Consider the following 57,671-nt stretch of genomic DNA (forward strand, 5'->3'; position numbering starts at 1 on the left):
ATTTAGTAGTCAATGATATCCCCACAGCCCGCTGGGGATTTGCGACTGGCGGCTACAGTTTGGCAATTCAGAACGATGGCGATCAAGAGTGGAAAACCCGTATGTTACTCACCAAAGATGGCAATGTAGGCATTGGGACTGATAATCCAGAGGCAAAGCTGGATGTGTCAGGACAAATTAAAGGTGGCGGGGTTTTGGCTGGAATATGGGCAGCCCAACCATTGACTGATACTTCTCTCACATCCACGGAGGGGTGGGAAGATGTTCTCGAGACATCAGTTACTTTCACCCTAGATAGAACTGCAATGATTTTTTGTACCTATTCAATTAATGTCCAACCAGATGGGAATCCAGTAAGTGATTTACTCGCAACAAGGCTAGTCGTGGATGATCAGGGCTATCGCCAATCTGGTTCGCACTTTCAACCGTTAACTTCTGGTGATTCTAATGTGAATTTGAATGGCAATCTCGTCTTGCCGCTTCAGACAGGTTCGCATACTGTTAAGCTTCAGTGGAAGAAATATGGTAACAATGTTGCAAGCTGGAATAGCCACCCATCATGGATAGATGGCTTCGGTGGCGGACGAACACTTGTGGTCATGGCATTTTACTTACCAATAATAGGTGTTTAGGAAATCATTAGTCATTTGACAACCAAACCCGCTCTAATCCCTCTTGTGTCACTCTCCGAGGATTAAAATAAAGACATAAATGCATACAATGTCTAGAAAGTGCGATCGCCGATCTTATAGGGTGGGTTAGCGGTAGCGTAACGCACCATCTACAAATTCCAAAAGAGCCATCTTTAATTAGAGTAGAGCAATGATTACCTTAGCTAAATGGTCAATTGAAGACTATCATCACATGATTGCAGCAGGTATCCTCAGTGACCGCCATGTGGAATTACTAGAGGGAAAAATTATTGAAATGTCACCAGAGGGACCATTGCATCGGAAAATCAACGATTCTATGGCAGACTATTTACGGGAAAAGCTCCGAGGTTGCGCCAAAATCTACGAAGCACATCCAGTTACCATTCCTGATTCAGAACCCGAACCAGATATTGCTGTTGTTAAATTGCCAGTTTCCTTGTATGACAATCGTCACCCCTCTGCCGAGGAAATTTACTTATTGATAGAAATATCTGACACTACCTTAGAAAAAGACTTAGAACAGAAGCGAATCGCCTATGCTCAGGCTGGCATTTTAGAATACTGGGTTGTAGATTTAAAAGCTCAACAACTGATCGTGTTTCAGCAACCATCAGGGGATAGTTATCAAATCAAACAAACCAAAGCCTATGGAACTATTTCCTTTGTTGCATTTCCTGATATTCAAGTGACAGTAGAAAAGTTAATATCAAAAACTATCTGAGATATAGCAATTATCATAGCTAGGAGGTATACAATTTATGGATTGTAGGGAACAGAGAACAGGGAACAGGGAAGACAGAAGAGGGAATAGGGAAGAGGGATGCGCTGCATCAAGATAGGGAATCAACCTCAAAGAAGACTGTACCTCATAGCTATGATAAACGCTATATAATATACTATAGCGGTTTTAATAGTAACGAGGTAGACAGGATTTTTTTCCACTTCCGACTTCCCTACTCCCTACTCCCTACTCCCTAATCCCTACTCCCTACTCCCTACTCCCTAAAACCCAATAATTTGTACTTCACCCAATTGACAACTGCTGTATTGTAACCCATCATATTCAACAAGAAACATGAAAGAACAACTCGAACAACGCCTAACCCAACTCAAAGCCGAATTTGAATCAGGACAAAAAGTCCTCGCAGATTTAGAAGCCAAACAAGCAAATGTCCGTGAAACCTTACTCCGCATCCAAGGAGGAATTCAGGTATTAGAAGAAGAGTTAACTAAAAACAATGGTCCTGCATCTGAAACCGAAAACGTGGAGGTTTTAGAAACGGAAGCAATTGAGAATTAAGATAAATCTTGTAGAAGTAAACAAGCATAAACTATCTTTCCCCAATCACCATGACTGAAAACCTTACCATCTCCAACGCCCCCCCAGAATATCCTGGCATGAATTTCGCCTTATTGCGACAAGAAGGGATTAAACACATCGAACGCCTAGGGGGGAAACTGTGGACAGACTACAATACCCATGATCCTGGTATTACTATATTAGAACAACTCTGCTATGCCATCACGGATTTAAGCTATCGCCTTGACTTCGAGATCAAAGACTTGCTTGCGCCTGCTCCTGGAGAAAACAGGAAACAGTTTTTCACCGCCAGAGAAATCCTCACGGTTAATCCCCTCACTATTAATGATTATCGTAAACTGCTAATCGACATCGATGGGGTTAAAAATGCATGGGTTAAACCAATTAAGAATTCACAACCCCCAATTTATTACGATTCGCTTCGTCATACCTTAACTTTTGAAGCTTCTAAACGCACTCAGCAAGTAAACTTAAATGGACTTTACCGGGTACTAATCGAAAAAGAAAAAAATGTATCTGACGAAGCGGGCGAAGAGATTCTCAAAAAAAACGTAAAATATAAACTGAATCAACATCGGAACTTGTGTGAAGATTTTGTCTCCGTTGACATCTTAAAAATCGAAACAATTAGTGTCAAAGCCGAGATAGAAATAGAAGAAGGCTTTGATGTTAACAAATTAATGGCAAAACTATATTTTGAATTAGATAACTTTATTTCTCCTCACCTACATTTTTTTACATTAAAAGAACTCCTGAATCAAGGTAAAGCTCCTGAAGCAATCTTTGATGGTGTTCCCCTGGAACATGGCTTCCTTGACAACGAACAACTTGATAAATTTATCAATAAAGATGAGCTACATACCTCTGACTTAATTCAAATTATTTTAGATATCCCAGGGATAAAAACTGTTAGAATCATTACTATTTCAAGCGACAAGTCATCAGAATCAGAAGAATGGGCGTTAGCATTAGAGCCTAATCTAACACCCCAACTCATTGATATAGATAGTTTGATAAGTAACATCACCTTTTACAAAGGACAAATTACGTGCAACTTGAACCTAGCTAAAGCTCAAAGTCATCTAGAATCCTTACAACAGCAAAACACCAAAACACCATCAAGCACACAAATAAAAGATATCCCCATTCCAGTTGGAGAATACCGGGAATTATCTGACTATGAATCAATTCAAAACGATTTTCCTGCTACTTACGGTATTGGAGAAATAGGTTTACCGGCTTCCGCATCTCCCAAACGCAAGGCTCAAGCCAAGCAACTACAAGCTTATTTAATGTTTTTTGACCAACTTTTAGCTAACTATTTTGCTCAATTAGACCATGCTAAAGATTTATTCTCTTTTCAAACTAAGAATAAGACAACCTACTTTTCCCAGGAACTTTCTAGCATCCCAGGTGCAGCAGAAATCCTAAAACTAGATAAAAATGCAACAGTTAATGAATGGAATGACATTGATAAGATAAGAAGAAACCGTTTTCTGGATCATTTAATGGCACAGTATTGTGAAAAATTCACTGATTATTCCTTACTTTTATATGAATCAATTCTGGAGGACAAACTGATTAATGATAAAATTAATTTATTACAGAACTATCCCCAAATTAGCGCCGGAAGGGGTAAAGCCTTTAATTACATTGATTCCAGTCAGGTTTGGGATACAGACAACGTATCGGGACTAAAACAAAGAATTTGTAGTTTACTAGGAATTCCTTACCATCGAAAAACTTTGGCTCTCTCCAATGAATCGGATGAAACAGAAGGATTCCATATAATCGAACACATTTTACTTCGTCCTCGCAGCGGTAACGACCCCGAGCAAACCCCTAATTTTTTAGCTTTTGGTTATCAAATTTCGGAATTTAAATCAAACACAGATTCAAACAAAAAAGTAACTTGTGTATCTGAGAAACACGGACTTCTACAAAATGAGCAAATCAAAATATTTAACACAAGTAATTACAATGGGATTTATTCCGTTACCAATGTTCAACAAGATACATTCGATATAGAAACGGAATTTGTAGCATCAGAAGAAGGAGAATGGGTAGAAGTGGATCGAACCCTAGATCCTTACTCTTTCCAAATCAGTTTTGTATTCCCTGATTGGCTGCCTCGCTTTCAAAAAGAAAACAAACAACTAATTTATAGCATTATCAGTGCCGAAATACCAGCCCATATAACTCCTTATTCCCACTGGTTAAAGAAACCTAAAATGCAAGAGTTTGAAAATGCCTACCAGCTCTGGCTAAATACAAAAATGGATAAAAATGCAACTAATAACCTGATAAAAATCCTGGAAATTGGTAGAGTTGAAAGACTAGCATTTAATGTCCTTGGATATATGACTATTGGCACAGATTTTGTAGTGAGTTAATTAAATCATTTGTCAGTGAACCAACAACGACATATTATCAAAAAACAAATTATAGAACTTAATTTAAGTTCACAACAAGGTGCTTTTGAACTGCAAAATGAGGTAAGTAGACTATATCGCCATAAAGTCCTCCCCCTGATTGATAATTTGTTGAATCAGTTCAGCGATTTAGATACAATATATCGAATTAATACCCTAGAAATAGACCTAGGAAATATCGATATCAATAATCTAGAACAGGAATTGATTGACAAAATACTAGCACAAATTCAACAGCAATTATCCGAAAAAATTAGCCACTCAAGTTCCAGTTTGTCAACACAGCCACAACCTAAGACTGAGTTGGGTGAGTCTTCACCACTGCTTGGTAGCACAGAGGGAGAGACGGGGGAAAATATAGGACAAAATAAAGTTACCTCTGTAAGTGAAACGAGCTATCAAAGACTATCTGATCAAATTGGCAGATCAGAGATTGCTAGTAAAAGCGCTTTACAACTAGAGATTTTTAGCTACTTTATCCAAACAGGTATGCTACCCTGGTGGGCTGAAAAATTAAGCAAACAAGAGCTAGAAGACTATTGCGATCGCTTGATCACCAATTCCCCAAATCAGGTAAAGTCTATTGTTAAGCTTTGGTTAAAAAAATCCAAGCAATTGCAGCGCCTGATTTACCAATTTTCGGATTCAACACTCCTGAAAATAGCCGGATTGTTTACTGGGGATTCAGTCCAGTTTATTGCCGACTATAATACAGACATAAAACCGGTCTTGGCACAGCTAGAGCAGACGACAAATATTCCGGCAGCCAAATTGAGATTGCACAGATGGCAAGGACTATTGTTCAGCCTCTCCTCAGAGAGTAAGACTCAAGTAGATAAGTTCAAGTTAATCGAAGAAAATTTATTACATATTACCAGCAGTAATCGGATTAACTATCCTAAGTTTTTAAATAATCTTGTTGCCAAGATAGAGCATCTAGTCAGACAAGGAAAAGGATTTAAAAGTAAACTTCCAGAAATCTTAGATAGAATCCAAATCCCTAGCCAAGATACACAGTTGATTAGAGCAGAAGCAAGAGCTTCACAACTAAAAATTTTTAGCGACTTTATCCAAACAGGTATACTACCGGAAAACTTCAGCAAACAAGAGCTAGAAGACTCTTGCGATCGCCTGATCACAAATTCCCCAAATCAGGTAAAGTCTATTGTTAAGCAAAGCTTAAAAAATCCCAAGCAATTGCAGCGCCTGATTTACCAATTTTCGGATTCAAAACTCCTCAAAATAGCCGGATTGTTTACTGGGGATTTAGTCCCATTTATTGCCGACTATAATACAGACATAAAACCGGTCTTGGCACAGCTAGAGCAGACGAAAAATATTCCGGAAGCCAAATTGCGATTGGAGAGATGGCAAGGAATACTTTTCAGTATCTCCTCAGAGAGTAATACTAAAGTAGATAAGCTGAAGTTAGTCCAAGACAATTTATTACATATTGCCAGCAGTAATCGGATTAACTATCCTGAGTTTGTAAGGAATATTGTTGCCAAGATAGAGCATCTACTCAGACAAGGAAAAGGATTTAAAAGCAGACTTCCAGAAATCTTAGATAGAATCCAAATCCCTAACCAAGATACACAGTTGATTAGAGCAGAAGCAAGAGCTTCACAACTAGAAATTTTTAGGGACTTTATCCAAACAGGTATACTCCCGGAAAACTTCAGCAAACAAGAACTACAAGACTATTGCGATCGCTTGATCACCAATTCCCCAAATCAGGTCAAGTCTATTGTTAAGCTTTGCCTAAAAAATCCCAAGCATTTGCAGCGCCTGATTTACCAATTTTCCGATTCAACACTCCTCAAAATAGCCGGATTGTTTACTGGGGATTCAGTCCAGTTTATTGCCGACTATAATACAGACATCAAACCGGTCTTGGCACAGCTAGAGCAGACCAGAAATATTCCGGCAGCCAAATTACGATTGGAGAGATGGCAAGGAATACTTTTCAGTATCTCCTCAGATAGTAATACTAAAGTAGATAAACTCAAGTTAGTCCAAGACAATTTATTACATATTGCCACCAGTAATAACATTAACTATCCTGATTTTTTAACTAATCTTGTTGCCAAAATAGAGCATCTAGTCAGACAAGGAAAAGGATTTAAAAGTCAACTTCCAGAAATCTTAGATAGAATCCAAATCCCTAGGCAATATACAGAGTTTATTAAAGAAAGGGAACAACTGAAACACCTCTTAATGGAATTGCAACACCTTGATTTAAATAGCCAGATATTACCCCAACATAAACAGCAAATTAATCAACTTAAGACTGAAATAGAAGTATTACTAAATGAAATCAATAATTCTGCCCGAGTCCAAAGGTCATCAGACCTGATTACACGCTTCAAACAACTACAGAAAAGTTGTCAAACTCTTAAACTCAACATCCAACAAGAACTCAAGTCCGAGCAAACCAGATTTCCAGATGTTGTCAATACTTTTAGTGACTCTGATGAAATCTACATTTACAATGCAGGATTAATTTTACTATGGCCATTTCTGAATCGCTTCTTTGTCAAAATAGGATTGGTACAAGATAAGATTTTTATTAATACCATATCTGCTGAACGAGCAGCCCTTTTACTCCAGTATTTAGTTGATAACTCAACAGAAATACCAGAACATAGTTTACCTCTTAATAAAATACTATGCGGTATAGATTTATTAGAACCTATAGACACCAATTTAGAAATCACCGCACAAGAACGAGAAGAATGTGAAAACTTGCTATCTGCTGTGATTCAAAATTGGTCTATTTTGAAAAATACATCAATAGAAGGATTTAGAAGAGCTTTTTTGCAGAGAAACGGTATTGTGAGAATTCGTGATGGTAGTTGGCTGCTACAGGTTGAACGTGAAACTTACGATATTTTACTAGATAGAATTCCTTGGAGCATACGAGTTGTTAAGCTGCCGTGGATGGATAATATTTTATACGTAGAGTGGTAAACTGTAGGGAATAGGGAACAGGGAATAGGGAACAGGGAATAGGGAATAGGTATAGCGCTACGCGCAAGGCAAAAGGCAAAAGGCAAAAGGCAAAAGTTTACTAAAATAGCTTTTCAGCTTGTATCAATGTCCTAACCTTAATGCGTAGTGCTATAATAACCAATTTAAATGTGCGACAGCTTAGCCGGGTAGTTAATATCCAATAAATAAGCATTCAGCTGATAGCTGAATGCTTGAAAATGTTACTAATTTTTAATTTTTACCAATCAACTTTAAACCTGTTAACCTTCAACCTGTTAACCTTCAACCTGTTAACCTTCAACCTATTAACCTTCAACCAAATAACCTTAAACCCTCAATCCCCAGTAATGGACAAACCATCAACCCAGATTTTTGGACAGACTCCACCAGAGGTCAACTCAGGCTCTTTTTCCACATAAATAATCGATTTCAGTAGTTCCCGAAAATCTCCGGCTACCGTTGCGGAATCAATACTAGTTAATTCTCCTTTATTCACCATCCAACCATCAAAGGGTAGAGAAAAGGAACCTTCGAGTGCTTTAACTCCCGCATGAAGCGCATTCACCTCATCAATCCAAATCACATTTTCGGCTTGGTCTAAACTGTACTCTTGTTCAGCAGATTGACCAGGAAAAACATGATAGAAATTAGGACTAACTGTAACTTTTGCCCCAATATTGGCATGACCTGTTGGTTGACCATTCAGGCGTTTCGCGGTGCCAGCACTGTGCAGAAAACTGCTTAACACCCCTTCTGTAATTATCGGTACTCGACGAGTAGGTGTTCCTTCTCCATCAAAATAGACTGGTGCCACATTCTCTGGATGTAGCTCATCATCACAGACAGAAAGCAGAGGAGAAGCAATTTGAGTACCTAGAGACTCTGGAGTCGAGAGGCTTTGCTTGTCTAGAATATTCTGAGCATTAAATAAATTAGAAAAAGCATTCAGTAAACTTAGGAAAGCTTCGGGAGAGAACACTACCCGATATTTTCCGGACTTAACTTTCTCATAGTTCAAGTGACTGATGGTTTTCTCAGCAGCTTCTTTCAGACAAGTCTGAATATCCAGAGTTTCTAACCCTTTACTAATCTTATAGGCACCAGCACTACGGGGCTTTTTCCCTTCTTCCTCAGTTTTGGTATAAAGATAAATGGAAGCAGAGGAACTAGCTTGCTGGCGCAATGCCCCATCACTATTGAGATAAAAGCGCTCAACATCCCGTTGAGATAGTCCATTGTAAGGAACTCCGGCAATAGCCGAGTGAGCTTCCAGTAACTTTTTCTCTGAATCCAGTAGGGTTTCTACTAATTTAGATACTGGCTGTTGAGGCACTTGATTATTGGGAATCTCTGGAATCGATACTGTTGATTCAGGGCTAAAGTCTGGGGCGTTTTCTTTCACCCCAAAACTACTCGCCTCATAAGCGGTTTTTAAGGCTAGTTCCAACCCAGTTGGGTTTGTATCGGTAGTTGAAGTAATGCCTACTTTCTGGTCTTGATTCCAAACCCGTACAGTTACACCAGAGCGATTAGATGCCTCAACCTGTTTTGGCTCACCCTGGTCTACTTGAACACCAGCTTCATCCACTGCAGAGCCATAAATATCGAATTTTTCAATTCCCAGGCGTTTTGCGATCGCATTCGCCGAATCAGCTATCTCATTAATCTTGGTCATCTTATCTTAGATTGTGAATGTTGGGTTAACAAAAAAAAGAGGCATGATATCAAATCCGGTTAATCACGTCGGATGTAAGCATTCAGCTATCAGCATTCAGCTATCAGCTAATGCGCTACGCGCACGCTACTTGAGGTGCTATTAGCTGAATGCTTACGATTAGTCTTTAACCGGAGATGATCGGATAACACTAGTCCCAAAGCCTGGCTGCTGGGGTAACTTACCGTCCACCAACCGTAATCGAATCTACCTTGATATGAGGTTGACCGACGGTGACATAAACACTGCCGCTAATGGAACCACAGAAACCAGCGGCTAATCCTAAGTCTTTGGAACACATGGAAATTTTATTCATAATTTCCTTAGCTTCCCCAATCAGAATTGCCCCTTTCAGCGGTTTAGTGAGTTTGCCATTTTCAATCAAATAGGCTTCATCGACACCAAAGTTAAATTCCCCAGTAGCACCAACACTACCACCGCCCATCCGCTTGCAGTAAATGCCTTTATCGATAGAACCAAATAAATCCTCTACCTCGTAATCACCAGGAGCGATGTAGGTATTGCGCATCCGTGAAGCAGCAGCATAGGCATAATTCTGACGGCGTCCACTACCTGTTCTGGGGTGTCCAGTGAGTTGAGACCCTGCCCGGTCGGCGATAAAATTCTTCAGTATGCCATTTTCAATCAACAGAGTTCTTTGGGCTGGCATGCCCTCATCATCCATATCAATAGTTCCAAAGGCATTGTCAGATAACCCTTCATCCCAAGCGGTAAGGCTTTCGTTAGCAATCTTCTCGCCTTTTTTGTCAGCAAACGGAGTAGTTTTCCGCTCAATCTGGGTCGTTTCCAACAGGTGTCCACAGGCTTCATGGAAAATTACCCCACCAAAGGAATTGGCCATGATAATGGGGTAAGTACCAGACTCTACGTAATCCGCATAGAGCATCTTACCAGCGGATTCAGCAACTTCCTCGGCAGTACCATTATAATCCCAGGCTCTTAGAAACTCTGGGTTACCGGTACTACCAGCACGCTTGCCAATCGAAGAGCGATGGTCGCCATCAGCACATAGTAGGTTATATCCGACAGACTGAGTTAAACGAATATCTCTGGCAAAGGTACCATCACTAGCTGCCACCAGAACTTCCTGCCAATCCCGGAAATAAACAGCCCGTCGGGATTGGACATGGCTAGCCTTGCGCTGGAGTGCCCCATTGGCATCCAGGAGTACTTCTCCCATTTCTGCCATCGAACTGCAACCGGATAGCCAAGTGTCTTTGCCCTTAGCAGTAGCGTAATCCCGCAACAGTTCCAGGTTAGTTTCTGGGATAAAGGCATTAGGGGTAGGTAATTCCAGCCCTTGAATAGACAGGGCTTTCTCCAAAGCCGCTTTTAGCCCCGAAAAGGATAAATCATTAGTGCTAACATAGCAATCTGACTTACCCCGAAATACTCGGATACCAGCACCAGAGGTAAGGCGGGGAGAAATGCTAGTAATGGCATCATCTTCCGCAAGACAGCTGATGTAGTTGACCCTTTCTAGGAAAAACTCAATAAAATCAGCACCAGCTGCTCGTCCTAATCCCAGGAGGGTGGAAAGGGGAGCTCTCCAGCTTTCATCAAAGCGTTCTGATGTGGATTGGTATTCCAGAGTAGGTAGTTCTTTGGATAGAAGTAGGGTTGGGGGCATAGATAATTTCCTTATCCTTTGGATATATATCCTTTTGATGATGGGTTTTATATCTGCCAGTCTAGCAAAATCCTAAAAACTTGGTTGAATCTGGTTCCATACTATGGAAGATGATCTTTGTTGATTGAAACTTATTTATCTATTACTTAATTTCAGATTAGTTTTATGAAAACCAAAGGATTTCACCATGTAGCGATTATTTGCTCAGATTATGAAAAATCGAAACAGTTTTATGTGGAAATTTTAGGGTTTTCAATTATTGAAGAAACCTTCAGAGCTGCTAGAAATTCTTATAAATTGGATTTACAAGTGGGTGATGGGGATAGGATTGAGTTATTTTCGTTTCCTAATCCCCCTGAACGAGTTAGTCGTCCCGAAGCTTGCGGATTGAGACATTTAGCTTTTCAAGTCGATGATATTGAAGCGTCGGTGAATTATCTCAAATCCCAGGGCGTGGATGTAGAAAAGATTAGAATTGATGAGCATACTGGCAAGCTATTTACGTTTTTTCAAGACCCGGATGGATTACCGTTAGAAATGTATGAAATTTAAATAGAATCGGGAATCGGGAATCGGGAATCGGGAATCGGGAATCGGGAATCGGGAATCGGGAATCGGGAATCGGGAATCTGGGATCTGGGAATATAAATTAGTCAGCTGATACAGATTTCAATGACAGGATTTAAGCGATTGCTTTTTTGTTGACAGTCAACAGTAAAGTAATGAACTACTGTCGTTAAACTAAACCGTTTAGTTGATTGGCTTTGAGCATACTAAGTTGATTAAAAATGCTATAATGGTTTACTATAATAATAATTAAAATTTGAAAGAAAACTAAATAAAATGTCTTGGGATAGCTACATTGATAATCTAATTGCACAATCTAAAGATGCTAATGGCACTGTTCATGTTGATAAAGCTAGTATCATAGGTATTGATGGTGGTGCTAAGTGGACTACAGATGCTCATCCTAATGCCTTAAAGCTAAATCCTGATGAAAGCGCAAATATAGCTAATGCTTTTAAGTCAAAGGATTTCACGGGATTCATGGCAGGAGGTATATCGATTAAGGGGGAAAAGTATCAATTTTTGCGAGAGGAGGATGGCAAAGTTGTTTATGGAAAAAAGAAAGACATAGGAGCTGTTACTCTCCAGGCCAGCAAAACTGCTGTCGTTATTGCTCACTGTCCAGAAGGTTGCCAACAAGGAAATGCCAATAAGGCAGTTGCAGTAATTGCAGAGTATTTAGAAAGTATAGGCATGTAACGGTGAATCATGATCGGGTGCATTTCATATTTTTTACAAATATGAGATGCACCCCCTGCTGCCTGTTCCCTGTTCCCTAAAACCAAAAAATTACTTACTAGCTTGAAAACCGCTATCGAGTACAGCAATGACTCAAACAAGTGATCTATATTATCTGTATGATGTTGATAATGAAAAATGGTTATTAGAAACTCTAAAACTATTAAAAGAAAAACAATTAGAAAATCTCGACATAGAGCATTTAATTGAGGAATTAGAAGGATTGGGACGTCGATATAAATTAACAGTTGAAAGTTTTTTAGAGCAAATTATCCGACATTTACTACTGCTGAACTATTGGCAAGAGCAATATGACTATAATGCCAATCATTGGCAAGCGGAAATTATGAGCTTTAGAAGCCAAATGGACGAGTATTTAACTCAAAACCTCCGCAATCATTTACAAGATAATCAAGGCAAAGTTTATCAAAAAGCTTTAAAATATGTCATAAAAAAAACCGGTATGATGATTCAATTTCCTGAAGACTGTCCCTATACTCTCGAACAATTATTAAATCAAGAGTGGCTGCCTTTAAAAGCTGATATTGTATAGCTATTTTCCATTAACTGAGGTACAAATTTTCAGTTTCCGACTCCTGACTCCCTCCCCAAATGTAAAAAACCGACTCCTGTGAGCAAGACCGCGCTGCATCGCTACCGAAAATTGTTATGGAAAACGCGATGTTCCTTAGGAACATCGCGTTTTGTCCAGGTGCTTTGGGCGAAGGCCATCCAGGGATAACCTTCACTCAATCTTCTATAGCCCAGCACCTCGATGCGATGTTCCTTAGGAACCGCTTGGCCTACGGCCTCAGCTTCCGCGCTTATGCGATGGCTCGAAGAGCCTGCCAAAGGCGATTAGCCCAAAGGGCTACGCTACGCGATGAAGCGTTCGCAAAGCGTGGCCAAAGGCCTCAGCTTCCGCGCTTATGCGATCGCAAACAACTGTCAACCTTCAACCTACCCTACGGCAAGGCCAAGGACGAACAACGGTCAACCTTCAACCTTGGCCAAAAGGCCACGCGTGCGCGTTCAACCGTCAACTTTCAACATTCAACCTTTAACCTTCAACCAATCCCAACAGCCACTTATTTCACCACCGATGGCTTCAACTCATCTTCGTTATCAGCACTGCTTGCCTTAAGGCCATTATCCGGCAAAGGATTACGAGCCTCAATTAGTTTGATCGCACGACTTACACTTTCTGGCAGAATCACCACTAAACCACCATCAGCGACTTTATCCAAACCCCTCTCAATTGCCTCTGTCTCCCTGAGGATAATCTCATAGTTGGACTCGCTTTTTTCCTGTCCTATGCCCTTACAAATTAACTCAGCTGCATCACCACTGGGACGTCCCCGTAAGTCATCATCTTCTTTGATAATAATCCTGTCAAAGATTTTTGCTGAGAGTCGTCCTAGTTCAATAAAGTCTTCATTCCGGCGATCCCCAGGACCACCCACAATCCCAAAGCACTCTCCGGGCCAGTTGCGCACAAAACTACCCAATGCCTCGTAACTAGCTGCATTGTGGGCATAATCCACTAGAGCATGGTAACTGCCAAGATTGAACAAATTCATTCGCCCTGGTGTCTGGTCTACAGAAGCCCTAAATGTGGTCAATGCTTCTCTAATGGCCTCAATCGAGACCCCTTGAGCAAAGGCAGCGAGACTGGCAGCTAGAGCATTCGCAATCATAAAAGGTGCCCGTCCCCCAATTGTCACTGGCACATTTACTGCCTCGTCAATCCGCAGGGTCCAATCCCCTTTGATGATGGACAAATAACCATTTTCATAAACCGCAGCCAGACCACCACCACTGGTGTGATTTTTGATTAACTCATTTTCTGAGTTCATCGAGAAATAAGCCACTTGACCCTTTACCTTTTCCGCCATTGCTCTGACTAGGGGGTCATCAGCATTGAGGATAGCATAGCCCTTCGGACTCACCACTTCCGCCACAATACTCTTGACCTTGGCCATCTGTTCAATGGTGTTGATGTCTCCAAGTCCCAAGTGGTCAGCGGAGACATTTAAAACCACCCCAATATCACATTTGTCAAAGGCCAAGCCAGAACGCAGGATCCCACCCCGAGCAGTTTCCAGCACTGCCACCTCAACAGTAGGGTCTTTGAGAATTACCTGAGCACTTTGGGGTCCAGTGGTATCACCTTTTTCCACAACATATTCATCAATGTAGATTCCATCTGTAGTGGTATAGCCCACAACCTTTCCAGTTTGGCGATAGATATGGGCAATTAAGCGGGTTGTCGTGGTTTTTCCGTTGGTACCTGTAATCGCGATGATGGGAATACGGTTAGGTTGCCCATTTGGGAAGAGCATATCTAGGACTGGTGCTGCCACATTCCTAGGCTTACCTTGACTAGGACAAACATGCATCCTAAAGCCAGGGGCAGCATTCACTTCTACCACCACCCCATCAGCTTCCCGTAAAGGCTTAGTGATATCGGAAGTGACAATATCAATTCCAGCAATATCCAGACCAATAATTTTGGCAACCCGCTCTGCCAGCCAGATAGTTTCTGGATGGATGTTATCGGTGTGGTCTACAGCAATACCCCCAGTGCTGAGATTGGCAGTTTCCCGCAAGTAACATACTTCTCCTTTTCTGGGTATACTTTCCAATCTATAGCCTTGCTTCTTCAAGACACTCTCACTGGTAGCGTCTACCACAATTTTCGTCAAGACATTGTCGTGTCCGTCACCCCGATGGGGATCAAGGTTAGTTTGGTCAATCAATTCCTCAATGGTAGACCTACCATTACCCACCACATGGGCAGGGATGCGCTCTGCTACTGCTACTACCTTGCCATTGACCACAAGAATCCGGTGGTCAAAACCTTTATAATAGCGCTCCACAATTACAGAGCGGGAGACTTCTTTGGCGGTCTTATGGGCAGTCTGTGCCTCTTCCCAGCTATTAATATCGAGGGTAATGCCTCGTCCATGATTCCCATTCAGGGGTTTAATCACAATCGGGTAGCCACCTACATCCTCAATTGCCCCTTCCAAATCATCTAGGAATCGAATTGTTGTCCCCCGGGGCACCGGTACACCAGCATCCCTCAGGATTTGTTTGGTACCTTCTTTATCACAAGCCAACTCAACGCCTAAAATCCCTGAATAATTACTCAATGTGGCTTGAATCCGCTTTTGGTGGACACCGTAGCCCAGTTGAATCATCGCTCTCGCGCTCAGCTGCATCCAGGGAATATCTCTGGCTTCGGCTTCCTTAACCAGGGATTGAGTGCTTGGTCCTAAAGCTGAATGATTAGCCAGTTCTTGTAAATCTTTCAGGTCTTGTTCTAATTCACTTTGGGGATAGGTTTGCTTATCAATGATGCTACGGCACAGCCGCACAGCTGCCCTAGCTGAATAACGACCCACCTGCTCATCAATGTATTCAAATATGACCTGGTAGACTCCTGGTGTCGTTGTTTCTCTAGTGCGACCAAATCCAACTCTCATGCCCGCCAGATCTTGTAGTTCTAGGGCAACGTGTTCAATGATGTGCCCGATCATGGTGCCTCTGGCAACCCGAGAAAGGAATCCCCCCCGGACACCAGGGGAACAGAAATGCTCTTCCAGACTGGGTAGGACAGTCTTTAGTCCCTTATAGAAGCCAGGAATCTCGTTGGAGGGGGTATTTGCCAATTCCTCTAAATCGAGACGCATGACAATCAGTTTGTGATGTCCAATACTCCAATAATTAGGACCACGTAAAGTCTGGATTCTCAGAATTCTCATATCAACTGAAACTTCGGTGGTGATGCTCGCTGAATGTGCAAGGAAGCGTAAAGACGCAATTTATCAAATAAAATCCGCCTTTATCGCCTACTTTGGCACTACTTTGGCACATTATTAGCCGATTGGCACGCTTGAAAACTCTAGCTCCAATCCGGGAATCAGGCGATCCGGTAGGCTGCTGATTAGATTTGGGATAATCTTATTATTATCAACCTTGGAGAGAAAAAAAACTGTTCTGTGTGAACATTTTTTTCAAAATTATCCATAACTATCGCAGCCAGCAGGTACTCAGATGAGTTCCCCCAACTACAGTCATGAGGAAACCCCCTGATTAAGGCGCTGCATCCCTTGGCAAAGGGCAGGTAAAGCCATACTCAAAAGCGTGGGCTGGTGATTGCAGTTGTTGTCCAGGATTGCTGGCTTTCCAGAAGGAAGGTTTAGCTTTCTCCTGCAAATAAGGAACGCTTGTGAAAGTGGTAGCGATCGCCATGAGATAGAATATGCACTCGCAGATTGTGGATACTGATCGGGTCGTTAGCACCAATCTTAGGCTGGTTCGTGTAAGACATTTCCTTGGGATCAATAATTGTGACAGTCCCTTTACCCATCACTTCTAACCAACCATTTTTTTCAAACAAAGCGCAGGTATCTTCATCAATTCCGATTGCCAATCGATCCGGATGTTCCGAAATAGCACTAATCAGGCGTGCCATACGATTGCGATGGTAGAAATGTTGATCTACAATGACCTCTGGAATGATTCCTAAGCCCATGGTTATATCCACCAAAGCACGATTAGGAGACTCACCACTACCACCACCAGCAATCATGTGATGACCCATAACTGCAGCCCCAGCACTTGTCCCAGCTAGGGTAATCTCGCTCTGATGAACCCGCTGCCGAACTTTTTCCATTAAGGGGGTATCGGCTAGTAGCCCGCACAAGCGTAGTTGGTCACCTCCAGTCATGAATACCCCGGTACAGATTTCCAAGTACTCTAGTAAGTCTTGGTTTTCTGCTTCAGAGCGATCGCGTATATCTAGCAACCGAATTTCTTCGGCTCCCATGTCTTCAAAGATGCGTTGATAGCGACTGCCAATCACGGTTGGTTCTCTGGAGGCTGAAGGGATAATGGCAAGGCGAGCATTAGTTCCTCCAGCACGCCCAAAAAAAGTTTGCAGGATCTCTCTTCCATGAACTTTATCTTCAGCGCCGCCGATTACCAAAATAGCTGGTTGAGTGGACTTAGGCATCCTAATTCTTTGCAATTGAGATTCTAACTGCTGCATTATATTAGTAATGGGCATGAGGTGAGTTCAATACTTTTGAGTAGTGCTTTTTAGTTAAAATGCCACATTATAGCAATTTTTCAGTTTACTTCGTGATTATTTAATGATATTCACGCATTATAGCCTTACCATTTATGCATAATCACTGATTATGTATCTTAGCCTCTTCCCACAGGATTTTTAGCTCCAGACCCCTACCCTCCCTTAACTGTTTGTGCGATTTGACATTATCACTCTATTTCCGGATTTCTTCAGCTCTCCCCTGACTTCAGGGCTACTTGGTAAGGCGCTCCTCAAACAAATTGCCGAAGTGCATCTGATCAACCCCCGAGACTTTGCTACTGACAAACATCGGCGAGTTGATGATGAGCCTTATGGTGGTGGGGTGGGGATGTTGATGAAACCAGAGCCGATTTTTGCGGCTGTAGAGTCTTTACCCATTTTACCCCAGCGTGATGTCATCTTAATGACCCCTCAGGGGGAACCCATGAAACAGCAATTGTTCAAAGAATTAGCCACAGGTTATGATCAGCTGGTGATAATTTGTGGACACTACGAAGGTGTGGATGAGCGGGTATTACACTTAGTCACCCGAGAGGTATCATTGGGGGATTTTGTCTTAACCTGTGGAGAAATCCCAGCCCTAGCCATGATTAATGGTGTCACCCGGTTGCTACCAGGAACAGTAGGCAAAGCCGAATCCCTTAAATTAGAAAGCTTTGAAGCCGGGTTACTGGACTATCCTCAGTACACAAGACCTGCTGAGTTTCGGGGATGGAAGGTTCCAGAAGTTCTGTTATCAGGAAATCATGGGGAAATTGACCGCTGGCGTAAAGAGCAGCAAATTCAGAGGACTAAAGAACGCCGTCCTGATTTGTATGATCAATAATCGGGAATCGGGAATCGGGAATCGGGAATCGGGAATGTAGAATGTAGAATGTAGAATTGAGAATCGGGAATCGAGAATTGGGAATCGGGAATCGGGAATCGGGAATCGGGAATCGGGAATCGGGAGTAGGCAAATGGATATTTGGCATAGAGTCCCATCACTAAGGTTGCCAAAGCAGCTGAAATCCTGGTGGCAATCACTAGTTCCCCAAACAGAGGATGTAACAAGCGAGAGTTAGCCACCCAATTGATTGGGTGGGCGGGGTTAGAAGTTACCACAAGAATAAGGCAGCCTTTATGGTTGGTCGGTTATGGGAAAAAGGTTAAAACTTTGAGGCGCGACCCATGGCGAATTTAATTCGCCTATGGAAAGCGCGCCTCCATGATTAAGGCTGCCTTATTAATCAGGTTTCGTCTCCGGAGCGTACCGGGATTTATCCCGGCTCTCGTTATTTTCCTCTTTGATTTTGGATGTACTTCTTGACTGTTTCTGTATTTGCGTTTCCAGTAGTCGAGCAGAAATAACTGGGAGACCATAAGGTGGGTAATTTCAGCAATTCAGGGAACTCCTTCCTGAGATAATGAGAAGCCCTCCCTTTCACTCGTTTGATGATCGTGGAAGGAGCAAAGGTAGGATCGACCTCCAAAAACATATCAACATGATCGGGCATGATTTCTAGGGCTATAACCCTCCAGTTATGTTCTGAGCACAAGTCAAAAATTATTTCTTGCAATCTCATCTTTATTTTTCCGGTCAATACTGCTTTTCTTCGTTTAGGGCACCAGACGAAGTGGTAATTGATTAGTGTTACCGAGTGCGGATTTGTCCTGAATATTTCTTGATTATTTCTGACCATAGTTGTTGACAGAGGTAGTATATTCAAGTTATCCTATAGACTAAGGAGGTGACGAGGAATGTATGGATGCCAACAGCACCTGATAACCACAGACCCTGATAATAGGGCGGTTTTAGAATTTATTTGCGGAGAAGCCAATAAGTTAACTAATTGCGCTATTTATTATTGCCGTCAAGTATTGTTTAAGGCTGGTAAGTATGTCAAGAAGTTTGAGTTAGACAAGATCCTTAAAACTAATATCCATTTCAGGGCAATGAGATCTGCTTGTGCTCAACAAATTCTCCACAGTGTAATTGAATCATTTAAATCCTATCAGGCATTGGCAAAACTTTATAAATCTGGAAAACTAAGGGATAAGCCAAGGGTTCCAAAGTACAGAAAGAAAGGCGGAATGGCTGTCGTAAGTTATCCAGCTAGGTGGGTGAAGCTAAAAGATGGACAGCTCAAGTTTTCTTTAGGGAACCAGGTTAAAGCGTGGTTTGGAATTGATCATTTCCTTCTTCCAATGCCATCTAATCTGGATTTCAAGTCGATCAATGAATTCCGTTTTGTTCCTCGCAATGGCTGCTTTTACCTGGAATTTGTCTACAAGCAATCTGACATCGAGCCAGTTCAGACTAGTGGTAACGCCCTAGGAATAGATCCAGGACTCAACAACTGGTTGACTTGCGTTTCTACCACCGGCAAATCATTTATTATTGACGGTCGCAAGATTAAATCCCAAAACCAGTGGTACAACAAACAGGTAGCCAAAATTAAAAAGGGCAAGCCTCAAGACTACTGGGATGAGCGTTTGGCAAATATTACTGAAAAGCGGAATCGCCAGATGCGGGACAATATCAACAAAGCAGCCAAGTTTTTTATTAATTGGTGCTTGAGGAATCAAATTAGCACCGTGGTATTTGGATGGAATCAACGCAATAAAGATGGCATTAAGATTGGGAAAAAGAACAATCAAGAGTTTGTCCAAATTCCCACTGCAAGACTCAAGAATCGAGTCCAGCAATTATGCGAGCAATACGGTATTAAGTTCATTGAAACCGAAGAAAGCTATACGAGTAAGGCTAGTTTTCTAGATCAGGATTTTCTACCTACACTTGGTGCGAAACCCATTCGCGAAGCGTGCCCTTCGGGCTTGGGGTGGAAGCCTTCTGGAAAGCGAATTAGACGTGGTCTCTATCGGTCAGCTAATAACGAGTTAATTAACGCAGATTTAAGGCACGCATGTAATATTTTGCGCAAAGTAGCGACACAGCTAGGGGTTGACCTAGCCGAGGTCGGTAGGGCAGCTTTGAACCTGCCACAACGGTACAGATTGGATTCTCTATCTAGTCAGTATTGTAAGCATCACGCAGCGCGGTTTCAACCCGCGTAGTGAGATCAGCTAACAATCCCCGTCTTTTTAAAGCGGGGAGAGTTCAAAAATCCTTGGGTTGTTGGAGAAAAATGGCATTGGACAAAATATCAGGATTAACCACCAGAATGTATGCCATGGTGACAAAGGTGGTTATTCCCGCCAGAATCTCCGTACTAAGTTTGGCTTGGTGTTGATCAAATTGGAAAAATTTAGCGTTCGCATTGGTATCTTCCACGACTTTACGGGGTTCCGTCAACGGGTCAGATTCTGGAGCCATGGCAAGGCTTGGGTAATCAATCTGCTGCTAGCATAGTATTTTTTTGCTACATGCGATGTTCCAAAGGAACCGCTTCGCGAACGCAATCTCTAAATCCCTAATCTCTGCTGGCTCCAATCCATCCTTTGAGAATAAATTAGGGGTTGCCTGAAATAACAACACGACCAACTGCTACCAGAAAACCGCCAACTGCTGTGACCAAAATGCCGATCAATGTCCAAATTTGTGCCTTGGTTGAACCTTTTAATTCTTTTACATCCGTTGCGACCGCGTCTAGCTGTGTCTCTACTTTTATTAGTCTTTCGTTTATCTTGTTGACATCTTTTTGAAGGCTGTCTAGCTTCCCGTTTATGTCTTTTAATACTTCCTCTAAAGAGTAAGTAATTGTTATGGGTGTCTCGCTCATGAGTTAAACTCCTAATTTATTATTGGTCATTTCATACACTATTGACTTTTGTTGCAAAATATTTTTTTAAAAAATACCAACTAATTGTATAATAGCTTAGAGCGGGAATACTGCATCCAAATAATTTGGATCAGGTACTTATATGGATGAATTTGGTAAAAACTATATCGCTGAAAAACCCCTAAAAGTTGCATCATGGGCCGAGCTCCGGGAGTGTCCGACAACTGGAAGCAAATCCCTACACACCACCGTCGAGTTTATGCCCGGACAGGTAATCTCTAAATTTGGCGTAAAAAAGAGCCTAGAGCAGCCCAATTATTTAAGCCTTCAAATTGGGGAACGCCAACATATTATGCTCCACCCAGAGTTTTTGCATTATCTCAATCATAGCTGCGCTCCCAATGTATTTTTCGCTGTGAGCGATCGCGTTCTGAGAGCCATGACTAAAATTGAAATTGGGGAGGAACTGACTTTCTTCTATCCATCTACGGAATGGTCGATGGATAGAGGATTTGATTGTATTTGTCAAAGCAAAGATTGCTTGGGTACTATTCGAGGTGCCGCCTACTTACCCTTAGATATTTTAACAAAATACAAACTCGCGCAGCATATACAGCAGCGCTTGGCTAAACGACATTGATGTCCTAAAATTGGCTTGATAAACAGTTTAAATCAACAGTCTCAAATAAAATTAGGAGAGCTACCACTATGAATAAATACGATAACATTGCCGAGTATTATGACGCCACTATGAAAAGTGGGTATTACGACTATCCGAAAGAAGCTCAGTCCCTGGACTCTATCCTCAAAGGTCGGAAAAAACTTCTCGAAATAGGGGTGGGAACGGGATTGCTTGCAGAAAAACTGCTCGAATTAGATCCCAGCTATGAGATAACTGGCATAGATTTTACTCCTGCTATGTTAGAACGGAGTAAAGCTCGTTTGGGAAATCGGGCAAAGGTAGTAGAAGGTAATGTGTTATCAATGGATTTGCAAGAATCTTTTGATGGCATATATTCCCATGGGGGTCCAGCCGGTGTTAGTCGGGTTGGTAACGATTACCACTTATACAGTTTTCTGCCCAATTTTGAGGACACCGTTAAAATGTTAGACAATATTGCCCGCCATTTACTTGACGGAGGCTTGTTTGTACTTAACATTCAAGCAGAAGAAATTGATGCAGATGGCGAGCAAGAGATTGGCAACGGCATTGTTTACGCTCAGCAAAAGCATCTCGATTTCCTAGAGAATAAAGAAATGTACTTTTGGGAAACAGACTATCGTTTCAAAAAAGAAGGTGAGATAGTTGCTAGCGATCGCCATAAATTCTTAATGGTGTACGGCCAACTTCTAGAAGATACCATGAAGGCGGCAGGGTTTAAGTTAAAAGAGGCGACTCCCGACGATTTATATATGGTTTACCAAAAAGTGATGTAAAAAAAGGTTCGAGTTAGACGCAACAAGAAAAACTTATTCAAAACAATTAAGATTTGGCAGTAGCATGATCTCAAAAGACAATAACAACTCAGAAATAAAAGATGGATGGCGAGATGATGTAACTGAATTTAGAAATTGGATGACAATTATTCCAACTATTCCTGAGACATTGTTCAAGATTGCCAGTGATATTCCCACCCCGGCACTTGTGTACGACCTAGATGCCATCACTGACACTGTAACGGCTTTACGAAACGACCTCAGACAAATTCAGAATAGTGAGCTTTGTTTGGCTGTTAAAGCAAACCGCTGCCAATCTGTGTTGCGTCATATGGCTAAACTTGGCCTAGGAGCAGACATTACCACCATACAAGAGCTAGATGCTGCCATGGCAGCAGGGCTGTGGCCAATCTACTCTACAGCACCAGGCTTCTCAGTTGCCGACCTTAAGCGTTTGGCAACTGAGGGTGTTATTCCAGATTTGTGCAGTCTGTCTCAGTTGCGTGTCTGGTGTGAAAGCGTTAACCGAGACAAAAGAGTTGGACTTCGACTTCGCTTTCCTTTTCACGAAGATGCTAAGGCTAAGAATGCAGTAACCCGATGGAGTAGATTTGGAGTTGATCCCACAGATTCCGGTCTACACAGCCTAATACAAACCCATGAGCTTGAGGTCGTCCATCTTCATGTTCATGAAGGTGAAACTTTTTCAGAAGCAGATCTACATCAGACACTTGATTTGCTAGTATCTTGCTTGGAAATCTTTCCTAAAGTTGAAGTGCTCAATCTCGGCGGTGGTTGGGCTTACCTGTTCCATCTGCAAAAACCTGAAGCACAACGGGTTTGGGATTTAGTAAATAAAACCATTACTCGTATCAACAACCAGCGCCAGCAACCAGTGCGGCTTGTGATTGAGCCAGGAATGCTATTAACTATGATGGCGGGCTACCTGGTTGCGGAGGTCAAAGCAGCAGACGATCATCCCTCTGGGAATCGCATTGTTGTTTTGGATACCTCTGCTTGGAACTTGATGTTCTGGGCACCACGTCCAGCAGTTGCTCAGATCCCTTTCCGAGAAGGACCTATGTTCGTCCATGACCTCGCAGGTTGTACTTGTTATGAGACAGATTATTTTTGTCTTAACGAAAAGATGGCAAGAATAGAGGTTGGTGACCGCGTGATCTTGAATGCATCGGGTGCCTACACCAGCAGTGTGGCGCGGAGTCTGCATGGACTACCAATACCGAAAGAGTTTGTCATTCGGGACAACCGTCTATGCCTGGTTGAGTGATCAAATTGGGTGAACAAAAAAAAAGTGTCTCGAATTAGTAGACCTGTGATGAAAATAGAAGCTCAAACCTCGAAGCAGGGAATAAAAAAGCTTATCAAACGCTTTTGCTCCCCGCTCCCTCACCAGACCGGGTTTTCAAGGAAAGACCCAAGGAATCACACTGGTGCGATCGCAAACTTTGTGATTAGCTCCAAAAGCTGATTACACTCCTTCTTATTATTAAGAAAGAAGTGGTCACCAGGAAACATGTGTATCGTGAAAGTGCTACTGGTTTGGTCACGCCAGGCAGCAAGCTCATCACTGTTGGCGTCGGTATCCTGCAAACCTCCGAAAACAGATATCGGACAATTAAGTGGGGGTTCGCTAGTGTAGGTATAGGTTTCGTTCATCCCGAAATCCGCTCGCAGGATCGGTAGAAACAGCTTCATTAGCTCCTGGTTTGCTAGCACAGCCTCTGGTGTGCCATTATATTGACGCAATTCTTCGATCAACTCAGACTTGGGCAAGTTATGAAGGGGAAGTTTTCGGGCAGGTACTTGAGGAGCGCGGCGACCGGAAATGAACAAGTGTCGAGGACTCTGGGCTTCCTCGCGCCGGAGTTGACGGGCTAATTCAAAACTGATTATTGTTCCGAGACTGTGACCAAAAAAGGCAAAGGGGATATCGAGATAGGGCAGTAAACCTGGTGTTAGGGTTTCAATCAGGGGCAATACGCCAGTAACCAGGGGTTCCCGCAGTCGCTTGCCCCGTCCAGGCAGTTCCACTGGGCAGACTTCGATATGGGGTGCCAATTGCTCCGGCCAAGTGCGAAAGCTCGAAGCAGCACCACCAGCATAAGGAAAGCAAAATAGGCGCAGGCGGGCTTTAGGATTTGGTTTTGGGCGAGTGATCCAAGAGTTGGTAGTAGTCATTGGTTATTTTGAAGGGAACAGGGAGTAGGGAGTAGGGAGTAGGGAACGAAATTATCACAATTCCTACACGGATCCCTATCTTTGGAAAGTAATCAATAGACTTCGCCGCAGAAGTTGGGAAATCGATCACTTTTGTAATACAAGATAATAGGCTTAGTTGTTATTTCACCAAGCCCATAAATAGTTTACAATAAAATCCGAGTTATATTAATATCATGTTCGGATAATTAGTGATAAAAAACCTTCTCCCTTGAAACCTTACTCCTTTCTTCTGCCCTCTGCCTTCTGTTCAGAAAACCCTATTTAATACCAGTAAAACTTACTATCACCCGATTCAAATCGGATAGTGAAGGCAGATTACTATCAGTTATTGATGGCATTGGCGACCTATTGATGTCAACAATCTCACCTGTATAGTAGTAAGGTTTAATATTCTCTTTTTCTTTGCCTTTCTTGCGAGCAAAGTATAGTTTCACTTTTTCTCCTTGGTTTGCCTGAGAAGTAATATAGCCAACTAGGGCGTGTTCATGGGAGTGAAATCCATTTTTCCAGTGGTATTGTTTAGGTAATTGCTTTTCTAAAGTCGGCCAAGTCAGTAAGTTCCATACTCCATGATTAGTATGATCTACCATATTTTTCAACCACCAATTAACAGTTGATTTTAAATATTTGTCAACGTAGGATGAGTCTTCCAAGCTAAGTGTTCCTGCCATTTGATCTAATTCAGCATAGACCCACCATTTTTTGTCAAGGTCACGAACACCCTTATCATTCTCATCAAAACTAATACCTCTACCCCAAAGCCCTGATTCTACATCATAAGCTTCCTCTAGCATACGAGATGCACCTATTTGGGCAAAGTCAATAAATCTTTGATTATTGAAAAGTTTACCAGTTAAGTAAATCATCCAAAAGGCTTTCATGGAATGACCATAATCTGTCGGCAGTTTTCCCTCTCCTATATTGTTAATCTCCATCCAGAATGTATTATATTCAGGGCTATAAAATTCGTTGATTATACTACTTGATAAATTTAACAAATCTTGTTTCCATTCTGATTGATAAGGTTCTGGTAAGATTGGCGCGAGAATAAGCATGTAGGTATAGATCTGATCCAATTGGGACAGCAAATGTTTTTTCTGTTTAAGCCAATTGTTAGTAACATTTTCATTCTTAACTTGCTTGGGAACCCACATCATCATCTCTAGTTTTGGATCATAATAGGTCTCAAAGATAAAGTTCTTTAGTTGAATAATTTCTGGTAATAGTTCTTGATCTTGAGTTAGATAGTAATAAAAAGCCATTCCCTGTAAAGCATAGGCTAGTTCCTGACTAGTACGCTTTAAAACAGAAGGACCAGATTGGCGACTTTCTCTTTTCAAGTAACTAAATGCACCACCATTTTCTCGATCAAGTCCATAGTTACGAATCCAATCTATTCCAGCTTTTGCTAAACTAAGAAACTTTGGGTTTCCACTTAAATGATAGGCTACGCAGTATGTGTAAACTTGACGAGACTGAGAGACAATATAGTTTTTATCTAAGTTGTTGGTAATATAACCATAATTGTCTCCTAATTTAGTAAAAGCTGAACAGGGTTTAGATGGATTGACTAGATCACCATTGTCGCAGCGAAAACTAGGAAAATTACCCACAGGTTTACCGTAAGCAGTTTCCATCAACCACCAAGGATTGAGGTCTTCTTCTAAATGCTGTAACCATTGTTGACCCATCGTTATTTCTGTATTTTGTTGTGCTAATATTGGTTGAAATACGGTATAAAAGCAACAAAGTATCAAGATAATTATGCTAGTGATTAGACTAAATGCAAATTTGTTTTTACGAAACTTTTTAAGCATTTTATTTATAGTTAATCTCCGTAAAAGTAACTTCGATTTTATTCATTTCAGGTATGGATTGTAGCGGTTTTTTATTGATTTTTTCAATCTTTCCTGTATTATAGTAAGGTCTAATTCCTTTTTTTTCTTTTCCTTCCTTACGGGCAAAGTATAGTTTCACTTTTTCTCCTTGAGTTGCTTGAGTAGTAATATAGCCCACTAAAGCATGTTCGTAACTGTGAAAACCATTTTTCCATTTCCATTGTTTAAAACCTTTCTTTTCTAAAGTTGGCCAAATTACTTTATGCCAGATTCCATGATTAGTATGATCTACCATATTCTTAAACCACCAATTAACTGTTGATTTTAAATATTTGTCAACGTAGGATGAGTTTTCTAAACTCAGAGTTCCTGCTACTTGATCCAATTCAGCATAGATCCACCAACTTTTATTAAGGTCTTTAATTAATTTTTTATTTTTATCAGCATACAATCGTGAATACCATGTTCCTGATTCAGAATCATAGGCTTCTTTGAATAACTTATCAGCACTAGTTCTCGCAAAAGTAATAAATCTTTCATTGTTAACTAATTTACCAGTTAGGTAGATCATCCACAAAGTTTTTATTGAATGTCCATAATCAGTTTTGCCAGTTAATATTTTTTTATCTTCTGCATTGTCAATATAATACCAAAAATTATTATATTCAGGACTGTAAAACTGGTTCATTAAGATCCGCGAGATGTGAACCAAATCTTTTTTCCACTGCGACTGGTAAGGTTCAGGTAATATCGGTGCGAGAAGCATTAGATAGGTGTTCATTTGATCTAATTCATACACTATTCCTTTCCTTTGTTTTTTGGATTCCTGGTTTTGAGGGTTTTTAGGTAATTGAAGTATTATGTCTTGTTCTGAATCATAGTAATTTTCAAAGATAAAGTCTTTTAACTTAATAATATCTGGCAATACTTCTTCATCTTGAGTTAGATAGTAATAAAAAGCCATCCCCTGTAAAGCATAGGCTAGTTCTTGACTATTACGCTCTGAAACAGAAGAAAGAGGAGTAAGATTATCTTCAGAAAATACAGTAAATACACCACCATTTTCTCGATCAAATCCATATTTGCGAATCCAATCTAATCCAGATTTTGCTAAACTTAAAAATTTAGGATTTCCAGTCAATTGATAAGCAACTCCGTAGGTGTAAATTTGACGAGAATGAGCAACTATGTGCTTTTTATTAAAGTAATTTTTAATCCAATTGTCTTCATCTTCTAAATCCTTAAAAATTGGGCATGGTTGAGACAAATCAAGTAGCTCCCCATTGTCACATCGCAAGCTAGGAAAATTACCTACAGGTTTACCAAAAGCAGTTTCCATTAACCACCAAGGATTGAGGTCTTCTTCTACATGCTGTAACCATCTTTCACCGGTTAGGGTTTGTATTTTTTGTTCGAGTAATATAGGTTGGCTAATGGTTGGTGACAAGCCAACTATCAAGGTAATTACTAAAGTAGTAATAAGTACATATAAATAAAATCGATATTTTTTCATCATCTGTAAATAAAGGGTTTTAGCAATTTTAGTAACCCAGAACTTCAATTAATTTTTTTTTTTTATTCCCGTCATTGTCCATAAATCTTAATCAGCTATCTTATCGGATTCACTTTCAAAAATTAGCAGAGCATTTATTTTAAAGTTTTGGACTCAATCTACTATCAGGTTTGCACTCAAAATAATCGGCCTGTTTATCGCTTATTTCTACCTCTGTTAATCTCGTTTTTATTCTTCAATATCTGCCAATTTAAAGTTGACTAACTTCTGACAAAAAAAATGAGCTATCTCTGGTGAAAGTTATCCTTGGAGATAGTCTCTTAGGGTCGTTTCTATATTCTCCGGCTCACGTCTATTTTGGGATCACCTCGTTTCACAGCCGCTATTGCTTTTCTGCGTAGGTCATAACTTAAGGAAGCAGGCATCGGTGTTCCTCGCTACTCGTCATCTATAAGTCCTAACATAGATTCGTAGCACTATATTCTTTATTTTGTCAAGTTCTATGACTTTACAACCGCTTTAGACTCTAAACCCAAGGGCCCTGAATTGCAAATGTGATACCAGGCTCTTGAATGTTCACGAACATGATCCGACCATTGGGTGAGAAGCAAGCACCAGCAAACTCACTGCTGTTGAGGGCATTCCGTGCCAACTGGTAAAGCTCACCTTTAGGATTGACCCCAACCAGGAATTGGTCACCACCACCATCTTCACAGAGGATGAGATCCCCAGAAGGACTCATGGTCACATTATCTGGGTGTTCTAGTAAGCTGCGGTCATGGGACTCAACAAACAGTTCAATGGTGCCACCCTCTTGGGGATTGCTACCAGGAACATAGCGCCAGACTTGACCAGCTCCATTCGCCCATCCAGTGTTTGGATTTAACGAACCACCACTAGTACAGGTAAAGTAAACCTCATTATTACCGTACCATGCCCCTTCTCCCCGGGTAAATTGGGTTGCTCCCTTACCAAAACCTTCAACCCGCACAGTATCTTCTTCCGGGTCTACATCCTCAATCCGAACCCATTCTACTGCCATGGGCTGACCGACAGGGAAGTTTTCAACCGTGATTTTTTGAAATGTTCCCTGGATCTTCAATGCCTCCAGTAGACCCCCTGCTTTTAAGTTGCCTGGTTGCTTGGGAATAAAGCGATAAAACAGACCATCCATCCTGTCTTCAGTCTGATAAACAATCCCAGTATTGGGATCTACTGCAACGGCTTCATGGTTAAAACGACCCATGGCCACTAGAGGCTCAGCTTGAACCACTTCACCGGTAATGGGCACTTCAAAGTTATAGCCGTGCTTCATCGAAACACTTCTGGGGTCATCTGCCGGATAAGTGGTGGGAGTAACGGTGCTTTCTTCACAACTAATCCATGAACCCCAAGGGGTTGGTCCGCCACTACAGTTTCGTTCAGTACCAGCGAGGGAAGTGTACTGTTTGACCAGTTGACCATTGGCTGCCACTACTAGTGTTGTCGTGCCTCCCAAACACATGGGGTCATACTTGATATACTCTACTGCTACCAATCCATGTTTATCCAATTGATGGGGGCTAAGTTCATGATTGCGCACCAGGACAGTATTGCCTCCCGGTGCAGGAAAAGCCGCCATGCCATCGGGTCTACCAGGCACCAAATTGCTATCACTCATGGTGTCACCTGTGCGGGATAAAATTTTATAGCTAAATCCGGCTGCCAGGTCTAATAATTGATTAGGGTCTGGCTGAAGGGACCCAAAGCCTTTACCTCGAAATGATTTACCAAGAGCCTTCTTGGCAAAAACCTCTTTCAAGGGGGATGCTAGAATTGCACCAGCGGTGCTAGCACTGGCTAAGGCAAAGAAGTGACGTCGTGATAAAGTCATTGGTGGATAACGGATAGGTGTTTGATCACTCAGAGCCATCAGCTCTATGCCCATCAGGATAAATCGTCGAACTATCCAAGTAGGCATCACAAAGATCGACGTTCTCGGCTCGAAATAAGTTGCAACCCCTCAACTGAGCCTTAGTAAGGATAGCTCTTTTCAGGTTAGCATTACTCAAATTGGCATGGCTGAGATTGGCATGGCTCAGGTCAGTGTCCCTCAAATCTGCTGCTTGGAGATTAGCACCAGCTAGATTTGCGCCCTGTAAATTGGCACGACGTAGATTTGCTCTGAACAGATTGGCATTCTGAAGATCCGCCCCAGAGAGATTGGTCTGGTAGAGCTGGGCATCACTTAACTGAACTGCTTGAAGTTGAGCTTGCTGCAACTTGGCTTGACTTAGATTAGAGTAGGGCAGGTAAGTCTTTTTAAGATTGCTGCTAGTCAGGTCAATTGCTTGTATATCTGCTTCAAACAGGTCAGCTTCACTGATATCTACTCCACTAAAGTCTCGTCTACCCCTAGCGTATTGTTCAAGTAACTCGGCTCCACCAATCTTTTTCATTGCGCTATAAATAGGTCAGCTTTTGCCGCCCAATACCAATTTATAAAATAATGTCAATGCGTATTTATGCTTATTTATTTTATAAAGGTATAACTTTGTAGCGCATTACACACTTAATTATAATTCTTTTTTAATATTTGTGAAAATTTGCTACGTAAAAATAAAAATACTTGACAAAATAATTTTATTAAAATAAAATTATTTAATAAAATTTTTTCGAAATTTTTCTTAGGTAGGGAGCAGGGACTTCGGACTTCGGAGCAGGGAACAGGGAATAGGGAACAGGGCAAAAATCCTGTGTACGTGATTAGGCTAAAAACCGCTATATCAATAAGGGAGCAGGGAACAGCGGATCACCGGAACAGGGAACAGGACAAAAATCCTGTCAAGATATAAAGCAAAGCTTCATGTTCTGTTGCAACTAAGATGTCAAAACTGCCAGTATCCATCGCTCAGCACTACCACGAGCGCACCAAATATGCTCCAGAAACCATATCAGCCAAAAATAAGGGCTTAGACTGGGAGAAGCAGCCGATACCGTTTAAAGACTACAAAGTTGGGACTAACTTTGACCTAAAACCATACTTCTCACAAGACCGGGAGCAGTTTACCTCTGAACCGAGTAAAAGTTGGTGGCGGCTATCCCAGTTACTACTGTGTAGTTATGGTTTGACAGCTAGGGTGGAGACCATGGGACCACCACTTTATCTGAGGGCAGCTCCCTCTGCTGGTGGCTTATACCCAGCTGAAGTTTATTTGATTTCCCGTGGTACTCCCCTATTACCACCAGGACTATACAACTATCAGTGTCTGACCCATTCTCTGGTTCATTTTTGGGAGAGTGATGTTTGGAATGCACTGCAAGAGGCTTGCTTCTGGCACCCAGTTTTGGAGAGTACGGAACTGGCTATTGTAACTACAGCGGTATTTTATCGCTCTGCCTGGCGCTATGAAGACCGGGCATACCGTAGAATTTTTCTAGACACTGGTCATCTGCTAGGCAACATTGAGTTAGCTGGGGCTTTGAGTGATTACCGACCTCACCTAATTGGTGGCTTTGCTGATCAAAAAGTTAATGAACTGCTTTATCTAGACCTGGAACAAGAAGGAGCGATCGCAGTAATCCCCCTGGCCGATCAGCTCAAAGTTGAACAAAACTTGCCCATCGCCCCAACTGTGTTGCCATCTCCTACTGAAGTTAATTACCCAAAGATTCCAGATGGAGAATTATTGGGTTATTTGCACCGCGCTACGGAAATTAAAGAGGGTGGTGATTGGAAAGCTAAGGGTAATACTTTAAAGATTACAGACATTGACCAGCAGTTAGAAGACAAGTACAATTTTCCGTTTTGTGATAAAGTTTCAACGGCTACAAACCCCATAGATTGGGGGGAGTTAACCAGCTCAGGTAATGCTCCGAAAGCATTTTTAGATACTATTCTAAAACGACGCTCTACCCGAGCTTATAGTGCAGCTAATTTGACCTTGGAGGAGCTAAAAGCTCTTCTGGATTTTACATACCAACCTCAGCATTACATTGAGCAGGGGTTAGATGGAACACCAGATTATTTTGATTTAAGTTTAATCGAAACATTTATAGCAGTATCTGGGGTAAATGATCTAGAAGAAGGCTGCTATTATTACGCGCCTAAGGCTCAAGAATTGCGGCAAATTCGGTTTAAAAACTTCCGACAGGAATTGCATTTTCTGTGTTTAGGGCAAGATCTGGGTCGAGATGCCAGAGCAGTGGTGTTCCACACGGCTGACTTACAAAAAGCAGTGGCTAGATTAGGCGATCGCGCTTACCGTTACTTGCACATGGATGCTGGTCATCTAGGACAGCGGCTCAATCTAGCAGCTATTTACCTTGGTTTAGGAGTAAGTGGTATTGGTGGCTTCTTTGATGACCAGGTAAATGACGTTTTAGGTATTCCTGTTGATGAAGCGGTTGTTTATATTACAACTTTGGGGCGTCCTAGAACACGGTTTTGAGGTTTCTTTCGGGAGTAGGGAATCGGGAGTCGGGAGTCGGGAGTGGGGAGTCGGGAGGGTGGGGAGTGTTGGAAGTTTGGGGAGAGGGGGAGATAGGGAGAATTGGGAGTCGGGAGTGTGGGGAGATGGGGAGAATGGGGAGATGGGGAGATGGGGAGAGAGATTATTGATGTGATCGCATCGACTCGGGAATCGGGAGTCGGGAGTCGGGAATCGGGAAATCGGGACAGAGATTATGGATGCGATCGCATCGACTCGGCAGTCGGGAGTCGGGAATCGGGAGTCGGGAGTCGGGAATCGGGAAATCGGGACAGAGATTATGGATGCGATCGCATCGACTCGGCAGTCGGGAGTCGGGATGCGATCGCATAATTTAATTTACCGTCCTGCCCAAATAACGCCAACCGACCCCTAGAAATACTTTAGGACTTACGCAGTAACTCTACCTGTAGGGTTTGGTGCCCAGTTTTGGGTAAGTCCTGTCCAAGTCGCTGTTTCGCCAATGTCTGGTCTTCAAACAATAGTTGCACCCAAGCCGTAATAGCTTGGGTGTGGCTTTTTAGGCCGCCATTTTATACAAAAGCTGCTGACAGTCTTAAAAATCTTAACAAAAATGTAAACTTTATTTTCGCTATGTTACATTAAATTTAATACTTTATTAAGAATTGTTACCTAGAGGACTAATCAACTACATGGCGGAACCTACCCATCTGGCTGAGCTTGAGCAGGGTCTAAAACTCTGGAATCAATGGAGAGACAATCATCCCAAACTGATCCCTGACCTGATGGAAGTAGACCTGAGTGGGCAAAACCTCAATGGTTTCAATCTCTTTCAAGCAGAGCTAATGGGAGCTAACTTGAGTGGGTCATTGCTGATTTATACTGACCTGACTGAGGCTTGTGTCGTTGGGGCAATATTTGATAAAGCTATTCTTCGTCACGCTTACTTGAATAGAGCCAAGCTTACCCGTACATCCTTCCAAAGAGCAGACCTGACTATGACATCTTTGGAAGACGCTAATCTAATTAGGGTTAACTTTTCTCTGGCAGACCTTGAGGGAGCTAATCTGTTTAGAACTAACCTGATTGCTGTGAATTTCACCAAAGCCAATCTGAGTAGGGTCAACTTCACTGAAGCGGTGATGACTGGGGCTAATCTTAATGAAGCTCAACTGATTGGTAGTAATTTTGATAAAGCTAATTTAACAGGAGCAGATCTGGTGAAGGCGAATCTGAAAGGGGCTAACCTTAGTCAAGCTAATCTTAGTTATACCAACCTCAGAGAAGCTAACCTTAGTGAAACCAACCTCAGAAAAGCGAATCTTACCGGAGCTGATTTAACTCATGCCAACCTTCAGGGGGCTAATCTGATTGAAGCGGAACTTGATGGAGTGATATTAAATACGAGTATTTAGTTATTTGGGAAAGGGAGTAGGGAGTCGGGAGTCGGGAGTCGGGAGTCGGGAGTAGGGAATCGGGAGTCGGGAGTCGGGAGTGGGGAATCGGGAAGAAATAGGTGTGTCTACTTCATTAATAGTAAGCATTCAGTAGTCAGCAGTCAGCGGTCAGGAGTCAGCGGTCAGCGGTCAGCCTTTGCCTGAGCGCTGATAGCACCTAAAGTAGCACCTAAAGTAGCCCATAGGCTGATAGCTGATGGCTGATAGCTGATAGCTGATAGCGGATAACTGATAGCTAATAGCTGAGAACTGATACGCGACACGCTAATAGCTAATAGCTGATAGCTTACCCTTTAGTGCAGAAGTGCTGCAGAAAAAATATTTCGATGGGCTTGTCGAGTCTTGATTAAGTCGGCTTTGATCGAAATATCCGCACTCACATTCTGCATACATCGCTAATGATCAATTTTCAGCTGCCATGGTCTGATCGCGGCCATACCTCTGAATCTTCTGTGAAGAAAAAACACTGTAATGGTTCAATAGGTCAAATTAAAAAAATCAGACAGGGTGCTCTAGGTAGTCTCTTTGTGACTCTGTTTTGGGCAATTACCCCACCAGTTTTTGCCGCTGAGTATCTCACTCTACGCTTAGGGCCATTTGAGCAATCTGTCGCTATCAAGGAATTAGAAACGTTTGCTGAGACAGGGGAGTTATCACCAGCACTGCAACCCTATCGAGATATCCTCACGCCACAGATTCGGAAGATTTTGACCAATAGCCTCAAACTCAACCCTAAGACCACAGAAACCTTTATCAATGACCTTCTCCTCTCCAGCGATGGCGCACGGTTGTTGGACAGACTAGGGTTAGCACTCCCCGATAGTAGTTTAGAGCAATTAAAAGCTGCTCTGTTGTTAGGAGCAAGGCAAGTTAATGGTTTAAGTGTGCTGAGTTTCTTACGGGCTTACCCAGGAGAAAAGATCACTTTGGATGCTTCGTCTGCTGTTGGGATTGCCCTACAACTTAATGCCTCTTATTGGAAAAGTTTAGCAGTTGGTCCGATCTTAGAGCAAGATTTGGCTGTTGCGGACGCTGCCACCTTTCGCCCTAGATTTGACCCTGCTACTTCCGGTCCCCAATTGGTTAAACAGCGTAAACTAAGACTAAGAGACCGACAACGGCAACGTACTATTATTGTAGATCTATACTGGGCTGAGGATACCACTGGACCAATGGTAGTTCTCTCCCACGGATTTGCTGCAGACCGCAAATTTCTGAGATATTTAGCACGCCATCTAGCCTCCCATGGCCTTACTGTAGCTTCCCTAGAGCATCCTGGCAGCAACTTTACCAGGATTAACAGTTTGTCAGCACCTGGTAAACTTGGGGATTTGTTACCTCCGGGGGAGTTTATTGACCGTCCCAAAGATGTCAGCTTTCTCCTGGATGAGTTGGCTGACATCAACGATAGATATTCTACCATGCTTGGTAAACTGAATACTCAACAAGTTACAATTATTGGTCATTCCTTGGGGGGCTACACGGCTTTAGCGTTGGCTGGGGGAAAACTCAATTTAGAGGAACTGCGACGGTTTTGTAAAAATCGCTCTCCTGTGGGCAGATCCCCAGCAGATTGGTTCCAATGTGCAGCGGCTGATTTACCAGAAGACGAGGTTAATCTTACTGATCAGCGAGTGGTGCAAGCGATCGCTTTGAATAGTGTAACCGGGCGTTTGTTTGGTACTAAGGGTTTGCGTCAAGTTACTGTACCAACCTTAATGTTAACGGGCACAGAGGATGCCATTACACCAGCTCTAGACCATCAGTTACGGTCTTTTAATCAGTTGGGGGGTTCTAAGTATTTGATTAGCGCCATTGGTGGCACTCACCTCAGTGTGACTGACCCGAAGAATCTTAACGATGCGATCGCTAGAAGTACGTTAGTCAAAGAAGTGGTTGGAGACGATGCCCATAGCCTGCGGCAACTGGTCAAAGGTGTAAGTTTAGCCTTTATTAAGCAGCTAACTCCAGAAGCTGAACGCTATGAACCATTTTTAACCCCAGCCTACGCTCAATCTCTTTCGAGTCCCAAAATTTCCTTGCGTCTGAGTAAAAAATTACCCCCTACGATAGCGACTTGGTTTCAAGTTCTATCCGTGGGAAATCAGCAGGTTGCTATTAACTTTAAGGACGTAAATTATGGGTCGATCAGCTCAAATAAATTCTATTTTTATCCTAACACTAAAATGATGACTCCGAATAGTTTTTGCATTGGACAGCTGAATCAATTGTTCAATAAACTTATCAACAAGTACCGCGAAAAAGCAACTCGCATCAGTTAAGCTATATAGTTTTAGGGAGTCGGGAGTCGGGAGTCGGGAGTCGGGAATAGGGAATAGGGAATAGGGAATAGGGAGTGTGGGGAGATGGGGAGATGGGGAGATGGGGAGATGGGGAGTCAGATCAGTAGACCTCTTGCATAAGTCTCATAAACCGTGGGTGTTGACAAGGCAAAAGGCATGCATACAAAAGGGATAGATTTTGATTTCATATTTATTTTTGCAAGAGGTCTAGTTTTCCCGATTCCCGATTCCCGATTCCCTACTCCGGATTCCCGATTCCCGATTCCCGATTCCGGATTCCCGATTCCCGATTCCCGATTCCCTTAATTAATTGATAGTTGACAATTTTAAAGTTTTGTAACTTATGGCCAATATGGCAAGACTTTTCTATTAGCTATGGGGGAAGTTTATATAAACAATCAATAGAAATAAATTGGATATATGGCTATCATGGAAATCTCTGATTTAGGTTTCACCGAGAGGTTAGAGAGTGACAGCTTTGTTTCTGACAGTAGTGATCATAAAATAACTGATGTTGTCGGTGGTACAAGTCGCAGGATTCGTTGGCCTCATAATGATCAACCGCAGCAGGAGCCTACGACAATTGTGAGCATACCCATAAAATTACCGTTTTGTCCTCTTTTCTTATTTCCTGATGGCACTATCGGGCATAAGTGTTTTGATACTGATGATAGTCATTAGTCACTAAACCCAGCCAACCACATCTTTGATTTGATAGATCGCTAGCTCCCGGTCAATATGTTTCTTGGCTTTAAGAATCGGACTGTTAGGATTTTTGTACCAGCGCTGGGAGCGGAAACAAAAACCATTGGCTGTTATTACCTCCCAACTATAGCGAGTGCGATCAATCAATAACCAGATTTCATAGGAGTGATAGGTCTGTCGGGGAAATTTAAGAATACCAATTTCTAGCAGAATGCTCATGCGCATCCGCGATCGCTCTATACGTTTGAGTAATTCCAGAAAACACAATGCTGCCCGTTTAGCCGCCTCATGAGTTGGGTAACGGTAGCGATCGCGGGGTTCAAATTTGAAGTCTCGACTACTAAGGCGGAAATGAAACTTGCCTGAAGCATCTTCGACATATATCACACTCCAGGGGGTTTTCGGGTACTTTACACAAAAACCTGGAGCTATTAGTTTAACCGCAGTTGCCATCCTTATCCCTTTGCTAAACCGTTGCTGACAGGATCTTAGCCAAATTTTGATCGATCACCAACAGAGGGTTGCGGTCAATGAGCTTGACCGAAGGTGATTACCGATTACCGATTACCCGTTATTCTCGATTATTCCACAATTGGGCAACGCCCTTTTAGGCGTGTGAGAAGTCAATATCATCCTGGCCATAGGCTTGCCAAGCCAAGTCTACTAAGCCATCAACAATAGCAGCAGCCACTACCGCAGAACCCTTACGACCATCAATCCGAATGTGGGGAATCAAAGAGTCCGTCAACCGAGATTTAGCCACATCCACCTCGACAAATCCCGCAGGTACCCCAATCACCAAGGCTGGTCGAATTTCCTCTGCCTCAATCAACTCCACCAATACTGTTAAAGCTGTCTGAGCTTGACCAATCACAAAAATTCCTTCTGGATAGCGTCTAGCTAAGGTTTGCATCCCCCAGGCTGCCTTAGTCTTTTCTTTTTGAGGACGAGTGAGGGTTTCCATGCTGCAATACACAGGATTAGCAAAGGTATCTTGAATGTGGGGAGTGATCCCTACTTGTACCATTGGCACATCCACTACAATTGTGCTACGAGCAGCTAGAGCTGCTGCTCCTGCTTGTAATGCCCGCTCAGAAAAATGAATCAGAGACTTATACTCAAAGTCGGCTGTGGCATAAATCACCCGCCGCACAATCTCGTATTCCGCTGGTGAAAAGACATGCTCGCCTATTTCACGGTCAATAATTGCCAGACTTTGAGCATCAGTTATATGCCATTCCATGAGGACTCTTCAGACAAACTGGTTGTGATTATTTTGACATTATTCTGCTTGCTATAGGGGTTTTCATATTAGGGAACAGGGAATCGGGAACAGGGAATCGGGAATCGGGAATCGGGAATCGGGAATCGGGAATCGGTAACAGGCAATAGGCAAGAGGCAAGAGGCAATAGGCAAGAGGCAAGAGGCAATAGGCAATAGGCAATAGGCAATAGGCAATAGGCAATAGGCAATAGGGAAAACTGATCTGACTCCCCATCTGGCCATCTCCCCATCTGGCCATCTCCCCCCACTCCCGACTCCCGACTCCCGACTCCCGACGCCCGACTCCCTGTAACTAAAAATTAAAAATAATTGCAATTTGATTCAGATTCTTTTATATACCTAATTTATATGTTTAGCTTGGCAAGTGGATTTGGGGAATTAGATACCAGGGAAAGAACACTTATCCCTAAGGATAGTTATTACCTCGGAGTTCTGAGAAAATCTAAATCACGCTTGGGTCTTAAGGCTGTTCGCGTAGCGTGGCCAAAGGCCAAGGCTGAAGGCTGAAACCATATTGGTTGCTGAGTAACAAATCCATAAAATTGTTACATTATTGATGATTGATGATTGATGATTGATGCTTAATGCTTGATTATTGATGATTGATGCTTGATGTTTGATACTTGATACTTAATCTTTTAACAAGGGAGAATAGGATATGAAATTGGCTTACTGGATGTATGCAGGTCCTGCCCACATTGGCACACTGCGCGTTGCGAGTTCTTTTAAGAACGTCCATGCTATTATGCATGCCCCCCTAGGGGATGACTACTTCAACGTGATGCGCTCCATGCTAGAGCGAGAGCGGGACTACACTCCGGTAACTGCTAGTATTGTTGACCGGAACGTGCTAGCACGGGGTTCTCAGGAAAAAGTGGTAGACAACATCACCCGCAAAGATCAGGAGGTAAACCCTGATCTGATTGTGCTTACCCCCACCTGCACCTCCAGTATCCTACAAGAAGACCTGGAAAATTTTGTAAACCGGGCTCAGATGGATGCTAAGGCTGATGTGATGTTGGCAGATGTCAACCACTACCGGGTCAATGAATTGCAAGCGGCTGACCGCACCCTAGATCAAATTATTCAGTTCTACCTCAACAAAGCCCGCAAGAAGGGTGAGTTGCCAGAGGGCAAAACCGCAAAGCCCTCGGTTAACATCATTGGTATTTCTACCCTTGGCTTCCACAATCAACACGATTGTACTGAACTGAAGCGGCTGATGGCTGATTTGGGCATTGAAGTTAACGAAGTCATCCCAGAGGGAGCTTCTGTTCACAATCTGAAAAATCTACCTCGGGCTTGGTTTAACCTGTTGCCTTATCGGGAAATTGGCTTGATGAGTGCCCGTTACCTGGAAGAAGAGTTCTCGATGCCCTATGTCGATATTGCTCCTCTGGGTGTGGTGGAAACTGCCCGTTGTATCCGTAAAATTCAGGAAATTGTCAATGGTCAAGGTGCTAATGTCGATTACGAAGAGTACATCAACAACCAAACCCTGTACGTTTCTCAAGCTGCCTGGTTCTCTCGCTCCATCGACTGCCAGAACTTGACGGGTAAGAAGGCTGTGGTTTTCGGAGATAATACCCACGCTGCGGCTATGACTAAGATTCTGGCACGGGAGATGGGTATTCATGTGGTGCTGGCTGGTACCTACTGCAAGTATGATGCGGACTGGTTCAAGGAGCAGGTGAGCGAATACTGTGATGAGATCCTGATCAGTGATGATAATGGTCAGATTGGGGATGCGATCGCACGAATTGAACCTGCTGCGATTTTCGGTACCCAAATGGAACGGCACGTTGGTAAGCGCTTGAATATTCCCTGTGGTGTGATTGCTGCTCCAATTCATATCCAAAACTTCCCCATCGGTTATCGCCCCTTCATGGGTTACGAAGGCACTAACCAAATTGCTGATTTGGTCTACAATTCCTTCACCTTGGGTATGGAAGACCACTTGTTGGAAATCTTTGGTGGTCATGATACCAAGGAAGTGATTACCAAGGGTATCTCTGCTGATTCTGACCTGAACTGGAGTAAGGACGCTAAAGCAGAACTGAATAAGGTGCCTGGTTTTGTTCGCGGTAAAGTGAAGCGCAATACTGAGAAGTTTGCTCGTGAGCGTGGCTTTAGTGAAATCACTCTTGAAGTGATGTATGCCGCTAAGGAAGCTGTAGGGGCTTGAGGTTAATACAGCTTTAACCTGAATCAGGGGAGATGGGGAGATGGCCAGATGGGGAGATGGCCAGATGGGAACCCACCCCTAGGGCGTGTCTTCAAACTCCGAGTACCCCCGTTTCCCTTAAAAAAGGGGGACTTTGAGTATGGCTCCCCCCTTAATAAGGGGGGCTGGGGGGGATCTAATATCTTGCGGAAAACTTTGAAAACACACCCTAACCCCTCCCAGGAGGGGAATATGGGGAGATGGGGAATCAGATCAGTTTTCCCGATTCCCGATTCCCGATTCCCGATTCCCGACTCCCGATTACCGATTACCGATTACCGATTCCCGATTCCCTACTCCCTACCGATTCGATTACCGATTCCCGATTCCCGATTCCCGATTCTTTGTACCTCTTTCAAATTCTGTGACTCTATCGACGAAGATTGCGGTGATTGCTCCGAAAAAATTTAATTATTATTTACAAAAAACTTCAATAGCTAGACCCGCCTATGGCTTCTGGTGGGTCTTGATGATTTTGCCCAGCCATGCTCTATGGTGAGCAACCTTAACTCTTACAGGATTTACCCATTTTCCCATAAATCCCCCAAACTTAGGGGACTTTTTGAGTAGTACCCCCGCTTAATCCAGGCTGGTGATTTACTATTTTTGTTTATTGTAATACTTTTTCGTAAAAATTTTTATAAAAATAATTATTTAAATATTAAATTTAATAAATAAGATTTAAAGTGCTTTATATAATCGCTTAAGTTTAAAGACGTTGATTTAAACTAATTTAAAGGCTATATCCATAAAAAAGACCATGTATTTTATGGTGCAGTTCGTGAATAATGCAATAAGCGCCGAAAGCCAAGCAATCTACCGCTGGCTTTAGGGTCCCTCGCTGAATCACTGCCTGAGGTGCGACCCAAGGGCGATTTACTCGCCCTAGGAGGCGCGCACCTAAGATAAATCAAGCATAATTGCTGAAATTTGGCTTTCGGCTGGCTTAGGGGCAAAGACAACATAAGAATTTTTATCTGAAACAGGAGATAAGTAAAGGTGAAACTTTCAGTTTATGGAAAAGGTGGTATCGGTAAGTCCACAACTAGCTGTAATATCTCAGTTGCCCTAGCTAAGCGGGGTCGAAAGGTGCTGCAAATTGGCTGTGACCCGAAGCATGACAGCACATTCACTCTGACTGGTTTTCTGATTCCTACCATTATTGATACCCTTCAGGAAAAGGATTACCACTACGAAGATGTCTGGCCTGAAGATGTGATTTACAAGGGTTATGGTGGTGTTCATTGCGTAGAAGCTGGTGGTCCTCCGGCTGGTGCGGGTTGCGGTGGCTATGTGGTTGGTGAAACTGTAAAGCTGCTCAAGGAACTGAATGCTTTTGATGAGTACGATGTGATTCTGTTTGACGTTCTGGGTGATGTAGTCTGTGGTGGTTTTGCTGCTCCCCTGAACTATTCCAACTATTGCATGATTGTGACGGATAACGGTTTCGATGCGTTGTTCGCTGCTAACCGGATTGCTGCTTCTGTTCGTGAAAAAGCTCGCACTCACCCGCTGCGTCTGGCTGGTCTGATTGGCAACCGCACCTCTAAGCGCGACTTGATCGATAAGTATATCGAAGCTGTGCCGATGCCAGTGCTGGAAATTCTGCCACTAATTGAGGACATTCGTGTCTCTCGGGTTAAGGGCAAAACGATTTTTGAAATGGCAGAAACTGACCCTAGCCTGGAACCTGTTTGCCAATACTATCTCAACATTGCTGACCAAATTCTGGCACAGCCTGAGGGGGTTGTACCTCAAGATGCACCTGACCGGGAGTTGTTCTCTTTGCTGTCTGACTTCTACCTCAATCCTCAAACCCCAGCAGTGACTGAGGAAGAAGAATTAGACCTGATGATGGTGTAAGCAAAGGTTAGGAGGTTAGGAGGTTGAAGGTTGAAGGTTGAAGGTTAGGAGGTTGAAGGTTGAAGGTTGAAAGTTATAAGAGGCGTAGGGTGCGTTAGGGACGGGCGAGCCCTAATTTTCTCGGTAGCCAGTGTTGAGACAGTCCGTCCCGTAACGCACCACCGGGTCAAACAGCTTTAATGAGATGTACCCGGTTGAAAGTTATAAGAGTCAACAGCAAACCTGAAAACCTTAAGCCCTTAAAACCTTCAACCGTTAACCGTTAACCGTTAACCCTTCAATCCTTCAAGCCTTAAAACCTTCAACCCTTAAAACCTTCAACCTTCAACCTTCAACATTAAACCTTCAACCCTTCAACCTTTAAACCCTTAAAACCGACGAGAGAAACCAGGAGAGGAGAATTTTAAATGACTGTTGCTGAAACCCCTCAAGCCCTAGATTTTGAGTGCGAAACTGGGAATTACCATACCTTTTGTCCGATTAGCTGCGTGGCATGGCTTTACCAAAAGATTGAAGATAGCTTCTTTTTGGTGATTGGTACTAAGACTTGTGGCTATTTCCTCCAAAATGCGATGGGGGTGATGATTTTTGCTGAGCCACGCTATGCCATGGCGGAGTTGGAAGAAGGGGATATTTCCGCTAAGCTGAATGATTACGAGGAACTGAAGCGGTTGTGTTTGCAGATTAAACGCGATCGCAATCCTAGTGTGATTGTCTGGATTGGTACCTGCACTACGGAAATTATCAAGATGGATTTGGAAGGCTTGGCTCCCAAGCTGGAATCTGAGATTGGGATCCCGATTGTGGTGGCTCGTGCTAATGGCTTAGACTATGCTTTCACCCAGGGTGAAGATACTGTGTTGGCCGCTATGGCTCACAAGTGTCCGAAGGAAGCACCCCAGGTGGAAGAGGAGAAACAAGAGCGGAATGCGATCGCAAAACTCCTCAACTTTGGACGCCAGAAAGAAGAGGTGGCTGCGGAAGAGTCAGAGTATGCGGATCATCCACCCCTAGTGTTGTTTGGCTCCCTACCTGACCCGGTTGTGACTAACCTCACCCTAGAGTTGAAGAAGCAGGGGATTAAGGTGTCTGGTTGGTTGCCTGCTAAGCGTTACACGGAATTGCCAGTAATAGAAGAAGGTTACTATGTTGCTGGGGTGAATCCTTTCCTAAGCCGCACTGCGACTACTCTGATGCGCCGCCGCAAGTGTAAGTTAATTGGCGCACCTTTCCCCATTGGTCCGGATGGCACTCGGGCTTGGATTGAGAAAATGTGTTCTGTGTTTGGTATAGAACCAAAAGGCTTGGCAGAACGGGAAGCTAAAATTTGGGAAAGCTTGGAGGATTATATCCAGCTGTTGCGTGGTAAGTCTGTATTTTTCATGGGGGATAACTTACTGGAAGTTTCCTTAGCTCGTTTCCTGGTTCGTTGCGGTATGACTTGCCATGAAATCGGTATCCCTTACATGGATAAGCGTTATCAGAAAGCTGAGTTAGCTCTGTTAGAACAGACTTGCCACGAAATGGGTGTACCAACTCCTAAGATTATCGAGAAGCCAGACAATTACAACCAGATTCAGCGGATTTATGAGTTGGAGCCGGATTTGGTAATTACCGGTATGGCTCATGCTAATCCTTTGGAAGCACGGGGAATTAATACTAAGTGGTCCGTTGAGTTTACCTTTGCTCAAATGCACGGCTTTACTAATGCCCGAGACATTCTGGAATTGGCAACCCGTCCGTTACGTCGCAATAACAGTCTCAAGGATTTGGGTTGGGATAAGTTAGTGAAAGAAGAGGCTAAAGTTTAGGGCTTCTTAGTGGAGTAGGGAAGTCAGAAGAGGGATCCCCCCTAACCCCCCTTAATAAGGGGGGAACTTAATAAGGGGGGCATCTTGCTGTAGAACTGGCATCTTGCCAGTTTCAATATATTTCCGCGCAGGCAGGATGCCCACTCTACTCCTATTCATTCCGCCCCTCTCATTCCCTATTCCCTGTTCCCAGATCCGCTGTTCCCGACTTCTGAAAGAAGTCAATTCAGCAATTTTCGTCATTCGCATCAAAACTATACTGGTACTCCTGCTCAGCTGCTACCTTGGGATCAGCTGTTTAGGTGAATCTAACTAAATGAATGTCTATCAGCGGAAGCTTTATGCTCTAATCCATCAGGAGCATCAAGACGAAGGGAGTAATAGTATCTTCCGCACATTACTCTGTTGCAAAGACAATCTAGATCAGCTGCAAAACTGGTGGCAGCAACTAGTAGAGGAGCAGGAGCAAAGTCAGGTTCTGCCGAATGCGATCGCTAGTTCCTCTGACCGGGTTAATCTAGGCGCAGATTATAACACAACAACTGATACTTGTCAAGTCAAGCATCCGATCAGCGGTCAACAGCACCAGATAGACTGTTTTAATCAACAAGAAACACCGAATCTCGGCGATATTGCTAAAGAACGGGATGGGAAAAAAGTGTTTTGGTGGCTCTGGCGGTTTTATCCAGAAATTAGAGCCAAGCAATCTCGTCATGGCTTACTGGTGCCAACTCATAAAATCCGGCGTTGCTGATCTAAAGAATGCTGGCTCTCCTAGACTGATTATAGTAAATGAGTAGTTTAAATGAGCGATTACCCCTGAAATAGCAAGGGATTCAATAAACTAAAAATACATTGTCTTGATCCCAAGCGCGAGTGGGGGGAACCACGGCAGTTGCTCATGGGGGGAACCCCCACAGGTCGGCACTGCCTCCCCAAGACCGCTTAGGTGCGCTTTTATTAAAATTGCATTTTTAAATTACTCAAACCCTTTATTAATAAGGGCTATAGCGATTATTTTATACTAATTTATCATAGCCACTCTAGGAGAGCAAAAAAATCTCCCTTTCTGGTTAAACCATTTCGTTATTCAGCAACGCCAACTTTTTCAATGCTTTCCAATTCTTGCAACAGATATAACAACTTAGTTCGCTGCCTTTGAGTTTTTCCACTAGTGGTTGTGGGAATGCTATTTAACTGTAGCAGTACAGTATCGTGTACCCTCAGTTGGTAATGGTCATAGACAGAAGCCTTAACCGTTTCTTTAATTTGATTGGCATAGTCATGGATTTGCCGCCGAAATTTGTGATTTACTTCACTAACCACCACCAGTTTTTGAGAAACAATACTAGGAACTGAGAATACAGCACAATTGACCTCCTGTAAGCCAGGATGAGAGAGTTTGACTACTTCTTCAATATCTTGGGGATAGTAGTTTGTTCCCTCGATGACAATTAAGTCTTTGAGCCGCCCTGTAATATAAAGGTGGTTTTGGGAATCAATAAATCCTAAATCTCCTGTCCGTAAAAATCGCAATCCATCATAAAAAATAAAGGTTTCTTGGTTTTTTTCAGGCTTTTTCCAATAGCCAACTGTAACACTCTCTCCGGCAATCCATACTTCCCCGATATGATGGGAAGGGCATTCCTTTAAGGTTTGCGGATTAATAATGCGCAAGGACAGTTCTGGCATGACCTGACCGTTGCTAACCACTGTACGGACGCTGCCTGTCTTGGGAGACGCATCGGCATCTAAAACTTCATCTGTGCCACAAGGAATGGTTAAAGCCGTAGGTTCTTCGGATTTAGAAGCCCCGCTAACAATTAAAGTTGCCTCTGCTAAACCATAACAGGGCAAAAAAGCAGTTTTTTTAAAGCCGTAGGGGTAAAATGTAGCACTAAACTTTTCGAGGGTATCTAACTTGATATGTTCTGCTCCATTATAGGCAACATCCCAGGATGAAAGGGATAGTCCTTCTAAGGAATCTGGGTCAATTCTTTTGACACACATCTCGTAAGCAAAATTGGGTCCCCCTGTCGTTGTGATCTTTTTGTCTGAAATTGTTTTCAGCCAAAGTTTTGGTCGTTGAAGAAAAGTCCCTGGAGACATTAAATAACAAGGACACCCCACATATAAAGGCTGAAAGACACTGCCAATTAACCCCATATCATGAAACAAGGGAACCCAACCTAACACGATACTGGCACTGCTGTGACCAAAGGTTTGTTGAATCATTTTCTGGTTAGCCATAATATTCCCATGACTTACCATCACACCTTTGGGAAAAGAGGTAGAGCCAGAAGTATATTGCAAAAAAGCAATGTTGTTACCTTGGCGGTCAACGGGAGCAGTTAAAGAGTCTAAAGCGTCTAGGGAGGGGAAAGTCTCGATTTGAGGGGATACTTCCAAATCCTCTTTCTCAAACAAGTCTCGAACCCTTGACTCAGTAATAACTAGACGGGCATCGCAATCCTTAAAAATCCGTTGATAGTGATCACAGTTACGCTTACGGGTGGGAGAACTGAGGGGAACGGGAATACGGTCGAGATATAGACAACTGAAAAATGTAATCACAAATTCAGGACTAGTGGGCAACTGAATCACTATGTGATCTCCCCTGACAGTTTTTTCAGTGAGCCATTGTCCTAACCGTTGGACTGCTTCTAATAAACTGGCATAAGTTAAAGACGCATATTCCCGACCTCGGTTATCAAGAAAATAATAGAGGGTTTGATTTGGTTGATATTCTGCTCCCAAAAGCAGTTTGTCAATCAAATTATTTAACTGGGGAGAAGTCATTGGTTTTTCTTCTGAGAGTGAGTTGGACAAATTCTGAATCTCAGTGGATTAACAAAGTCAGGAGTCATGAAAAGTAACAGGTAGATAAGTTAAGGTTCGGGTAATAAATCCCTCCTGATTCCAGCGATAGTCAGAAGAAGTCAATTCGATCTGCTTTACCCTTTGGCGAAGGTAATCAAACAAAAGCTTCCCTTCGAGTCGCGCAATCCCCTGTCCCAAGCAATTATGCATTCCATGGCCAAAGGCAATTTGAGAGGTAGCATCTCGGATAATATTAAAAGCATCAGGATTAGGAAAATGTTCTTCATCTCGGTTAGCAGAGGCAAGACAAAGCAGCATTTTGTCCCCTTTTTTAATCGTCTGGGAGCCAACTTGCAGGTCGCTGATGGCTAAGCGTACCGTTTGTTGTAAAGGTGGGTCGAAACGGAGAATTTCATCAATTGCTTGTTTGCTAGTAGCTTGTCCATCTCGGAGAATTTGCCACTGATCGGGATGCTTGGCAAAGGCTAAAATTCCATTGGTGAGCAATCCCTTAGAGGTTTCATGTCCAGCAACAAAGGTCATGACACAGGCAATTCCTAGCTCACTATCAGAAAGTCTATCTTCTCCAACTCTGGCTTGAATTAATTTGCTGATAATATCTTCTCCTAAATGGTTTTTACGGGAATCAATTACCTCTTGAAAAAGCGTTAAACACAATTGTAAATCTTGCTCAATGCGACGGATACGCATTTTGGTTAACAAACTCGGTTCTAAAATAGACCGAACCCGATGAATATATTGATCGACTGTCTTGATATATTCATTGGGAATACCAAGTATATGAGCAAGGGTATACAGGGGAATTTGATGGGCAATCTCCGCAAAATCAAACTCTTCTGTGCCGATTTTAAGCCCAATAAAATTATCAATTAATTTCTGAATATGACTAGTATAAGCTTGAATCGTACTACTGTTGAAAGCTTGTCCGACTAACCGACGTAAGCGTATATGGTCGGGGGGATCGGTAAAGACAATTGCTTTCTTGCCCAATTCCACTAAACCAGGAATATTACCCACCTTTTGTTGCGTCACATATTGGGGAATGAAACTAACGCTAACAGCATCAGAATCTATCACTTGGATAATATCTTGATATTTAGTGAGTATCCACATATCCAAGGCATGGTGAATCGGCTTGTGTTGGCGCAAGAGGTGATAAGTTGTATAGGGGTCTTCTCGGAAACCGGGGGCAAAGGGATTAAATTTGATGGCAGATTTAGATACAGCAATCATGGTCAAAAAAAAACTCCTTGCGAGTAGTAAGGTATAGCAAATACTAGAAGTCTGTTAAGATAATTTGTACTATGAAAAATACCTTTACAGCCTTCTAGAGAATGCCTTATTTAGCTAAGGATTGCATTTCTAAGCGCAGTAGTAATATTTGTCCGAAATAAAAACCTGCAACAACTAATTTGAGATATTGTTCGTATTTACGATATATTTTTTCTCCAAACCCCTCGATGATTAGGGATTTTTGACGGCGGAGATTATTTAACCACAGGTCACAAGTCTTGCCATATTGAAGGCGATCATTGCGGTAGGTTTTAATCTCAAATAGCCTGTCGGCAGCGATCAAAATTTCACCAGGGCGGGGTAACTCAGAATCAGGGAAAATCTCATTTTGGGTAAACCAATTTTTGTCTTCGGCACTTAACGAACCATATGTGATCGTTTGTAAGGATAATTTACCTTTGGGTTTTAGCCACTGTTGACATTGACGAAAAAATTCACGATACACACTTATTTTTTCCTCTGAGGTAGTCTCTGGTTTGGCAAAATGTTCAAAAGCACCAATGGAGACGATCGCATCGTAAGTAGTCATTGGCTGGTGAACAATCCAGCTTTCCTCGTAGACTTTGATATTGTCTAGTCCTAATGAGCAGATATGCTCATATTGATTGTGGCTCAAGGTCAATCCCACAGCCTGACGATCAGGATAGCCGTTAACATAACGGCGCATTAAAGCTCCCCAGCCACATCCAATATCTAGTAATCTTTTGCCAGTTGTTGCTCCTGAAGTTTCCAAATGCCAATCAATTTTTTTCTGTTGTGACTGTTCTAGGTTGTCATCCATTGCGGGATTATCCCAAAAACCACAGGAGTAAGTTAGGCTGGGATCTAACCACAAAGAGTAAAATTCATTACTAACATCATAGTGGTGTTGGATAGCAGCAGCATTTCCGCCCCGTGTAGTTAAGCCTTGTACTAAATTAGACACTTTCAGAAACCTCTTGTTCTAAAGCTTTCTCCTTTTTGACCATTTCCGCTATATGGATAGAAAGTTCACCAATAGTCTTGAATTCAAAAAACAGAGAAGGACTTAGTTCAAGGGACAACCATTCTTCTAAATCACCAATCAAAAAAACTGCCATCGAAGAATTAAGTCCAAACTGTTCAAATTCCTGTTTTTCATTAATTTCATATGGGTCTAATTCGAGAATTTCGGCTAGATATTTTTTTATCCATTCGCTGATTTGTGATTCAGTTTTCATGATGTCTCCTTAATTTAAAGTTACAACTAATTTTTAAATCTATGAGTTAAGTTATCGAATTTTAATTTTTTCTGAACTTGGAACTTTAACATCCCAAGCCAAATGTAAAGCTTCCATTAACTGAATAAACCAGTATCCTGGATCTAAGCGATACCATTCCAAACCAAAAGAAGCCGAACCAGGAAAAGCATGGTGATTGTTGTGCCACGACTCGCCAAAGGTCAATAGGGCAGCTGCTCCAAAATTGTGGCTATGTTCTTCAGTATCAAAACGACGCATCCCGAAGCAATGCAGGAAAGAATTAATAGACCAGATAGTATGACCTGCCCAAAATATTCTAACAGCACCTCCCCATAAAAATCCTGAGATCGCACCTTCTAGACTCCGATGATACATTCCCCCTAAGAGTGCAGGGATAACTAACCCAAGTATAACCAACACATAATAGTAGCGATCAATCTTGACAACGGTTTTGTTTTTTATTAAATCAGGGGCATAGTGAACAACACTGGGATATTCATGTTTGTACATCCAATTAAAGTGGGAGTGGATTAAACCTTGAAGACGCGCAGGCCAATTACTGCCGTGAAGATTGGGTGAATGAGGATCGCCAAGTTTGTCACTTAGTTCATGGTGGCGGCGATGCAAAATAACCCACGATATGACACCTCCTTGCCCTGCCATTGACCCCCAAATCATTAGCATAATTTGGAGTGCATTATGAGCTTTATAGGAACGGTGGGTAAATAAGCGGTGATAACCAGAGGATATCCCCAAGCCATTGATTAACCAAAAGAGAGCAAATAGGAATATTTCAAACCAGCCAAATGGAAGATATGGAATTGAAAGTAAAGCAATTATTGTTAGTCCAAATGGTAAAATTTAAAAAAAAATAAAATGCTTTCTTTGCAGCCCATGCAAGAAGGGGCTATTAATCGTCTTTTTTCGTTTCGTTGTGTCTATTAAAATCGACTCTACATCTGCTAATTCACTATTCATAATTTTCAATATATATATTTCAGTATAATTGTAATATTTGATTTAACTTAGTCAAGACATTTCGATTGTAGCCGAATAATCAGGGTAAGCGCAAGAATCAATCAGCCAGGGCTTATTGAGAAAAAAACCGCGTCATTCTCAACAAATAAACTCTATTGCGAGTAAAGTTATACGAGATTATAGGGGTTTCGAGCGACGATCAACCGATATCCAGCCAATGCAAATTATGAGTCATTTTTTCTTGCGCTTACCCTGATCTACTTTGGTATAAATTATAACTTAAAAAAATATGATTAAACCAAATTTTATTAAAATTGGAAAAAATCGAGGTAAAAATAAGTACATTTGTTCTACTAAATCCCTGAACTTTCAACGTATTTTGAGCAATAAAGAATAAACCGTTGCGAACGCGCCCCGCGTCGGCGAAGCCGAATTGCCATTAGAATTTTTCAGATTTCTCAAATCACATTCTCAATCATCTCGGGCTTATTAATAATTAAAGCCGCTTATTGACATCTATCCAGCATATTGCCGTTTTGTAGTACTATCAAATAAATTTGATCTGTAGTTTTTGAGACTAATTTATATGAGTTTACTCTAAAAAAAATGCCTTATTTATTAGGCTGAATAAAAGCTCGTTTTGTAAAGAAAGAAGGAAGCTTCGGAGCAGGGACTGAGGCCGTAGGCCACGCTTTCGCCAAAGCCGACGCTGCGCGAACGCGCCCCGCGTGGCCTACGGCCAAACGCGAACGGAGGAGTGGAAAGAGCCCGTATTAAAAAAAATTGTTAGTTAAATACCAGAAGTTTCCTTATACAGTAAGCTTGATGAGTTTTTTAACTGTAAATTTAGCATAAAAGGTATTGAAGAACCATTATTCGTTATCCCAACATAGGGACGTTGCACAGCACTGACCCAACAGAGATCGAACGGGTTTTGGGAACAGTGCCCGATTTTGCCACTCCCCTCCAAGAAGTCTGTGCTTTGATGGCCAAACTCAAGGGAGAAATCTATGGTGACCCGAATGCGATTGCAACGGATTTACAGTGGCTACAGGACAATGGGCTAATTAACAGCAATGATCACAATGGTGAGGGCGTTGCTGATTCTGGGTATGATTCTGCCCCCCTAGCCCCCCAATTCTGGGGGGAACAAAACTCTGAAAGTCCCCCCCGGTGCGCTTTCCAATGGGCGAGTAAATCGCCCTTGGGTCGCACCGCAAAGTTGGGGGATTTAGGGGGCTTGACCAAAACCAGACGATCGCACATTCATACTTCAATTCAGCAACGCCATTCTGAGCTAATCCTGCCCATGGTACAGAATCCCCATCTACTCACCCATGCCTATTCCGATCTAGAACCCTTTCAGCGGCTGCTCAAGACAATTCGGTTTATCTTGCATCATCCTTTTTTGCCAAAATCCGGAAATAGTAGCCTCAAAACCTTGACAAATGCCCTCCAAGACGATAAAATAATCATCGGCAACGGCATCCATACCCTGCGCAAAGATATCGAAAAAATCCTCAAACCCTATAAGATATTACCCAACTTTCCCCTCAAGCAAGGCTATTTTGCAGGCACCGGCATATTCTCTAGGCAGGAACTCGGTAAAGTATTTGCAGTGCTGCAATCTCAAGCCAAAAGTTTAGAGGATCCCATGGCACTCTCTACCTATGAGATGTTCCAGCAACGGATGACCCACTCAAAATTAGACCCCCCTTCCACCTATCCAGTGCGAGCAATTCGCAATCGCTGTATCGTAGATGCCGACTCCCTCCAGGATTCAGCCTTGCTCAATCATCTAGACAAACTAGAAAATGCGATCGCCCAAGGGGAATTATTAGAATTAAATCGAATTAAAGGCGGTGGCCGATTTGCTGGAGATCACGACGGATTTTTTCAAGCTTGGCCCCTGCAAATAGTATTTTACAATCACGCCTGGTATTTAGCATTTCAGCACCACGGCGGTAACCAGGATAAACTATTCCGGTTTGGACGATTAGACCGACTCTTTATCGGTCGTGCCCTTGGCCAAACCCGCGATATGAAACAACAATGGCAATCGTTGGAGAAGCTGGAAAAACTCCACCAAGCAAGTGCCGGATTATTTCTTGGTAATAGTGCTAGCCAACAGCAACAGTTACTCAGTAGCAATAAATCAGAACAGTCAGCAGTTCAGGTCACCGTTGAACTGTGGTTTAATGACGATATGTTCCGATTTGTAAGTGAAGGAACCAAGCGCTTCAAACACATAAAAATGTCTCCCCCCTTAACAGCAAATCCCAGCTTGCCTAAATCCTTGTTTTCACTTCCTAAAACCCCAGACCCAAATTTTTCCAATCGCTTTCAAGTAATATTACCCAAGTGGGCATTAGACGATGTCGATTTTTTTCCCTGGATTATCGGTTTTGGCGGCCAAGTTAAAGTAATAAAACCTCAAGAATTAGTCGATAAAATTAAGAAAATAGGCGCTGATATTTGTAGGGTTTATCAAGATTAGGGAGTAGGGAGTAGGGAGTAGGGAGTAGGGAGTAGGGAGTAGGGAATCGGGAGTAGGGAATCGGGAGTAGGGAGTAGGGAGTCGATAATATATAGCGTTTATTTCATTTATGAGGTACTGCTATGAACCTCAAAGTCCCCCTTATTAAGGGGGATTTAGGGGGATCATTTTGTATCTAATTGTAGAGAGAATTGCTATAATTATAATATAGCATTTATAAATAGATCATCAAAACTAATGCTGATTTATCATAACAGTAAAAACTCGTTGAATCTCTTGACCACTGTTCCCTGCTCCCTGTTCCCTGTTCCCTTGTCCCATCAATCCTATGTTTAAATCTAAAATATAAATACTATAGAGCTACATCCACGGAGTATAATTATGAATCAGGCAGTAAATGAGAGAGTATGCTGGACTATTCATGACCTAGAATTGCTACCAGAAAATGAAGGAACACGCTACGAAATCATTGATGGAGAATTATTTGTGACTAGAGCGCCTCATACTAAACATCAGCAAACCTGTGGCAAAATTTTTCGACAGCTAGATGCTTGGTCTGAAGCCAGTGGTTTAGGAGAAGCTATTCCTAGTCCCGGTGTCCTGTTTTCTGAATCAGATCATGTTATTCCCGATGTCGTTTGGGTTACTCAAGAAACCTATACATTAACCTTAGATAAATCTGGACATCTAACTGGTGCCCCAGAATTAGCTGTCGAAGTTTTATCTGCTAGTCAACAAGACCAAAGACGAGACCGAGAAGCTAAACTAAAACTTTACTCTTCACGAGGCGTAAAAGAATATTGGATTGCTGATTGGAGGTCTCGCAAGCTCGAAATCTATCGCCGAGAAAACAGTCAGCTCAAATTAGTAGCAACCCTGTTCAGCCAAGATACCCTAACCTCTCCCATACTACCTGGTTTTAGTTGTACTGTGGCTCAGTTTTTTCCTAAATAAAAGGGAGTCGGGAATCGGGAGTCGGGAATCGGGAGTCGGGAAAAAAAATTATGTAAGGATATGCGCTACGCCCACGCTACGCGAACAGCTGTCAGCCGTCAGCCGTCAGCTGAAAATATAGCGTTTATCGCAGTTATGAGGTACGCTTCTCAACCTCAAAGTCCCCCGAGCGAGGGATTGCTCGCTCGGGGGATTTAGGGGGATAATAGGTACCTTATGGGATATATAATTGCTATAAATCTCTTTTATTCAAAAGCTGAAAGCTGATAGCTGAAAGCTGAAAGCTGATAGCTGAAAGCTGATAGCTGATAGCTGATAGCTGATAGCTGAAAGCTGATAGCTGATAGCTGATAGCTTGCGACCGCATTTCTTTACATTACCCCTCAAACAAAAATCTAAAAACCCTTGACAAACTAAAATATAATCATTACGATTATAAATGTACAGCAAAAGCAAAAGGTTCACCTTATGCCATCAGAATTTCCAACAAATTCAGAGAACAATCCAGACGATTCTTCCAACAAAAAAATCCGTGTTCAGCACATTTTGAAGGGCGACCGCAAGGCAATAACTAATACCATGCATACCCTCTATGCAATGGGCTACGCCGAAATATCCGAGTGGACTCCTCTGCAGCGTGCGGCTTGTTCTGAGTAGGAGCAACTCGTAGTAGAGTAGGTTATGACTCAGGTAACTCGCGGAATAACATCCCAAAGGTTATAACTATTCATCAGGATGGCGGTGTCAACGGAAAGCGCACCTCTTGATGCGCTTTCCGTTGGCGAATTTAATTCGCCAACGGAAAGCGCACCTAACAAAGAGTTCAAAATTAATAAGCAAAAATACTGATCGTATTATTCTCATATCCAGTAAGGATTTCAAAATAAGATGCGAATACCGCTGCTACTATGATTCTAGCTACTATGGTCACCCCGCCAGAATTCTGATAAATAGGCACTGGTAAAGTGTTGAAAGTTTCTCAACTCCTACCTTGGCGATCAAATAGTACTCGCGGTTTCAACAAAATCTTAAACAACAGTAAAAGCGATCGCATTTCTGATGGACTTTCCCGTCGCTGCCATCGACCCGGACGGCAAAAGAGCATCTCTACCAAAGTGCGATGCTCTTGGAGAGTTAATGGGTCAAACATAATCCGTAGAGTAGCTTCCTCACCACTGTTGTCAATTTCAGTAACTACTCCTGACAACTTTAGCTTTTCCTCGATCATCTCTAGTGTCACTGGCAACGGTTCAGTGGCAGTGTTTCCGGTATCGAATCGTAAATCAGCCACCTCGGTCAAAGCCACTTGAGCACCAACTTCTGAAATCTTGGTGGTCATACCCCAGACAGTGCGATTTCCGATCTCAAGCCGCACCACTCGGCGCAACTTGAACCACTGGTAAAGGTCCCGATTAGGGACATCCACTACAATCAATAAAGCAATACCCAACATGATCAGGTTATAGATACTCCAAATCCAACCTAGACTCAGACCTTGAATCATCTGAGCGTCAGTAGCTGATATCCCACTCCCCCAATACATCATAGAAGTACTCAAATTCTGCCATAGGCTAACTGCTGTAGCGATAAATAGGATAATCAAAGGTAATCCCAACTTGGAGTTAAACACAAAGCGATCGCGTTTTACGCCTTTGGGTGTTACCTTAAATCCTTTGCCAAAGGGATTGAGCATGACTTGTATGACTGTCATGCTCAAAGGAATACACCAAGGCAATGAGTAAATATCCGAGAACAACCCTGACCGGGAACGGAGGTTTAACCAGGAAAAAACCGTGAGCTGTATCAGATAATAAGGTAGCAAGAAATACAACAATTCAGCAGCGGTTGCTTGTAAGGGAATCACCCCTAGAAAGGAATAAGCTAGAGGCATTAACAGGAATCCGAAGCGAGATAAACCGGTAAACCAATGTAGTAATCCGTCTAAATGCGCCAGTCTTTGGATCGGTTTTAACCCCGGAATAGTTAGAGGGTTGGCATCAATAAAAAATGCCTGTAATGTTCCTTGAGCCCACCGCAATCGTTGAGCTACATGGGCAGCAATATTTTCTGCGGCTAAACCAGCACTAAGTTTTTCATCTAAATAAATAACCTGGTAACCCATTGCTGCTATCCGAATACCAGTAAAGTAATCTTCAGTCAAAGAATCGGTTACAAAACCACCAGCCGCTTCTATAATATCACGTTTCACAACAAAGGACGTTCCGGCACAAACGACACCGCCAGCACCATCTCTTATGGGCTGAAGTTGCCGATAAAATACCTCTTCTTCTGGCAGTAGCACATCTTCTAAACCTAAATTGTAGGCAATCGGATCAGGGTTATAAAAGCTTTGAGGAGTTTGGACTAATCCCACATTACTTTTTTTAAAAAAGCCTACGGTGCGAGTCATAAAATTTTTATTCGGAACAAAATCCGCATCGAAGAATACAATTAAATCCCCTGAGGTTTTTGAAATAGCATGGTTTAAGTTTCCGGCTTTGGCATAGGAATTATCTGGACGAGTGATATAGTGACACCCCAATTCAGCAGCTAGCTCTTTGACATTTTGACGTTTGGTATCATCTAGTAAATAAACCTTTTTGTTGTCATAATCTATCCCTTGACAACCCATAATTGTTCGCTTTAGGATAAAACAGGGTTCATTATAGGTTGGGATTAAGATATCCACAGAAGGATTAAACCTTCCTGAAATAACATCTAATGATAACTGGGAAGCCTGAGCGCTACGGTTTTTGACCCTTAACATTAAAAATAGCTGGATAATACTGCTGGTTAGCAACAACATTTCCAGGAAAAATAATCCTAGGCTAAAGAAACCATTAAGGGGATCCACTAAATTCAGGGTAGAGAAGATTCGCCAGAGCAGATATCGTGCCAATAGTGCTAGCAAAATCCCCACCACTAGATTTCTAGACCAAGTGCGAGGACGGGGAGAGATTTTCGTGACCCCCAGGACAACAACCATTAAAATAATCGTTGGTAGCAATAAGTAGTGCTGCTGAGTCACCATTGGTGCTTCCAGCCACATCGGTGGGTTTCTTTGCCAGACATGCAGCTGAGCAAATAGCTGGGTAATCTGCCCCTGACCAGTCAACCAAGCTAAAGCGATCGCACTAAAACTAGTAACTAGAATCAGCATCACGACCGTTGCGGCTCGTAACCTAAAAACTTGTTTGTTAGAAGAACACCTAGAGTTTGGGTAGCTCACTTTGGGAACTGTCATGTCTAAAAACAGGTATAGCGCTGTGGGCAGGGAATAGGGAATAGGACATTAAAAAGTGTGGTATTATAAAGGTTATAGCAATTATTTGCCCCTTGAATTTTACAACACTATTACAGCCATTACTGTCTCATAACTTGTTATTTTAAACTCAACCAAACTAATAAAATAGTATGTGACTAATCTAGATGATATTGATAATAGATTAATAGAACCTGAGCCAAATATTAAAATTTACTTAACTTACCAATTTTGGGATATATTAATGGATAAAATTTTTAATGAGCTAGAGTTTAGAATTACTCAGTAAATTTCTTAACCAAAACTCAGACTACTGCCACCGAAGACTAGACATAATAGCAAATAGAGTAATGTTTCCACGAGATAGATAATCTGATGAAACTTCACTATTTAGCGATCTTTGGTGCCTAAGCATTCAGCCGTCAGCCGTCAGCCGTCAGCTAAAGGCTCACGCTACTTGAGGTGCTTTTTGGCAAAGGCTTTGGCCTTGGCCTTTCGGCCACGCGTGCGCGTTTGGCCACGCTGTGCGAACGACCCTGGGACTTCACTCAGCATTATTCCAATGCTTACTTGTTGTCTTGATCCCAAGCGCGAGTGGGGGAAACCATGGC

55 protein-coding genes and 3 pseudogenes (1 of these 58 running past the window's edge) are annotated in these 57,671 nt (G+C 42.5%); 30 read left to right on the forward strand and 28 right to left on the reverse strand.

Annotated features, from left to right (window positions below; all coding sequences use genetic code 11):
• From F6K64_RS04830 to F6K64_RS04850, 5 genes and pseudogenes are all read left to right on the forward strand, one after another.
• Nucleotides 1-632 (forward strand): annotated as a pseudogene (locus F6K64_RS04830) (hypothetical protein); the annotation flags it as partial.
• A gap of 190 nt (nt 633-822) precedes the next feature.
• Nucleotides 823-1,374 carry a Uma2 family endonuclease gene (locus F6K64_RS04835; RefSeq protein ID WP_287264996.1) on the forward strand — a complete coding sequence of 184 codons (552 nt, stop codon included), beginning with the start codon at nt 823-825 and terminating at the stop codon, nt 1,372-1,374.
• Between the two features lie 354 nt (nt 1,375-1,728).
• Complete coding sequence (locus F6K64_RS04840) at nt 1,729-1,953, forward strand: hypothetical protein (RefSeq protein WP_287264998.1); 225 nt, start codon at nt 1,729-1,731, stop codon at nt 1,951-1,953.
• A 50-nt stretch (nt 1,954-2,003) separates the two neighbouring features.
• On the forward strand, nt 2,004-4,367 hold the full coding sequence (locus tag F6K64_RS04845) for a baseplate wedge protein (protein WP_287264999.1): 2,364 nt from the start codon (nt 2,004-2,006) through the stop codon (nt 4,365-4,367).
• A gap of 15 nt (nt 4,368-4,382) precedes the next feature.
• Nucleotides 4,383-7,376 carry a contractile injection system tape measure protein gene (locus F6K64_RS04850; protein ID WP_287265000.1) on the forward strand — a complete coding sequence of 998 codons (2,994 nt, stop codon included), beginning with the start codon at nt 4,383-4,385 and terminating at the stop codon, nt 7,374-7,376.
• A gap of 355 nt (nt 7,377-7,731) precedes the next feature.
• On the opposite strand, the gene F6K64_RS04855 is transcribed toward F6K64_RS04850, so the two are convergent.
• Entirely contained in the window at nt 7,732-9,072 is a 1,341-nt protein-coding gene (locus F6K64_RS04855) for a TldD/PmbA family protein (protein ID WP_071102553.1), read from the reverse strand.
• Nucleotides 9,073-9,292: 220 nt separating this feature from the next.
• Entirely contained in the window at nt 9,293-10,762 is a 1,470-nt protein-coding gene (locus tag F6K64_RS04860) for a TldD/PmbA family protein (protein ID WP_287265002.1), read from the reverse strand.
• Between the two features lie 165 nt (nt 10,763-10,927).
• On the opposite strand from F6K64_RS04860, the gene gloA2 reads away from it, so the two are divergent.
• From gloA2 to F6K64_RS04875, 3 genes are all read left to right on the forward strand, one after another.
• Entirely contained in the window at nt 10,928-11,314 is a 387-nt protein-coding gene (gene gloA2 / locus F6K64_RS04865) for an SMU1112c/YaeR family gloxylase I-like metalloprotein (RefSeq protein WP_009149570.1), read from the forward strand.
• Nucleotides 11,315-11,605: 291 nt separating this feature from the next.
• Nucleotides 11,606-12,028, forward strand: coding sequence for a profilin (locus F6K64_RS04870; protein ID WP_009149568.1), 423 nt, complete (start codon nt 11,606-11,608; stop codon nt 12,026-12,028).
• Between the two features lie 127 nt (nt 12,029-12,155).
• On the forward strand, nt 12,156-12,620 hold the full coding sequence (locus F6K64_RS04875) for a DUF29 domain-containing protein (protein WP_009149566.1): 465 nt from the start codon (nt 12,156-12,158) through the stop codon (nt 12,618-12,620).
• 101 nt (nt 12,621-12,721) lie between these two features.
• Here F6K64_RS04875 and F6K64_RS04880 read toward each other — a convergent pair whose 3' ends face one another.
• A complete protein-coding gene (locus F6K64_RS04880) occupies nt 12,722-12,919 on the reverse strand; it encodes a hypothetical protein (RefSeq protein WP_287265004.1) in 198 nt (65 codons plus the stop codon).
• A 77-nt stretch (nt 12,920-12,996) separates the two neighbouring features.
• Here F6K64_RS04880 and F6K64_RS04885 point away from each other — a divergent pair, with 77 nt between their 5' ends.
• Nucleotides 12,997-13,131: a hypothetical protein gene (locus tag F6K64_RS04885; protein ID WP_287265005.1), complete on the forward strand. Its 135-nt coding sequence runs from the start codon at nt 12,997-12,999 to the stop codon at nt 13,129-13,131.
• A 24-nt stretch (nt 13,132-13,155) separates the two neighbouring features.
• Here the strand turns inward: F6K64_RS04885 and cphA are convergent, their stop codons facing one another.
• Both cphA and F6K64_RS04895 read right to left on the reverse strand, forming a co-directional pair.
• Nucleotides 13,156-15,834 carry a cyanophycin synthetase gene (gene cphA, locus F6K64_RS04890; protein ID WP_287265006.1) on the reverse strand — a complete coding sequence of 893 codons (2,679 nt, stop codon included), beginning with the start codon at nt 15,832-15,834 and terminating at the stop codon, nt 13,156-13,158.
• Between the two features lie 437 nt (nt 15,835-16,271).
• Nucleotides 16,272-17,123 carry a cyanophycinase gene (locus F6K64_RS04895; RefSeq protein ID WP_044494486.1) on the reverse strand — a complete coding sequence of 284 codons (852 nt, stop codon included), beginning with the start codon at nt 17,121-17,123 and terminating at the stop codon, nt 16,272-16,274.
• 214 nt (nt 17,124-17,337) lie between these two features.
• On the opposite strand from F6K64_RS04895, the gene trmD reads away from it, so the two are divergent.
• A complete protein-coding gene (gene trmD, locus F6K64_RS04900) occupies nt 17,338-18,012 on the forward strand; it encodes a tRNA (guanosine(37)-N1)-methyltransferase TrmD (RefSeq protein WP_009149558.1) in 675 nt (224 codons plus the stop codon).
• On the opposite strand, the gene F6K64_RS04905 is transcribed toward trmD, so the two are convergent.
• On the reverse strand, nt 18,006-18,254 hold the full coding sequence (locus F6K64_RS04905) for a hypothetical protein (protein ID WP_044494484.1): 249 nt from the start codon (nt 18,252-18,254) through the stop codon (nt 18,006-18,008). The genes trmD and F6K64_RS04905 overlap by 7 nt on opposite strands.
• A 206-nt stretch (nt 18,255-18,460) precedes the next feature.
• A complete protein-coding gene (gene tnpA / locus F6K64_RS04910) occupies nt 18,461-18,868 on the reverse strand; it encodes an IS200/IS605 family transposase (RefSeq protein WP_009149556.1) in 408 nt (135 codons plus the stop codon).
• 58 nt (nt 18,869-18,926) lie between these two features.
• On the opposite strand from tnpA, the gene F6K64_RS04915 reads away from it, so the two are divergent.
• On the forward strand, nt 18,927-20,243 hold the full coding sequence (locus F6K64_RS04915) for an RNA-guided endonuclease InsQ/TnpB family protein (protein WP_009149554.1): 1,317 nt from the start codon (nt 18,927-18,929) through the stop codon (nt 20,241-20,243).
• 49 nt (nt 20,244-20,292) lie between these two features.
• On the opposite strand, the pseudogene F6K64_RS04920 reads toward F6K64_RS04915, so the two are convergent.
• Nucleotides 20,293-20,502 (reverse strand): annotated as a pseudogene (locus F6K64_RS04920) (hypothetical protein); the annotation flags it as partial.
• A 136-nt stretch (nt 20,503-20,638) separates the two neighbouring features.
• Complete coding sequence (locus tag F6K64_RS04925) at nt 20,639-20,908, reverse strand: hemolysin XhlA family protein (RefSeq protein WP_009149550.1); 270 nt, start codon at nt 20,906-20,908, stop codon at nt 20,639-20,641.
• Nucleotides 20,909-21,050: 142 nt separating this feature from the next.
• Here F6K64_RS04925 and F6K64_RS04930 point away from each other — a divergent pair, with 142 nt between their 5' ends.
• The 3 genes from F6K64_RS04930 to F6K64_RS04940 all read left to right on the forward strand — a co-directional run bounded on the left by F6K64_RS04930 (nt 21,051) and on the right by F6K64_RS04940 (nt 23,633).
• Nucleotides 21,051-21,548 carry an SET domain-containing protein-lysine N-methyltransferase gene (locus F6K64_RS04930; RefSeq protein WP_009149548.1) on the forward strand — a complete coding sequence of 166 codons (498 nt, stop codon included), beginning with the start codon at nt 21,051-21,053 and terminating at the stop codon, nt 21,546-21,548.
• A gap of 68 nt (nt 21,549-21,616) precedes the next feature.
• The gene (locus F6K64_RS04935; protein ID WP_009149547.1) at nt 21,617-22,345 is read left to right on the forward strand and encodes a class I SAM-dependent DNA methyltransferase; all 729 of its coding nucleotides are present in this window, start codon (nt 21,617-21,619) and stop codon (nt 22,343-22,345) included.
• Between the two features lie 64 nt (nt 22,346-22,409).
• A complete protein-coding gene (locus tag F6K64_RS04940) occupies nt 22,410-23,633 on the forward strand; it encodes a diaminopimelate decarboxylase family protein (RefSeq protein WP_009149545.1) in 1,224 nt (407 codons plus the stop codon).
• 155 nt (nt 23,634-23,788) lie between these two features.
• Here F6K64_RS04940 and F6K64_RS04945 read toward each other — a convergent pair whose 3' ends face one another.
• From F6K64_RS04945 to F6K64_RS04970, 6 genes and pseudogenes are all read right to left on the reverse strand, one after another.
• Nucleotides 23,789-24,544 carry a thioesterase II family protein gene (locus F6K64_RS04945; protein ID WP_009149543.1) on the reverse strand — a complete coding sequence of 252 codons (756 nt, stop codon included), beginning with the start codon at nt 24,542-24,544 and terminating at the stop codon, nt 23,789-23,791.
• Between the two features lie 299 nt (nt 24,545-24,843).
• Nucleotides 24,844-26,403, reverse strand: a complete 1,560-nt coding sequence (locus tag F6K64_RS04950) for an AGE family epimerase/isomerase (RefSeq protein ID WP_009149541.1) — start codon at nt 26,401-26,403, stop codon at nt 24,844-24,846.
• A 1-nt stretch (nt 26,404) separates the two neighbouring features.
• Complete coding sequence (locus F6K64_RS04955; RefSeq protein WP_075873699.1) at nt 26,405-27,940, reverse strand: AGE family epimerase/isomerase; 1,536 nt, start codon at nt 27,938-27,940, stop codon at nt 26,405-26,407.
• 87 nt (nt 27,941-28,027) lie between these two features.
• A pseudogene (locus F6K64_RS04960) lies at nt 28,028-28,294 on the reverse strand (ISKra4 family transposase); the annotation flags it as partial.
• Nucleotides 28,295-28,463: 169 nt separating this feature from the next.
• Complete coding sequence (locus F6K64_RS04965; RefSeq protein WP_044494492.1) at nt 28,464-29,810, reverse strand: alkaline phosphatase PhoX; 1,347 nt, start codon at nt 29,808-29,810, stop codon at nt 28,464-28,466.
• A gap of 25 nt (nt 29,811-29,835) precedes the next feature.
• Nucleotides 29,836-30,375, reverse strand: a complete 540-nt coding sequence (locus F6K64_RS04970; RefSeq protein ID WP_009149535.1) for a pentapeptide repeat-containing protein — start codon at nt 30,373-30,375, stop codon at nt 29,836-29,838.
• A 426-nt stretch (nt 30,376-30,801) separates the two neighbouring features.
• Here F6K64_RS04970 and F6K64_RS04975 point away from each other — a divergent pair, with 426 nt between their 5' ends.
• The gene (locus F6K64_RS04975) at nt 30,802-32,367 is read left to right on the forward strand and encodes a SagB/ThcOx family dehydrogenase (RefSeq protein ID WP_287263388.1); all 1,566 of its coding nucleotides are present in this window, start codon (nt 30,802-30,804) and stop codon (nt 32,365-32,367) included.
• The gene (locus tag F6K64_RS04980) at nt 32,364-32,537 is read left to right on the forward strand and encodes a hypothetical protein (protein WP_287251747.1); all 174 of its coding nucleotides are present in this window, start codon (nt 32,364-32,366) and stop codon (nt 32,535-32,537) included. The genes F6K64_RS04975 and F6K64_RS04980 overlap by 4 nt, the downstream gene beginning before the upstream one ends.
• Here the strand turns inward: F6K64_RS04980 and F6K64_RS04985 are convergent.
• A complete protein-coding gene (locus tag F6K64_RS04985; protein ID WP_287263387.1) occupies nt 32,531-32,737 on the reverse strand; it encodes a hypothetical protein in 207 nt (68 codons plus the stop codon). The genes F6K64_RS04980 and F6K64_RS04985 overlap by 7 nt on opposite strands.
• A 322-nt stretch (nt 32,738-33,059) precedes the next feature.
• On the opposite strand from F6K64_RS04985, the gene F6K64_RS04990 reads away from it, so the two are divergent.
• Nucleotides 33,060-33,782 carry a pentapeptide repeat-containing protein gene (locus tag F6K64_RS04990; RefSeq protein WP_008178328.1) on the forward strand — a complete coding sequence of 241 codons (723 nt, stop codon included), beginning with the start codon at nt 33,060-33,062 and terminating at the stop codon, nt 33,780-33,782.
• Here the strand turns inward: F6K64_RS04990 and F6K64_RS04995 are convergent, their stop codons facing one another.
• Both F6K64_RS04995 and F6K64_RS05000 read right to left on the reverse strand, forming a co-directional pair.
• Nucleotides 33,783-33,911 (reverse strand): hypothetical protein, encoded by a 129-nt coding sequence (locus F6K64_RS04995; protein WP_267871967.1) that lies wholly within the window; start codon nt 33,909-33,911, stop codon nt 33,783-33,785.
• A 35-nt stretch (nt 33,912-33,946) separates the two neighbouring features.
• A complete protein-coding gene (locus F6K64_RS05000; protein WP_287251742.1) occupies nt 33,947-34,087 on the reverse strand; it encodes a hypothetical protein in 141 nt (46 codons plus the stop codon).
• 135 nt (nt 34,088-34,222) lie between these two features.
• Here F6K64_RS05000 and F6K64_RS05005 point away from each other — a divergent pair, with 135 nt between their 5' ends.
• The 3 genes from F6K64_RS05005 (at nt 34,223) to F6K64_RS05015 (ending at nt 36,808) form a co-directional block, all read left to right on the forward strand.
• Nucleotides 34,223-36,106 carry an alpha/beta hydrolase gene (locus tag F6K64_RS05005; protein WP_008178327.1) on the forward strand — a complete coding sequence of 628 codons (1,884 nt, stop codon included), beginning with the start codon at nt 34,223-34,225 and terminating at the stop codon, nt 36,104-36,106.
• Between the two features lie 177 nt (nt 36,107-36,283).
• On the forward strand, nt 36,284-36,433 hold the full coding sequence (locus F6K64_RS05010; RefSeq protein WP_154659649.1) for a hypothetical protein: 150 nt from the start codon (nt 36,284-36,286) through the stop codon (nt 36,431-36,433).
• Nucleotides 36,434-36,547: 114 nt separating this feature from the next.
• Entirely contained in the window at nt 36,548-36,808 is a 261-nt protein-coding gene (locus F6K64_RS05015; RefSeq protein ID WP_008178326.1) for a hypothetical protein, read from the forward strand.
• Between the two features lie 3 nt (nt 36,809-36,811).
• On the opposite strand, the gene F6K64_RS05020 is transcribed toward F6K64_RS05015, so the two are convergent.
• From F6K64_RS05020 to F6K64_RS05030, 3 genes are all read right to left on the reverse strand, one after another.
• Entirely contained in the window at nt 36,812-37,285 is a 474-nt protein-coding gene (locus F6K64_RS05020; RefSeq protein ID WP_008178324.1) for a hypothetical protein, read from the reverse strand.
• Nucleotides 37,286-37,439: 154 nt separating this feature from the next.
• Nucleotides 37,440-38,075 (reverse strand): precorrin-8X methylmutase, encoded by a 636-nt coding sequence (locus tag F6K64_RS05025; protein WP_008178322.1) that lies wholly within the window; start codon nt 38,073-38,075, stop codon nt 37,440-37,442.
• Between the two features lie 68 nt (nt 38,076-38,143).
• Nucleotides 38,144-38,347, reverse strand: a complete 204-nt coding sequence (locus F6K64_RS05030) for a hypothetical protein (RefSeq protein WP_287251740.1) — start codon at nt 38,345-38,347, stop codon at nt 38,144-38,146.
• 428 nt (nt 38,348-38,775) lie between these two features.
• Here F6K64_RS05030 and bchB point away from each other — a divergent pair, with 428 nt between their 5' ends.
• The 5 genes from bchB (at nt 38,776) to F6K64_RS05055 (ending at nt 44,769) form a co-directional block, all read left to right on the forward strand.
• Nucleotides 38,776-40,302, forward strand: coding sequence for a ferredoxin:protochlorophyllide reductase (ATP-dependent) subunit B (bchB, locus tag F6K64_RS05035; protein ID WP_009149518.1), 1,527 nt, complete (start codon nt 38,776-38,778; stop codon nt 40,300-40,302).
• 48 nt (nt 40,303-40,350) lie between these two features.
• A complete protein-coding gene (locus F6K64_RS05040) occupies nt 40,351-40,752 on the forward strand; it encodes a hypothetical protein (protein WP_287251739.1) in 402 nt (133 codons plus the stop codon).
• Between the two features lie 588 nt (nt 40,753-41,340).
• Nucleotides 41,341-42,204 (forward strand): ferredoxin:protochlorophyllide reductase (ATP-dependent) iron-sulfur ATP-binding protein, encoded by an 864-nt coding sequence (bchL, locus tag F6K64_RS05045; protein ID WP_009149517.1) that lies wholly within the window; start codon nt 41,341-41,343, stop codon nt 42,202-42,204.
• A 407-nt stretch (nt 42,205-42,611) separates the two neighbouring features.
• Nucleotides 42,612-44,015, forward strand: a complete 1,404-nt coding sequence (locus tag F6K64_RS05050; protein WP_287265007.1) for a ferredoxin:protochlorophyllide reductase (ATP-dependent) subunit N — start codon at nt 42,612-42,614, stop codon at nt 44,013-44,015.
• A gap of 316 nt (nt 44,016-44,331) precedes the next feature.
• The gene (locus tag F6K64_RS05055) at nt 44,332-44,769 is read left to right on the forward strand and encodes a hypothetical protein (RefSeq protein WP_287265008.1); all 438 of its coding nucleotides are present in this window, start codon (nt 44,332-44,334) and stop codon (nt 44,767-44,769) included.
• Between the two features lie 332 nt (nt 44,770-45,101).
• Here F6K64_RS05055 and F6K64_RS05060 read toward each other — a convergent pair whose 3' ends face one another.
• From F6K64_RS05060 to F6K64_RS05080, 5 genes are all read right to left on the reverse strand, one after another.
• Entirely contained in the window at nt 45,102-46,814 is a 1,713-nt protein-coding gene (locus F6K64_RS05060) for a fatty acyl-AMP ligase (RefSeq protein ID WP_287265009.1), read from the reverse strand.
• A 57-nt stretch (nt 46,815-46,871) separates the two neighbouring features.
• The gene (locus F6K64_RS05065; protein ID WP_287252874.1) at nt 46,872-48,089 is read right to left on the reverse strand and encodes a cytochrome P450; all 1,218 of its coding nucleotides are present in this window, start codon (nt 48,087-48,089) and stop codon (nt 46,872-46,874) included.
• A gap of 106 nt (nt 48,090-48,195) precedes the next feature.
• Nucleotides 48,196-49,074 (reverse strand): SAM-dependent methyltransferase, encoded by an 879-nt coding sequence (locus tag F6K64_RS05070; RefSeq protein ID WP_287265010.1) that lies wholly within the window; start codon nt 49,072-49,074, stop codon nt 48,196-48,198.
• A complete protein-coding gene (locus F6K64_RS05075; RefSeq protein WP_287265012.1) occupies nt 49,067-49,348 on the reverse strand; it encodes an acyl carrier protein in 282 nt (93 codons plus the stop codon). The genes F6K64_RS05070 and F6K64_RS05075 overlap by 8 nt, the downstream gene beginning before the upstream one ends.
• Before the next feature lie 51 nt (nt 49,349-49,399).
• A complete protein-coding gene (locus tag F6K64_RS05080) occupies nt 49,400-50,230 on the reverse strand; it encodes an acyl-CoA desaturase (protein ID WP_353813736.1) in 831 nt (276 codons plus the stop codon).
• A 1,015-nt stretch (nt 50,231-51,245) separates the two neighbouring features.
• Between F6K64_RS05080 and F6K64_RS05085 the strand changes: the two genes are divergently transcribed.
• The 3 genes from F6K64_RS05085 (at nt 51,246) to F6K64_RS05095 (ending at nt 53,996) form a co-directional block, all read left to right on the forward strand.
• Nucleotides 51,246-52,844 carry a helix-turn-helix transcriptional regulator gene (locus F6K64_RS05085; protein WP_287265014.1) on the forward strand — a complete coding sequence of 533 codons (1,599 nt, stop codon included), beginning with the start codon at nt 51,246-51,248 and terminating at the stop codon, nt 52,842-52,844.
• A gap of 381 nt (nt 52,845-53,225) precedes the next feature.
• Nucleotides 53,226-53,798: a Uma2 family endonuclease gene (locus tag F6K64_RS05090; RefSeq protein WP_287265015.1), complete on the forward strand. Its 573-nt coding sequence runs from the start codon at nt 53,226-53,228 to the stop codon at nt 53,796-53,798.
• 60 nt (nt 53,799-53,858) lie between these two features.
• The gene (locus F6K64_RS05095) at nt 53,859-53,996 is read left to right on the forward strand and encodes a hypothetical protein (protein ID WP_287265016.1); all 138 of its coding nucleotides are present in this window, start codon (nt 53,859-53,861) and stop codon (nt 53,994-53,996) included.
• Between the two features lie 51 nt (nt 53,997-54,047).
• Here F6K64_RS05095 and F6K64_RS05100 read toward each other — a convergent pair whose 3' ends face one another.
• Nucleotides 54,048-54,248 carry a hypothetical protein gene (locus F6K64_RS05100; protein ID WP_287265018.1) on the reverse strand — a complete coding sequence of 67 codons (201 nt, stop codon included), beginning with the start codon at nt 54,246-54,248 and terminating at the stop codon, nt 54,048-54,050.
• 18 nt (nt 54,249-54,266) lie between these two features.
• On the opposite strand from F6K64_RS05100, the gene F6K64_RS05105 reads away from it, so the two are divergent.
• The gene (locus F6K64_RS05105) at nt 54,267-54,455 is read left to right on the forward strand and encodes a hypothetical protein (RefSeq protein WP_009149490.1); all 189 of its coding nucleotides are present in this window, start codon (nt 54,267-54,269) and stop codon (nt 54,453-54,455) included.
• A 322-nt stretch (nt 54,456-54,777) separates the two neighbouring features.
• Here F6K64_RS05105 and F6K64_RS05110 read toward each other — a convergent pair whose 3' ends face one another.
• Nucleotides 54,778-56,958, reverse strand: a complete 2,181-nt coding sequence (locus F6K64_RS05110; RefSeq protein WP_502708029.1) for a glycosyltransferase — start codon at nt 56,956-56,958, stop codon at nt 54,778-54,780.
• A 708-nt stretch (nt 56,959-57,666) separates the two neighbouring features.
• On the opposite strand from F6K64_RS05110, the gene F6K64_RS05115 reads away from it, so the two are divergent.
• A protein-coding gene (locus F6K64_RS05115; RefSeq protein WP_267875718.1) for a hypothetical protein crosses the window boundary here: on the forward strand, nt 57,667-57,671 show its beginning. The gene runs 124 nt beyond the window's last position; 5 of the gene's 129 nt are visible here — the first part of the coding sequence; its start codon is at nt 57,667-57,669; the stop codon falls past the right edge of the window.

Origin of the sequence: Moorena sp. SIO3A2, assembly GCF_010672265.1 — a bacterium.
Taxonomy (GTDB): Bacteria; Cyanobacteriota; Cyanobacteriia; order Cyanobacteriales; family Coleofasciculaceae; genus Moorena; species Moorena producens.

Bases quoted from the DNA above. Each gene is read 5' to 3' on its own strand.
- F6K64_RS04835 (WP_287264996.1), top strand. From the start codon at position 823: ATGATTACCTTAGCTAAATGGTCAATTGAAGACTATCATCACATGATT.
- F6K64_RS04840 (WP_287264998.1), top strand. From the start codon at position 1,729: ATGAAAGAACAACTCGAACAACGCCTAACCCAACTCAAAGCCGAATTT.
- F6K64_RS04845 (WP_287264999.1), top strand. From the start codon at position 2,004: ATGACTGAAAACCTTACCATCTCCAACGCCCCCCCAGAATATCCTGGC.
- F6K64_RS04855 (WP_071102553.1), bottom strand. From the start codon at position 9,072: ATGACCAAGATTAATGAGATAGCTGATTCGGCGAATGCGATCGCAAAA.
- F6K64_RS04860 (WP_287265002.1), bottom strand. From the start codon at position 10,762: ATGCCCCCAACCCTACTTCTATCCAAAGAACTACCTACTCTGGAATAC.
- gloA2 (WP_009149570.1), top strand. From the start codon at position 10,928: ATGAAAACCAAAGGATTTCACCATGTAGCGATTATTTGCTCAGATTAT.
- F6K64_RS04870 (WP_009149568.1), top strand. From the start codon at position 11,606: ATGTCTTGGGATAGCTACATTGATAATCTAATTGCACAATCTAAAGAT.
- F6K64_RS04875 (WP_009149566.1), top strand. From the start codon at position 12,156: ATGACTCAAACAAGTGATCTATATTATCTGTATGATGTTGATAATGAA.
- F6K64_RS04885 (WP_287265005.1), top strand. From the start codon at position 12,997: ATGCGATCGCAAACAACTGTCAACCTTCAACCTACCCTACGGCAAGGC.
- cphA (WP_287265006.1), bottom strand. From the start codon at position 15,834: ATGAGAATTCTGAGAATCCAGACTTTACGTGGTCCTAATTATTGGAGT.
- F6K64_RS04895 (WP_044494486.1), bottom strand. From the start codon at position 17,123: ATGCAGCAGTTAGAATCTCAATTGCAAAGAATTAGGATGCCTAAGTCC.
- tnpA (WP_009149556.1), bottom strand. From the start codon at position 18,868: ATGGTCAGAAATAATCAAGAAATATTCAGGACAAATCCGCACTCGGTA.
- F6K64_RS04915 (WP_009149554.1), top strand. From the start codon at position 18,927: ATGTATGGATGCCAACAGCACCTGATAACCACAGACCCTGATAATAGG.
- F6K64_RS04925 (WP_009149550.1), bottom strand. From the start codon at position 20,908: ATGAGCGAGACACCCATAACAATTACTTACTCTTTAGAGGAAGTATTA.
- F6K64_RS04930 (WP_009149548.1), top strand. From the start codon at position 21,051: ATGGATGAATTTGGTAAAAACTATATCGCTGAAAAACCCCTAAAAGTT.
- F6K64_RS04935 (WP_009149547.1), top strand. From the start codon at position 21,617: ATGAATAAATACGATAACATTGCCGAGTATTATGACGCCACTATGAAA.
- F6K64_RS04940 (WP_009149545.1), top strand. From the start codon at position 22,410: ATGATCTCAAAAGACAATAACAACTCAGAAATAAAAGATGGATGGCGA.
- F6K64_RS04945 (WP_009149543.1), bottom strand. From the start codon at position 24,544: ATGACTACTACCAACTCTTGGATCACTCGCCCAAAACCAAATCCTAAA.
- F6K64_RS04950 (WP_009149541.1), bottom strand. From the start codon at position 26,403: ATGCTTAAAAAGTTTCGTAAAAACAAATTTGCATTTAGTCTAATCACT.
- F6K64_RS04955 (WP_075873699.1), bottom strand. From the start codon at position 27,940: ATGATGAAAAAATATCGATTTTATTTATATGTACTTATTACTACTTTA.
- F6K64_RS04965 (WP_044494492.1), bottom strand. From the start codon at position 29,810: ATGACTTTATCACGACGTCACTTCTTTGCCTTAGCCAGTGCTAGCACC.
- F6K64_RS04970 (WP_009149535.1), bottom strand. From the start codon at position 30,375: ATGAAAAAGATTGGTGGAGCCGAGTTACTTGAACAATACGCTAGGGGT.
- F6K64_RS04975 (WP_287263388.1), top strand. From the start codon at position 30,802: ATGTCAAAACTGCCAGTATCCATCGCTCAGCACTACCACGAGCGCACC.
- F6K64_RS04985 (WP_287263387.1), bottom strand. From the start codon at position 32,737: ATGCGATCGCATCCCGACTCCCGACTGCCGAGTCGATGCGATCGCATC.
- F6K64_RS04990 (WP_008178328.1), top strand. From the start codon at position 33,060: ATGGCGGAACCTACCCATCTGGCTGAGCTTGAGCAGGGTCTAAAACTC.
- F6K64_RS04995 (WP_267871967.1), bottom strand. From the start codon at position 33,911: ATGCTTACTATTAATGAAGTAGACACACCTATTTCTTCCCGATTCCCC.
- F6K64_RS05005 (WP_008178327.1), top strand. From the start codon at position 34,223: ATGATCAATTTTCAGCTGCCATGGTCTGATCGCGGCCATACCTCTGAA.
- F6K64_RS05010 (WP_154659649.1), top strand. From the start codon at position 36,284: ATGCATACAAAAGGGATAGATTTTGATTTCATATTTATTTTTGCAAGA.
- F6K64_RS05015 (WP_008178326.1), top strand. From the start codon at position 36,548: ATGGCTATCATGGAAATCTCTGATTTAGGTTTCACCGAGAGGTTAGAG.
- F6K64_RS05020 (WP_008178324.1), bottom strand. From the start codon at position 37,285: ATGGCAACTGCGGTTAAACTAATAGCTCCAGGTTTTTGTGTAAAGTAC.
- F6K64_RS05025 (WP_008178322.1), bottom strand. From the start codon at position 38,075: ATGGAATGGCATATAACTGATGCTCAAAGTCTGGCAATTATTGACCGT.
- F6K64_RS05030 (WP_287251740.1), bottom strand. From the start codon at position 38,347: ATGGGGAGATGGCCAGATGGGGAGTCAGATCAGTTTTCCCTATTGCCT.
- bchB (WP_009149518.1), top strand. From the start codon at position 38,776: ATGAAATTGGCTTACTGGATGTATGCAGGTCCTGCCCACATTGGCACA.
- F6K64_RS05040 (WP_287251739.1), top strand. From the start codon at position 40,351: ATGGGGAGATGGCCAGATGGGAACCCACCCCTAGGGCGTGTCTTCAAA.
- F6K64_RS05050 (WP_287265007.1), top strand. From the start codon at position 42,612: ATGACTGTTGCTGAAACCCCTCAAGCCCTAGATTTTGAGTGCGAAACT.
- F6K64_RS05055 (WP_287265008.1), top strand. From the start codon at position 44,332: ATGAATGTCTATCAGCGGAAGCTTTATGCTCTAATCCATCAGGAGCAT.
- F6K64_RS05060 (WP_287265009.1), bottom strand. From the start codon at position 46,814: ATGACTTCTCCCCAGTTAAATAATTTGATTGACAAACTGCTTTTGGGA.
- F6K64_RS05065 (WP_287252874.1), bottom strand. From the start codon at position 48,089: ATGATTGCTGTATCTAAATCTGCCATCAAATTTAATCCCTTTGCCCCC.
- F6K64_RS05075 (WP_287265012.1), bottom strand. From the start codon at position 49,348: ATGAAAACTGAATCACAAATCAGCGAATGGATAAAAAAATATCTAGCC.
- F6K64_RS05090 (WP_287265015.1), top strand. From the start codon at position 53,226: ATGAATCAGGCAGTAAATGAGAGAGTATGCTGGACTATTCATGACCTA.
- F6K64_RS05095 (WP_287265016.1), top strand. From the start codon at position 53,859: ATGCGCTACGCCCACGCTACGCGAACAGCTGTCAGCCGTCAGCCGTCA.
- F6K64_RS05105 (WP_009149490.1), top strand. From the start codon at position 54,267: ATGCCATCAGAATTTCCAACAAATTCAGAGAACAATCCAGACGATTCT.
- F6K64_RS05110 (WP_502708029.1), bottom strand. From the start codon at position 56,958: ATGCTGATTCTAGTTACTAGTTTTAGTGCGATCGCTTTAGCTTGGTTG.